Origin of the sequence: Paludibacter sp., from assembly GCF_009712605.1 — a bacterium.
In the GTDB taxonomy this organism is placed as follows: domain Bacteria; phylum Bacteroidota; class Bacteroidia; order Bacteroidales; family Paludibacteraceae; genus Microbacter.
This window is the reverse complement of sequence record NZ_WASO01000015.1, coordinates 288,357-346,027: the sequence shown is the minus strand read 5'-3', so window position 1 is coordinate 346,027 and position 57,671 is coordinate 288,357. Positions and strand designations below refer to the sequence as shown.

The window sequence follows — 57,671 nt, the reverse complement described above, 5'->3', positions numbered from 1 at the left end:
TCTGTACGGCAAAACCTTCGATTTTGCATCCCTGAAAGGGAAGAAGGTGATGATTGTAAACACGGCCTCCAAATGTGGACTGACGCCGCAATACAAACTTTTGGAGGCTCTGTATGAAAAGTATAAAGATCAGAATTTTGTAATCGTAGGCTTTCCGGCCAACAATTTTGCAGGACAAGAACCGGGAAGCAACAGCGAAATCGCCGAATTTTGTCAACAAAACTACGGGGTTACGTTTCCGATGATGGAGAAAATATCTGTAAAGGGAGCAGACCAGCATCCAATTTACAAATACCTGACAACAAAGGCTGAAAATGGTTTTCAGGATTCGGAAGTACAATGGAATTTTCAGAAATACCTGATTGATGCCAACGGGTACGTTGTGAAAGTAATTCCACCAAAAACATTGCCCGATAGCCCGGAGATTATCAGCTGGATTGAACAAAAATAGACGAACGAATGTCATCCGATAAGATAGAACGCGAAAAAGAGACAATTCATACAATGATCAGCATTTATTGCAAGGGGAAACACCATCAAGCGGAACTTTGCGATGAATGCCGGTCATTGCTTTTATATGCGCATCAACGGCTTTCGAACTGTCGCTTTGCTCCTGACAAACCATTCTGCAAAAACTGCACGGTTCATTGCTATAAACCCGATAAGCGCCAACAAATCCGCGAAGTAATGCGGTATGCGGGTCCGCGGATTTTTTTCTACTATCCGCTACTGACGTTGAAACATCTGGCGCAAGGAATAAAAACCAACCTCAAACTTCTTTTTCAACATGCATAGAGAGAAGATTCTGTTCGTTTACAAGGAGCCGTCAACATTTGTAAAGACCGACCGACAAATCCTTGCAGAAAAGTATGACATCACTGACTATTGTTTCCGCCCGGTAAGAGGCCTTGGTAAAACCGCGTTGGAAATGGTGAAACAGTTCTTTTTCCTGCTACTGAACGGTTGGAAATTTGATAAAACCTACGTCTGGTTTGCCGATTACCACTCTTTTCTACCGGTTTGGTTTGCCCATTTATACGGCAAAAAATCGTTTTTAGTCATTGGCGGGTACGACATTTGCCGCGAACGATCGTTGACCTACGGAGCTTTCTGTTCCAAATTTCGGGGATTCTTCACCGCTCAAAGCATCAAAAACGCGACGGTCAATCTCACCGTCTCGCAATACGTCGATCGTAAAGTCGGTTATGTGTTTCCAAAAGCAAAGCACGAGATGATTTACAACTGCATCAATATGCAGACGAACGAAACCGCAAAGCAAAAAGAAAAACTGATTTTATGCGTTGCCCTGATCGAATCGCAACGCACGTTTCTGCGAAAAGGCATCGACACGTTTCTGGAACTTGCAGCCCACGTGCCCGATTACAGGCTGGCACTGATCGGTCCCAATAAAGCAGCCATGGCATTATTTCCGAAGCCGTTACCTAAAAACATCTCGGTGTTTGAGCGCTTGCCACATGCAGAACTCGCCTCTTACTTTGAAAAAGCTTCGTTTTATTGTCAGTTATCGCGGGTAGAAATCTTTGGAATTGCTATCGGAGAAGCTATGTTAAACTATTGTATTCCGTTGGTCACCAATGAAGGCGGAATGCCCGAAGTTGTAGGCAAAACCGGAGTAATTGTTCCCCGAGACGCGCAGAAAATAGCAGAAGAAATCCGTCGGCTTGAAGTTATGGACACCTCCGCACAACGAAAAGAGTGCCGCGACCGGATTTTAGAGCTTTTCAGTCTGGAACAACGAACCAAAGCTTTACTGGAAGCAATTGAAAAGTATTGAAATCACTTCGCACCTGAAAGCCCAATAAAAAGCTCATTCCAGTGATTCATGACATTTTTCATCGAAAAACGATCGCTGTTTATTTTCGCTTGAAGTCCCATTTGTTGGCGCAAGGCATCATTCGCCATCAGTAACGAAAGCTTTTCGACGAAGGTGTCGGCATCATCTTCTGCAACAAGAAAACCGTCCTCCCCATCACGAATTACATCGCGCGGACCGCATTTGAAAGCATACGAAACAATTGGCAATCCGCAGGCAACAGCCTCCAACAACACCATTGGTAAGCCTTCAAAGCGAGAGGTCATCACATAAATGGAACTGCTGATATACTCTTCAAAGATATGAGGCGTAGGAGGTAATATTTCTACAGAACTCCTGTATGACGATGCATTAATTCTGTCTATCAATTCATTGTCGACCACATCGCCCACTAGCGACAATTTCCATTCCGGAAAATCAGGTACCACCCGTTCCCAAATCTCCAGCAAACGGTCGATTCCCTTGTCAAAGGAAATCCGTCCGATGGTGAGAATCCGTTTAGCGGAGTAATCGGCATGTTGTTCGGTTGTAAAAGGCAGCGGATTGGGCACCACTTCCACATTCGGTTTCTCAAGCCAGAACTGTTTATCCTCTTCCGTCAACACAATAAAGCGGTCGTAGTGAACCGGTAGATGCGAGTCGTGACGCAGGCGGTAGAGAATACGTGCCCGTTGCAACCAACTTGTCGCTCTCCGAAACTCAATCTTCGCCCTCGGTTTGAGGCAACGGTGCGATTCCAGGATTTTCTTGCTGCCATCTTTGATCTTGTACAGAAACTCTTTTTCGTCACGCGACATCGACACCACAATATCGGCTTTTTCGGTCATCAATATCTCTTCCAGCAAACGACGATGCTCCCTGAGCTTTTTGCGGTAAAGAAAATAACTCTTCAAAAAATTCTTTTCTTTAGCCAGTTCCAGATAATTAAGATCGAGCTCAATATGCCGTATTTTCGGAGAAAAGGGATAAAACGAAGGTTGTCCTTTATGATCGGTAGTAAGAATAATAACTTCATGGCCAAGCACGTCGGCCATGTAATTTGCCTTCTGCACCACCACCCGCTCCATGCCTCCGCCTTTGGCTGCTGTTGTTGATATTGTATAAATAATTTTCATTTTCTTCAATTGAACAAACGGCCGAACACTGCCTCGAAACGACGGTTCCAGGTGTGATCGGACTCCGCCCTTTTGCGGGCATTTTCTTTCATCGTGCGACGTAATGCAGCATTCTCCGGTTTCAGGTAAAACGCCGCTTTTGAGACAAATTCTTCATCACTGCGACACAAAACTATTTCTTTATCATCCTCAAAATATCCGGCCAGTTCTTCACGGTAAGGCGCAATTTGCAAACCACCGCACATCGGGATTTCAAAAGTGCGTAAGTGAATTTTATGCACCGGATTTTTCAGCACAAAGGTATTTCGTAATTCGGAAATTCCCAGCGACAGCGCATGATTGGAATAAACCGCGTTCATCTGTTCAAACGGTACCGAACGTTTCAGCTCCAGAAAATCGTTCCGATGGAGTTGTTTTTTTTCGGGAAACAATTTATTCATCACCGTTCCACAAGCCACGCGGCGACCGATGGCAAAAGTTGACAGGTTTGCCAGCAACCTCAGAGTATCTTTATAGGTCAACGATTTTCCGGCACCACCCTTTCCGTCGGCAAAAAATCCATCGGAATACAAGGTGCAGGGAATCTGATGTTCGGTCAGAGAATTGACCCGAATCACCCGGTCGTCATAAAGCGTTCCAATAAACCCCACCGACAGAATTTCCTCACCGAAATCAGGTTTAAAAAGGTGCGGGTTGGCCGCGTAAGGCTGAAAAACAGAGTTGCACTTCCATCCGTCAAACAGGTATTGTGTTTCTTTAGAAGTGAGCCAAACCAAGTCAAAGTATGGAGCTATCTCCTTATGAATGAAAGGAGCATGAAGATTGTCGAAACAAATCAGCAACGAAGGAATGCCCAAAGACTTCACTTTCTGCATGGTTTCGGGATACAACAAGCGCGACGGCACGCAGTTCATGAACAAATCGTAGGATTTCCCTGCTTTTTGCAAAAAGGGAATCAACTTCTCATTTGCCTCATCTGTCGACGTAAAAGTCAGCGGATTATACACAGTAACAGTATGCCCTGCCCGCTCCAGTTCGTCCAACAGATGAAAACGCTGCCACTGCTGCATGTAAGCGCTCGTTTCGGCAAAATAGTATAGAATATTCATTGAATTGCTGCAAATTAAAATTTAACGCCCAGATACCGTCTGAACACCTTCGCCATCAGGATAACCAAATCTCCTGCAAGATATAATCGTGAAGTGATGACTTTCAACAAAAAACGTTGCCAGCCAGAAAATGGCAACTTAATTTCCGGGTATTGTTTTTCAACGTCGGCAAAAAGTGGAGCATATTTTCTGCGTAAAACCGGTGTGGTATGCAAAAGATAAGCCCCACGATCCATCAAACGGGCTTTTGCCAGATAGTTTTCAAAGCGAGGCAAATCGTTTTGCTGAATAAAGAAATCCTGAAGCAAGTCGAATAAACGTATCATCGACTCAAAATGGAGCGTCTGCTTGCTTCCACTGCTGTATGATCCCAGATTCGACTGGTTGTAATAGTAAAGCGGATGATGGAGAACTGCTACCTTTTGGGCAAAATAAAAAAGCCGAACCGTAGCAAAATAATCTTCACCGAAGTTGACTCCTTCGGCCATTCTTATTTTGTGCGTTGTCCACAAAGAGCGTTTGGAAAGCGTTCCCCACAAAGCCGCGCGGGTTTCATGAAAAGCAAGTCCTTCGATATACGATTGCGAAGCCTCCGGAAAATTTTGTTTCACGACCGACACCTGAGCTTCTCCCCGATAAGAGAAAAAGCTGTCGGTAGTAACAATATCGGCCTGTTGTTGCACTGCCTGTCGCACCAACATTTCTACCGCATCTTGTTCCAGAAAATCGTCGCTATCGACCCACAGCAGGCAATCGCCGGTTGCAGCGTCAAGTAAGGTATTCCGGGTCTGACCGATGCCTTTGTTGGCAACATGCGAAATCATTTTCACCCGTTCTTTGCGTTCGGGATATTGTTCGATCGTTTGCTGCAAAACAGACACACTGTTATCTGTCGAACAATCGTTTACAAAGACAAACTCAATGTTTTCATAACTCTGACCGCACAACGAATGCACACACTTTGCAATATATTTTTCAACATTGTAGACCGGCACCAATATCGAAACCACACTTCCGTATTGCAAGGCATCTGTCATCATTCGGAAATCAGGTTAAGAAAGCTGCGGGCCGAAATTTCATTTGTACCGTTTGCCAAAATCCATTCGCGGGGATGAAAAACGGAGAGGTCTGTATGTTGTGTCAAAAGCGTTTCGAGTTCCTGCATGTCACGAAAGAAACAGCCTGTTTCCCCGCTTAGGTAAGGTGCACTCGAAGCAGCATAGTTTCTCAGTTTATATTGATAATTTCCCTGATTCCAGACAAATGTCGGGGTATCGGAAGCCCACATTTCAAACAGAGCAATACCCTGAGTTTCGGTTGCAGAAAACACAATGGCAAAGTCGACACTTGCCAGTTTTGCCTTCATTTCATCTTTGGTATAGCTGCCGTAAACAATCGATTCATAAGCGATGTTCACACTTTCCAGCAAAGCCTTGCATTGTTCTGCCAGTTTTTTCTGGGGATATTTCAAATAGAGCAGGCAACGTCGTTGGTGCCCCGCCGGCAATTGTTTGGGAAGATTCCATTCGTCGGGATTCACGCCACTACACCAGATAGCGATACGTCCTTCCACGGCGGGATTATCTTCAACAAACGCATCCAGCACCCATTGCGATGGAACCAGCATTTTATCGACAAGATCGGAGGCAATGATTCCACCTTCATCAGCCGACGAAACCGCCACGTTGGGACCCACCGTCAGTCGTTTTATCTTCCCTTTTCGTTTCAGTTCAAGGGCAAAATGCAAAGCCTCAAATCCCGATAACACATGAACATGATCGCCGATCTCCGAACGACGGGTTACGTTGATGTTGTACTCAACGCCCAAACGATCGAGGCCATCGGTAATTCCGCCCGTAACAGCTCCATGCCCACGGGTATAGGCTGCTTCGCCGAACAGTTTACGTTTAATCCGTTTCAGCTTGTAAATAAATGCAGTGCTGTTGTGTGTTAAAAGGGTCAGCATAAACTATCTGATATTCAAATAATATTTATTTCCAGCCGTGTTTAATTACATTTCCGATAAATCCGAAGTAATTTCCGGCCGTTAGTTGCAAATCTTTTTTGACAACCAAAGGCCATTTCCAGTACTGGTAAACCATCTGAGACAAGCCAATTCCGAGAATAATGGAAGCCACGCCCAAGGTAGAGAATTGCAGCAACAAAAATACGGCAATAAATGCAAGAAAGCCCGAAATAAGATTGGATTTGAAGAAAGGCACCTCGTTTTTTATCGTCAAAAAGGCGGTAGACATGCCGCTATTTACTTCCATGTACGAAATAATCAGGTAAATAACTATCAATCCGCTGGCCAGAAAATTGGTTTTACTGTGAATAAGCGCCATGAAATAAGGGCCTATTACCACAAATCCGGTACCGGCTATGATGTAGAAAAACAGTAAAAATGTGTTTGATTTCAACCACAATCGCTTCAAACTATCCATATCTCCGGTTACCCGATAATGCGTCATTTTTGGGAAATAGGTATTAAAAACAATCATACCGATACTCGAAATCAGCTCAATAAACTGCCGTGTTGTACCAAACTCACCAATCACTGTCAATGAAAGATACAAAGGAGCCATCAGCAAAATACCCTGATACATCAGGAATCCACGGATCACCGTCACACCCACTTTAAGGGCATTCGGAGTCATAACCGCCATGATCTCTTTCACGCTTTTCTTGTTGCTGCAAGCCATCTGCTGTTTTGTTTCTTTGTCGTAAAAAGTTGAATAACAAAGAATACGATTCACCACATCGCTTATCAGTTGCCCGAATACCAAAGAGATGAGACCAAAACCCAGTAACAGCATGATAACGGACGACAGAATGCGTGAGCCATGACCGATGATGACGATCTGCTGGTATTTTTTTACAAAACCACGCCCCAGCAACAACGAGCTATAATAGTATGTGTAAAGCTGATAAGCAACCAATATACCATAAACAATCCAGGCTATCCACACAGTCGCGATATTTCCCTGATAATTGTTTTTTTCAAAAATATAGGGTAAGTAAAAAGGAGATGCCACGAAAAAGACCAGCAAAAAAATACCGGCAATAATGGCATAGTAACGCCTCATCGCTGCAATCAGGCTCTTGAGCAAGCCATAATCAATTGATTTATCGTTTTCAGCGACCGTAACGTAGCCCTCAGATTTCAATTCCTTGGCTCCACTGAAAACATAAGTGATATTGCGTGAAAAAGCATTGGAAAACCCAAAATCGAGCAGCGCCGCCAGTCCTCCGATAGTAAGAAAAATATTCCAAAGCCCAACTTCCTTCGATGGCAGTAGATGAAGCACCAAAGGAAGAACAAGCAGACCCGAGGCAATCCGCATAAAGGTCCCTGCAAAGTTCCAGATTACATCTTTACGTCCAATTTGTTCCATTCAAAATCAGGCTTTTGAAATTGTGTCGGCAATAATGTCTGAGGCTTGACCATTACCATATAAGTTGATAGAAAAATCGGGGTGATTCGTTTTTGCTTCTTCAAAGGCCGCCATCAGCAACGCCTTGTCAGTGCCAACCAGGGTATTGAATCCGCCTGCAACAAGCTCGGTCCATTCGGTCTGTTCGCGCAGGGTGATGCACTGTTTTCCAAAGAAGAAGGCTTCTTTTTGCACGCCTCCGCTATCTGTAACGACCAACTGGCAATGTTGCAGGAGACGAATCATATCGAAATAGCCCACCGGATCGATAGTTCGACATTGCAATGCGATTCCGTTTTGTTGCAAAATGGCTCGTGTGCGCGGATGCAATGGTAACACCACCGGTGTTTTCCGGGTTATCTCGTTTAACCCTTCGATTAGCTGCCGCAATTTTTGCACATCGTCGGTGTTCTCCTGCCGGTGAATAGTTGCCAGTACAAATTCATTGAGTCCTAAATCCTCAATGATAGTCGATTTTGCTGCAGCTTTCTTAGCATAAAAAAGAGCAGCATCCAGCATCACATCCCCGCTTTTGACCAATTGTACCGGAAAATTACGGAAGCCTTCGTTTTCAAGGTTTTGAACGGCAATATCGGTGGGGCAAAACAAAATATCGGATATGCGGTCGGTAAGGATACGATTGATCTCTTCTGGCATTTGCCTGTTGAACGAGCGCAATCCGGCTTCGACATGAACCACGGGAATATGAAGTTTAGAAGCTGCCAGTGCACCGGCCAGCGTGGAATTAGTATCCCCGAAAACCATCAGGGCTTCGGGCTTTTCGTTGAGTAAAATAGATTCGATACCCTCGAGCATGCGCCCGGTCATTGCTCCGTGATTCAAACCATGAATGTCAAGACTATAGGCAGGTTTCGGGATTTCCATCTCCTCGAAAAAGATCTCCGACATATTGGCATCGTAATGCTGTCCGGTGTGTACCAGAATCTCTTCAATACCATGTTGCTTCAGCGACCGCGAAACGGCAGCCGCCTTTACAAACTGAGGCCGTGCCCCAACAATGGTAAGAATACGATTCATGGTCAACTTCTCTAATTAAAGCGTTTCCAGAATAGCAACAATGCGTTGTGCCGTTTTGCCATCCCAATATTTCGGGTTATTCCCGGTTTTGCCATCGCCTTTGACAATAGCAGCCGCTTCGGCTTCGATATCGTCGATCTTAATCAGCTTGTTGCTCCCTTCCCATACGGTAACGGGGCGTTCGGTATTGGGACGAACGGTCAGGCAGGGAATATTGAGATGGGTAGTCTCTTCCTGAATGCCGCCTGAATCGGTCAGGGCAAATTTGGCACGGCTCACTAAATGGATGAATTCCAGATAGCCGAGCGGCTCAATCAGGTACAGGTTCGGGAATGCCGAAATCGTATCCAGCAAGCCGAACTGCTGAATATTTTTGTAGGTTCGCGGGTGAATAGGAAATACAAGCGGAATTTGTTGCGACACAGCACCCCAGATATTTACCAAACGTTCCAGCGATGCTTTTTCATCCACGTTCGACGGGCGATGGAAGGTCATTACGCCGTAACCGCTCGTCGACAGGTCGTTGATATCGATCTTACCAGGTTTATTGAGCAGTCCGAACACTTGCGGAGCTCCGGCGGCTTTTGCCAGATTGGCTTCGAGGGTGTCAATCATCAGGTTGCCCACCATAAAGATTTTTTCCGGAGCAACGTTTTCTTTCAATAGGTTTTCGTCGGCATCGGCGCTGGTGGTAAAGAAGTAATCGCTAATGGAGTCGGTCACCAGACGATTAATCTCTTCGGGCATGGTGCGGTCGTTGCTACGCAAACCGGCCTCGTAGTGTATCGTTTTGATATTCAATTTAGCGGCTACCAATACACAGGCAGCAGTACTGTTTACATCACCTACTACCAGTACAAAATCGGGTTTTTCGTCAAGGCACACCTTTTCAAAACCTGTCATGATACGGGCGGTTTGCTGGGCATGTGAAGCAGAACCGACTTCGAGGTTGATATTGGGAGCCGGAATGCCGAGTTCTTCAAAGAAACGGCCCGACATTTGGGTATCGTAATGTTGTCCGGTGTGCACCAGCACCGCTTCGAGCTGAGGATGGTTCTTCAATTCGTGCATCAAAGGCGCTATTTTCATAAAGTTGGGACGCGCACCGCAAACAAGGATAATTTTTTTCATTTTTCGAGAACAAAGAGCCAAGAACCAAGATTCAAGACTAACATTTATTTGATACTGAGTACTGAATACTGCGGACTGAGTACTCTTTTTATTTTGTAATATCGTCGAGCAGACCGGCCATTACGCCACACTGTGCACGACGGGAATATTGCTCGTAGCCGCTGGCCGAAGAGGTCAACTCTCCGTTTTGGTATTTCGAGAACAAGTCGAGCAACATTTTTTTCATGCCATCCACATCGTCGAAATCGACAATCGTGCCCGATCCGGTTTGGTTCAACACTTTTGCGATGTCGCTGCCCGACGGACCGATCGCCAGCGTGGGGCGACCCGATGCCATGTATTCATACAGTTTGCCGGTAAGGATTCCGTTGGCATTGGGCGTATTGTTGATTAGCAAAAGTAACATCTGTGCCTTTTGCTGGAACGCAACCGCATCTTTGTGAGACAAATAGCCAACCTTTTCGACATAGTCGCCAAGCTGATATTTTTCAATATTTTCAAAAACCACCGCTTCGATATTGCCCACCAGCTTGATTTTTATCTTCGATGCGAGCTCTTTATTTTCGGGCAGCAGTTCACTCAACGCTTTCCATAGCACTTTCGGGTTACGCGCGGCATTGACGCTTCCGATATGCACCAACGAGAACTCTTCATCGACAGCAACATCCTGTCCGGCAACATCCGCCTCATCATAACCGTTATGAACCAAAGCAATTTTCTTCGGTCCTTTAGCTTCAAATTCGGAGCACCAGGTAGGTGTTACACTCACCACGCAGTCAGCTTCTGAAATCACTTGCTGCTCTCGGCGATGATGCAACTTATCGGCCAGCCAGGAAAGGTTCAATTCTTTGTAAAAATCGATATTCGTCCACGGATCACGAAAATCGGCAATCCAAGGCAAACCTGTTTTGCGATGTAATTTCAGCGCAATAATGTGCATAGAATGGGGAGGCCCGGTAGAAATAATCGCATCTACGGGATTGCTCTTAAGATATTCTGACAGGTATTTTACCGAAGGATTTATCCAGAAACAACGCGGATCTGGAATCAGCAGGTTGCCGCGCAAAGCCAGTGCCAGCTTATGAATAGCGCCACCCTTTTTACCTCCGGCAGCATATGCCACGTTGACCTTTTTCCCTTTGTTGCCTGTCAGCGCCTTATAGATTTCGTAAGGTTCCCATATTTTTGTTTTCAGCACTTCGGTATCGGGCGATACATCCTGTAACAAACTTTGGTCTTCAATGGCAAAATCGGGATTTTCAGGAGTATAAATCACCGGCTGCCAGCCATATTGAGGTAAATATTTAGCAAATTTCAGCCACCGTTGCACGCCGGACCCTCCGGAAGGAGGCCAATAGTAGGTTATAATCAAAACTTTGCGCATAGCGAATTATTTCCCCAGAATTTTATTGTAAGCACTCATATCTTTGAACAGTTCTTCCGCTTTCAACAAGGTCTTATCCTGCGGCAAAGCATAACGTACCACACCTTTCTGGTAATAGTAACGTTTCACAATTTCAGCATTGATAAGATTGGTTATATCCTTACGAAAAGTGTCCAGATCCTTATCGATATTCGGGGTTAGTTTTGCCTGCAACGCTTTGAAATCGGCAGCTGCCACTTCATCGTACCCTTCAATTTTTGCGGTCGACATCAAATTCTTCAGCAGCTTATCACTTTGAAGAGTATAGGTAAACTTCTTTTCTTTTGTAAATTGCTTGAACTGCTCATATTCTGCACCCGTAATTCTGAAATTTTCCGGTTCTGCAATCGTTGCGTGTGTAAGTGCATACTGAGAGGCAAAATCAAAAATAATATTCTGGTTCATCAGATAATATGCAATACTCACTTTCATAGAGTCTTTCACTTCCAAATCGGGACGAATTCCTCCTCCATCGCGTACCGTACGACCAATTTTTGTTTTGAACTCATGGGTAAGGCTATCAGCAACATGTATGGGAGTGCCGTCATCCGTACGGTTTGAATAATCGATTGCCTGAATGCAACGTCCGCTTGGAATATAGTATTTGGCGGTAGTAACTTTGAGATGTCCGTCATAAGGCAATTGGCGAATAGACTGCACCAGTCCTTTTCCGAAAGTACGCACCCCGATAATCACAGCGCGATCAAGATCCTGCAACGAGCCACTTAGAATCTCAGATGCCGAAGCCGTGTTTTGTGATACCAGAATTGCCAATGGCATGTCGGGCAATATCGGCTCGTTGATCGTACGGTAAGTCCGGTCCCATTGTCTTAATTTTCCACGTGTCGAAACCACTTCGGTATTCTTGGGAACGAAAAAGCCTACCATTTTCACCGCCTCATCAATAATACCGCCTCCATTGTCACGAAGGTCAATAACTATGGAGGTTACGTGGTATTTATTCTTTAGTTCCAGTAAAGCAGCCCGCATCTCTTCGGCTGCACTGTTGGTAAATTCATTGAGAAGTACGTATCCTGTGTTATTGCCAACAACACCATAATAAACCACCGGGTTAATAGTTATGCGTTCGCGCATTACCTCGAAAGAGCGCACTTTGGTCTCCCCGGGGCGCTGCACTTTTAGTTTCACAATAGTTTTGGGTTGTCCTTTCAACAAAGCGCTAACCTCCGAAGTTGATTTGCCTTTCAGGTTCAAACCATCCAGTTCAACCAAAACATCGCCTGCTTTAAGGCCTGCTTTTGCAGCCGGTTTTCCTTCATATGGTTCCGAAATAAATACCTGTCCCGATCTGCCTCCAATCAAAGCACCGATACCGGCATATTCTCCGGTAGTCATCATTTTGAGTTCATCCGTCTCTTCTTTTGGCATGTAAACCGTGTAAGGATCAAGACCTTCCAGCATATTATCGATACCGGCACGTATCGTTTTATCATAATTCAGTGTATCAACATAGAAGGCATCAAGTTCTCTAACCACACTGTTGAACACATCCAGATTTTTGCTCATAGAAAAACGTCTTTCATTAGCATCCTGTTGAGCTATCATGCCAAAAGATACCGTGAGCAATGTTATAATCAGCAAGGAGAATTTACGAAATCGAATCATGTCGTGAGTTTGCTATAAATTTGTGCAAAAGTACGTATTATTTTCGGGAAACCTTATTTGTTAAAAGTAAAAATGGTTAAGTGCTAAACACCTAACAGAAAGAGCTTTTATCTTTATTCGGCATAATTCCAAGATTCCCGAGTTTCAGGATTCCAAAATGGGTAAAATTCTGTGGTTTTGGAATAATTGGAATTCTGACATTCCGGGACATAACACACATTTGACGAATCGCAGGTTTAATGCCTATCTTTGCACTCTCTAATAAAATAGTTTATGCAATCCCTTCAACTGACCCTTTCGCCCGAACAGGCGCACACCCCCGAGTTGTTGAAACAGGCTGTAGCCAAAGCGCTTTCGCTGCCTCCGACACAAATATCACATATTCGTCCTATCCGTAAATCAATCGATGCCCGGGGACGATTCGTCAAAATAAATCTGGCCGTAGAAGTTTTCACCGGCAAGGAACCTATCACCTCCGATACCATACCATTGCATTATCAGGATGTAACCAATAAAGAAGAGGTAATCGTGGTAGGTGCTGGTCCTGCAGGTCTGTTTGCCGCATTGCGACTGATCGAATTGGGCTTAAAACCCATTCTTCTGGAGCGCGGACAAGCAGTGACCGAACGCAAAAGAGACCTTGCCCAGATGATCCGCAGCAACACACTGAATCCCGAGTCGAACTACTGTTTCGGAGAAGGTGGCGCCGGTGCTTTTTCTGATGGAAAACTTTATACCCGTTCCAAGAAAAAGGGCGATGTGCAACGCATTCTCTCCATTTTTCATCGTCACGGAGCACAAGACGAAATTCCGTACGAGACCCACCCGCACATCGGCACCGACCGTCTGCCACAGGTGATCAAAGCTATGCGCGAAACCATTCTCGAACATGGTGGCGAAGTGCGATTCAACACCAAAGTCACCGGACTGAAAATTGAAGATTCGAAGGTCATAGGGGTGGAACTGGCAGACGGAAGCACCATCAAAAGCAAAGCGGTGATTCTGGCTACCGGTCATTCGGCACGGGACGTTTATCATCTATTGCACAACAACAATATTGCGCTCGAAGCCAAAGGTTTTGCCATGGGCGTGCGCGTGGAACATCCGCAGGAGCTGATCGACAGCATCCAGTACCATCGTCGCGAGCGGGGAGAATTTCTTCCGGCGGCCGCCTACAATCTGGTGGAACAGGTCGACGATCGTGGCGTTTATTCGTTCTGCATGTGCCCCGGCGGACACATCGTTCCGGCCTCCACCGGAGCAAAGGAGCTGGTAGTGAACGGCATGTCTGCTTCGCATCGTAACTCACCGTTTGCCAATTCCGGTTTGGTGGTCGAAATCAGACCCGAAGATTTGGGAGAATACCAACAATACGGTGTTCTGGCCGGACTGCATTTTCAGCAATACGTGGAAGAACTGGCCTTTTTTAATAACGGCAGTAAAGGATTGACCGCTCCGGCACAGCGCGTAGGCGATTTCGTAAAAGGAAAGCTCTCCGGCTCATTGCCCGATTGTTCGTACCTGCCGGGAGTACTCTCTTCCCCACTCCATTTCTGGTTACCGCAACATATTTCGAGCCGTCTGCAACAGGGTTTCAAAAAGTTCGACCGCAAAATGCACGGCTACCTCACCAATGAAGCCTTGATTGTAGGCGTAGAGTCTCGCTCTTCCTCTCCCGTGCGTATTCCAAGAGATCTGGAAACCTATCAACACGTGCAAATTGAAGGTCTTTTCCCGTGCGGCGAAGGTGCCGGTTATGCCGGAGGAATCACTTCATCAGCCATCGACGGAGAGAATTGTGCCGCTGCGGCAAAACGGTATCTGGAATAATATTTCACAATCAGACAACTGCTTAACATGGTGGTCTGACTGTCATATTTTGTATTTTACGCTTAAAATATAATAAAAATATTCTTTTCATAGTCTTGCTTTTTACAAAATAGTTGTAGATTTGTGTTTTAACAATATCTGTCTTATTGCATTTTAGTAAGTAGCGAAGCTAAAAAGCCAATACTCCTGCAAGAGCGATTCATTCCGATTCGCATGAATTTCATGGAAGGTGCAATTAGGAAAGACCCTCCCAAAGTCAGGGAGACTTGTTTTTCTATCTCCAAAGCTTACTGCCAAAGACGAAAATCAACTGTTTAAATAATCGGGCGATCTATCAACCTTTTAATTTAGTGTCTATGAAAAATTATTTTGTTGCATTGCTTATATTGTTGGCTCCTTGTGCGGTTGTGGCACAAACCGGTAAAGTTTATTTAAAAAACAACATCTACAAGCCTGGAGTTGAAAATATTTATGTGTATGAACCTGCCTCTGATGCGATGATGTCCCAACGACATATTATGGGCATCGTTGACGATTTGAATCATTTGAATTACTCTTATCTCAACAAAGTTGCCGATCATTATGAATTTAAACTGACGCTGCCGGACACCGCCCGTGTTTTTTCAGCTGCTGTATTATCTTTAACTCGAGAAGTGATTGATAATAACGATTCTAAAGGATATGTAGTAGTGCTGCGAAAGCAAAACAAAACGGATGAGTATATGGCGCGGTTGGCATTACTGCAATGCCTGGACTATACTATGTATGCTTTCAAAGTTAAATCGACTCCCGAAGAGGTCTTAAAGGAGTACGAATCTATTTATGCAGCATATCCGTCATTTAAGCAGCTCGGTAGTTACAATAATTATTTGTTTGTCAAATACAGAACGAATAAAGAGATTGCCAAAAAGTTGATGTTAGATCAGATCTCTACCCTTGAGGCGCGTGGAGGAGAACAGGATCTCTCTTATGTTTCTTCCATGTATCGGCAACTCGGTATGGTCGATAAGCAAAAAGAAACCGAACAGATGATTTTGCAAAAATATCCCAGGGGAAGTTTGGCTAAGAGTAAGTTTTGGGCAAGCATGCCGACAAAGAACCTGAACGATTCTATTATCAACGAAGCCAGAATCCGATACCTTGCTGTGGTTGGAGATACGACGCAAACTTCCAAAGATATTTTCAATGCAAGAGTGGTCTCTCACTTTGTTTCGATCAAAGATATTCAGAATGTTGTAAAATATGCCAACATGATTGAGAATAAAAGCTTGTCTATGTACACTCTCAACAATCTTGCCTGGACTCTTTCAGGGCAGGATCTGACGACTCCGGTTCAAAATCTCGATATTGTGGCATCCCTCTCCAAGCAAACCGTAGATGCCGTTCGGAAAGAGATGAGACAGTTATCCAAAAATTTTACGGACTATACTCTGAACAATGCATTCAACATGTTTGCCGATACATATGCCCTGTTGTTGTATAAAATGAAGGAGTATGATCTTGCCTTCCAATATCAGGATTCCGTCAGACAACTGAATGGACTGACCGGTGCTGATGGTAAGGAGCGGTATGCTGTATTTGCCGAAAAAGTGAAGGGACCGGAATATGCCAGACTATTTATAGAAAAAGAGATGAATGCCGGGGTCAGTTCCAGGCCTTTGATTGAACAACTGGAGCGGATTTACCATACATTAAACCTTCCCGAAAGCCAATTAAATCCAATAAAAGATAAAAATGCCAGCCTGCAGTTAGCCGAGAATAAACGAAAGATTATTAACTGTTACCAGCAAGAAAAGGCATTTGATTTTACCTTGACAGATATGGCAGGGAAGCAAGTAAATTTGTCGGATTATAAGGGAAAAGTTGTGGTGATCGATTTTTGGGCCACCTGGTGCGGACCCTGCAAAGCATCATTTCCCCACATGCAAAAATTAGTCAATCAGTACAAAGAAAAAGATGTTGTCTTCTTCTTTATCAATTGTTGGGAAAGAGAGGCAAAAGAGGCTGTGCTAAAGAATGTGAAGGCTTTTATTGCTGACCAAAAGTACATATTCAACGTTCTTTTCGATTCTGAAAATAAGGTGGCAACAATGTATAAAGCACCTCATATCCCGTATAAGCTGGTTATAAACAAGCAGGGAGATATGGTTCAGATCGATCCGCAGCCGGAAATGTTGGGGGATGTGATTGACCGTTGGCTGTAATCTCAAATTGGAGGGAGACGCCTCCTGATGCTGCTTCGCGCAAAATGATACGACACACAAGTTGTTGTTTTGTTCGGAGATATGACTTCAATCCGGTAAGTATTTACTTTGTCTTATCATAAGGGAATATCCTAACCAGATAAATGAAATTCCTGCTGTCGCGAAAACATTCGCACAGTAGGAATTTTTATTTTGTAACGATACTTTCTGCACCCAGAGAATCAGTTTGACGCTTTGGATGCAGATATGAGTAGCGCTCTCTTTTTGTTTCAACATTTAAAAGAATATAAAATCAACTTTTTGTAGCACTATTTATTACGAAACATTCGTAGATTTGCGACGTGATAATAATGGCCGTTTTATTACAGGAAGAAAAAACGATTATGGAAAAATTGACACCACAGGAAGAACATGCCATGCAGGCACTCTGGAAACTCAAGGAGGGCGGAGTTGTTAAGGATATTCTCGAAACCTATCCCGAACCACAGCCACCCTACACTACCCTTGCTTCGACGATGAAAAATCTGGAGAAGAAAGGGTATGTCAAAAGTCGCCGCTATGGCAATGTTTACTGGTACGAACCCGCGTTGAGCTCCGAAAGTTACTCGGAGAAAATGCTTTCGGGCATTATCGACAACTACTTTCAAAGCTCTTACCGTTCGCTGGTAGCTTTCTTTGCTAAAAATGAAAAGATTTCGCGCGACGATCTGGAAGAGATCGTGAAATTGATCGAAAAACAAAAATAGTATGGCACCTTTTACGCTCTATCTGTTGAAAGCAAACGGGGTGTTTATCTTACTGTTTGCGTTTTACCTGCTATTTCTGCACCGCGACACTTTTTACAAAGCCAAGCGGGTGTATCTGCTGGGAATCATTATAGCATCGACTCTTTTGCCGCTGTTGCATCCCGCGGCTCTCATTCCGCAAAGAGAGAGTGTACAGTATGTCATCCTGCTGGTCGGCGATTCGCTGAACAATTTGGCTCGTCCCGAAACATTCTCTTTGAGCACGATGCAATTAATCGATCTGTTGCTCTGTATTGGAATTGCCGGCAGTCTGCTGCTTTTGCTGTTTCGTTATTTACAACTATGGTGGGTAATGCGGCGTTGCAGAGTGGTTTGTTACGGTAATCAAAAAGTGTACGTCCCTGCGAAAGAGCTTAATCCGTTCTCGTATCAGGGGCGGATATTTCTCAATCCGGAACTGTACACAGAAGAGGAGCTGGTAAAGATCATCCGGCATGAGCAGGCTCACATCGACCAAAAACACGGAATCGACCTGATGCTGGTGGCGTTTTTTCAATCGTTGGTATGGATGAACCCGTTGTATTACTGGTTCGCACGTTCGGTACGCGAGAACATTGAGTTTTTGGCAGATCAACAAGTGTTGCGGTCGGGTCAGGATCCGAAAGCATACCAGTATGCCCTGCTGAAAGTGGCTCAAAGCAGCTCGCTGCCACTCACTCAACATTTCAGTATTTCACACTTAAAAAAACGCATTATCATGATGAATAAAAAACGCACCCACTCATTGTGGACCAGCAAATACCTGCTGGTAGTACCTTTATTAATTGGAACCTTACTCGTTGTCAATGCCAAAGAGCTGAAAGACGCCTGGAGTAATGCAGATCTTTCGGATAATAGTCAGCCAGCAGCTTCTGCGACTTCTTCTGACTCCATCAAACAAGTAAAACATGAAGTAGTCATTATCAAACATTCGGGTGATTCTACCCATGCTGAACCGTTGGTTATTATCGATGGCAAGAAAGCAACAACGGAAGAAATGAAGAAGATTGACCCTGAAATAATCAGTAACGTCGAGGTTTTCAAAGACTCAGTATCTGTTTCAAAGTTTGGCAAAGAAGGCAAGAACGGAGTGATCGTCATCACAAAGAAAACCAAAAATGGATCAACAACAACCATCAACGAAAATGGAACAAAAACCGTAGTCGTCACCCACGTTCAAAAAGATAAAAAATCAAAGAATGAAACCACTACAACCACAGTTACTTCCGACAATAACGGATCAAAGCAAGCAAAAACAATTTTTGTCAGACAAACTGGGGGTCAGGACAAACCATTAATCATTATTGATGGGAAAGCAGATGATACCGAAATTGACAAGATTGATCCGAATAATATTGAGTCTGTTACTGTGCTAAAAGATTCTACAGCTATAAAGACTTACGGCAAAAAGGGCAAAAACGGAGTAATTATTATCAAATCCAAGACAAAATAATTTCCGTTCGCAAAACGAAAAAATCCTGCTATAGAAAACCAGTTCTTATAGCAGGATTTTTTCACCTTTAGCATCCAATTCCTATTTCAACTCATACGGCGGAATGGAAGGCTGGATCATTTCCGGCACTTTCGGCGGGTCAATCTTCACTGCACCGGCCAGTCCTTTGCCCGTCACGTTATTGATGCTCAGCAATGGACCTTCATAAGCACTCACGTTGATATCACTCAGACTGGCATTCTGGATATTGGCCAGCGAAATTCCTTTTTTGCAGGTTCCGCTCACGTCACTCAGCGTAAAGTCCTGCAATGGTTTTAGCGGATGTACACTGATTCCGTCTACCAACACCGGCACATCGTGAACTTTTACCCGCGAAAAGCTAAAGTTTTTGACTGTAGGAATACCATCCATTCCCGGAACCGGAAACTGATCCTGAATACCGCTTCCCAACAGATTGAAACGCAAAAATCCACCTTCGGTACCTACCACGTCGATATCTTCCACCTTAATATTTTCGATAAAAGCGCCCCGTCCCGGACGACTCTTAATATAGATAGCATGTGTTTTGGCGTAGGTAAACTTGCAGTTGCGGATCGCCACGTTGCGAATACCTCCTGATGTTTCACTCCCGATACCAATGCAGGCAAAAATAGAATCGGAAAAGGTGCAATTGGTAATGGTCACATCTTCGGTGGTACGCAGCAAGGTGTAGCCTTCCATTCCACGGCCCGATTTTAGAGAGATACAATCGTCGCCGGTAGCAATGTCGCAGTTATCAATCTTAATATGTTTGCACGAGTCAACATCAATGCCGTCGCCGTTACCACCCGTACTGCGGATAGTCAGATTTTTAATGCTGATATTTTCGCAATAGGTAGGATGGATGGACCACATCTGATGATAGTCGGTGGAGAAATCTTCGAAGCGAATACCACGACATCCGAGAGGCTCAATCAATGCAGGATGACGCAGCGGATTCTGCGCATTGGGGCGACCACCCAAGGCATGACAACCCTGAATTTTTCCGGGGCCGACAATCCCGATATTCTCGGCATCAACAGCATAAATCAACCCGACATGCCCCTGAATCCATTTACCTTCCCAACGCACCTGCATCACCGGATAGTCCGCAAAATCGGGGCTACCGGTAAGTATGGCATCTTTCTCCAGACGAAGCAGTGTATTCGACTTTAGAGCAACACCTCCAACCAGATAATTTCCTGTGGGGATAAGCACTTCTCCGCCACCCAGCACCCAACAACGGTCAATCGCTTCCTGAATAGCAACCGTATCTTTTGTAACGCCATCGCCTTTTGCTCCAAAATCGCGGATATTCAGTTTTACTCCTTTTGATGTGGTGGTACTTTTCTGAGCAAGCTTCGCTTGTTTCTTACTTTTTACCGACTGTGCACCGGCAATTCCGGGAATGGAAGCCATTATGGGTGCAGCCAGCAAACCGGTCCCGGCAATTTTCAAAAATTTTCTTCTGGAAGAGTCTTGGGTCATGAGTTTATATGTTTATCCAACATTTTACCACAAAGAACACAAAGGGTATTCACAAAGTACACAATGATGTAAAAGACGTTGCAACGGATTTAGTGAAATTTCGTGGGGAGGATGACTTATTTTATTTTCAAAATCTTACCTGAATATTTCTCCATCTTCACAACATACGGAAGTTCGGAAGAGAATTTTTGTTCTGGTTCTGCTAAGTCCGTTAATAAATCAACGGCTCCGACCTGCAGGTTCTCTTGCAAACCAAGATAATCGAAGGCATGCTTGGGAATATTCACCGCCACTTCTGCAGCTGTATCAGCAAAATTCACGCAAATCAGCAAAAGTTCATCACCGGCTTTGCGCAGGTAGGCAAACTGCTGGTCGGGATTGAAGCGCGGGTTGTTGCAGTTGACATACATCAGGTCGAACATTTCACCTTCACGAATGGCTTTCTCCTGCAAAGAGATATTCAGTAACTGCTTGTAAAACGACCTTAGCTCCTGCTGATCTGTTGTGAGATACGCGCCATCGCACTTACCTTTATTGTACCAGCTGCGTAATGAATCGACGCTCCAGTAATCGAAAATGGTAGTACGGCCGTCATCTCCGCTGAATCCTTCGGCATCGGCAGCCGGTTCCCCCAGTTCCTGACCAGCATACACCATCACTACCGAGGTGGATAGGGTGGCTGTTACAATCATTGCCGGAACTGCCTTCCGGGCATCACCGGCAAAAAAGCGGGATGCAATACGTTGCTCGTCGTGGTTCTCGAGAAAGAATAACATCTTTGGCAAAATATCGTTAACGCGTTGCCACATAACACTGATACGCCGAGCCGATTCGTTACCACAAGTAATATTCCGCAAGGTATCATACATGCCCACTTTGTCGTAGAGGTAGTCGAAATGGCCGAAATCGAGATAGCTGCGGTAAACCGCCGGATTATAGGCTTCGGCAATAAAAATAATATTCGGAAACTGTTCCTTTACTTTTGGAATCACCCACGACCAAAACTCCACCGGCACCATCTCAGCCATGTCGCAACGGAATCCGTCAATTTGCTTGCCGGCCCAAAACAGCAGAATATCCAGCATTTTAGTCCATGTATCAGGCACCGGCACAAAATGCTTTGTGTTCCCACCCTGATAATCGACGCCGTAATTCAGTTTTACTGTTTCGTACCAGTCGTTTACCGTAGGATGCGCCGAAAAAACATCGTTTCCACTCGCCTTTGCCGGATACTCGTGATAAGGAGCTTTTTCGTCCTTCAGCAGATTGAACTGTCCTGCAAAAAACTGATTAGGAATGTAGTAAAAATTATTCTGCGGATTGAAAGCATGGTTGGTATTGTCGTTCTCGCCCAGATCGGCAACGCCTGCCGGTTTGGCATCCGAAGCATACTGACGGGCCACATGGTTGGGCACAAAATCGATCAACACCTTCATTCCGGCTTTGTGGGTTCGTTCCACCAATGCCTCAAACTCCTGCATCCGATTAGGGACATCGGTCGCCAAATCGGGATCTACATCGTAATAATCCTTGATAGCATAGGGCGATCCGGCTTTCCCTTTGACAATCGCCGAATGATCTTTGCGTATTCCGAATTCTGAATAATTGGTTTGAGCGGCGTGTTCAATTACACCGGTGTACCAGACATGAGTGGCTCCCAGTTCCCGAATACCTTTCAGGGCTTTTGCCGTAATAGCATTGAATTTGCCGCAACCGTTAATATCGATGGAACCATTGGGCAGGTTGACATGAGTAGTATTCCCGAACAGGCGGGGAAGTAACTGATATATAACAAATTTAGAAGACATAATATTTATAGAAACATGAGCCAGGATGTTAGAATCAAGGCTTATATGTTACATTTTTAGAAAAAGTTCAGCTGCAAAGATTAATTACAACATCAATTCGCTTCTTATTTTCTTCGTTAGCCCTTTGATGGTCAACTCGTACGACAAACGAATCCATTCTTCGATTTTCGCATCAGGGATCGTATCGTTGAGCAAAACAGTGTTCCAGTGCTTTTTATTGAGGTGATAACCGGGCTGCACAGCAGCATATTGCTCCCGCAGTTCGATGGCCAGCTCGGGATCGCACTTCAGGGCAATGGTAGAGTCACCATCCAGCGCAATAATAGCGTACATCTTACCACCCACTTTCAGCACCAAGTGCTCGTTACCAAAAGGGAAAGTCTCCTCGGTGTGAGGCAATGTAATACAAAATTCCCGTGCTGAGATAATATCCATACGCAAAAAGTGAATTGATTGGTAAGACAAATATACGGTAAATCTTCCTAATTTCGGGGTTAATTTCCACTTGTGTCAACTGGTTTTTTCTTTTAGCAATGGTGTAGGCCAGAGCTACACCGAGTGGAGAGTTTTGAGGGAAAATTTACGCCTGACACAATTTATTTTACATTCCCCCTCCGGTTTGAGTCGAGAATAATAGCACATATTTATTCTCTTATAGTTGTTTTGTCGTGTAATACCATAGCAGCTATTTCGTCTTTTCGTTTAAAAGTTACTCCTTGATGTTTCTGCATATAGCCAATTATTTGTGCGGCAGCTTGTACCATTTGGGGAGTGCCGCCTATTCGGTCGTGAAAACTGATGGACATTTGCCTGCGTTGGGTTTCACTTTCGGCATAGAGTTGGTCGAATTCCATTTTGACCTGATTCATAAATTGATCGGTCGAGAAATTTTTGCCTTCAATTAACATAATGTCGTTGCACCGAAGTGTATACGGTACAATGACAAAATCTTTGTTTTTTACCTGAATAATAAAAGGCTCGTCACGACTCAAATCGTCTATATGATATTTGAATCCCAGTTCCTGTAATATGTCCAGCGTGTTTTTACCCCGCCTTAACCAGTTGGCATTATACCCTATTGCATCAAATCCGGTTACTTGCTTGATTGCATCCACACCTTCTTTAATAAACCGCTTTTCTTCTTCGTAAGACATGGTGTATTGTGCTCTCCAACTCATTCCGTGAGCTGCAGCTTCGTGTCCACGTTGCACAATTTCTTTTGCCAGTGCCGGATTTTTTAATACCGCGGTGCCTACCATGTGCGAAGTAACTTTGATGCCGTGTTTATCCCAGTTATCAAGCATACGAGGAATACCTTCTTTATAACCGTATTCGTACCAAGTAGCAGCTGGTAAATCGACAAATCCTTTTTGTATATTTTGAGGAAAAGGACTTTCAGCATTGTCGGGTTGTCCTCCTGCTTCAAATTGCATGGAAACCGAGACTACGAGTCTCGATCCATCTGCCCATTTTGTTTTTTGTGTAGTATTCATAATTTTGTTTTTTGATATTTTTGAAATCATGTCTGCCGGAGTCACCATGCCGGCTACTCCCAATACACCTATTTGCTTGATGAAATTTCGTCGTGAACTCATGGCTTATTGCTTTAATAAATTATCCAAAGCCCAACCGTTGTATTGTATAAAATGTAGCAATACGGCAAAAAAAGCAACATGTATCAGTTGTGACGGGAGTGCTTCCCAGTTTTCAATCATTGCCGTACCAAAGATCAAAATCATCATGATGAGAGCCGCCAGAAACAATGCGGGTTTGGTGAAAAGTCCTGTAATCAGTAATATTCCTACCAGAAATTCACCAAATGGTAAGGCATAACTGAACGGAACAACCAGCGCTTTGGGTAACATGGATTTTTCAAAGCTACTCACCATCCACTGGCTGAATATTGCCAATTTCGGCAAGCGTACCAATCCGTGACCAAACATACTTGCTCCTATGGCAAGCCGTAAAATTAAATAAGTTGTTGTTTCCATACTTTATTTGTTTGTGAGTTGTTTTACAATGCAAAATTGACAATAATGGACAGGGATTATTTGTACAATCATTGGATTTGTTTGTACATTTGCAGTATGAAAATAAGAAATCTACATCAGCCTTTTGAGTTTGAATTACAGGAGTTACAGGATTATCAGGCGACCGAGCATACCAATACTTTTTTTGAAATGGTATTTGTATTGGAGGGTAAGGGTGTTCAGATAATAAATAATCATCGTTTGCCTTATGCCGCTGATAAGTTGTTCCTGATTTTTCCGCAAGATTCGCACGATTTTGAGATTTCAACAACTACAAAGTTTTTCTTTATCCGGTTTAATGACAGCTATCTGAAAACACAAAGTAGGGATTGGATTCAGAAACTTGAATTTATTTTTCATAATCACAATCATTTACCTGGATGTATTCTGAAGACCGTGACCGACAAACCTCTGGTTCGGTCGTTGGTGGAAGCGTTGATAAGAGAACATAGCAATCATGATCCACAGCAGCAGGAACTTATCAAACAGCTCATTAATACGATTATCACGGTTGCGGCAAGAAATATAACACTCATTGCACCGGTGCTTGCCGGCAAAGAGCATGTGACCGATGCCGTTTCGATGCTTAATTATATCCACCGGAATATCTATCAGCCGGAAGAACTTTCGACACAAAAGCTTGCAAACTATTTTCATGTTTCGCCTACCTATATAAGCGAATATTTCAAAAACAAAACCGGACAAAGTATTCAGCAATACATTACCGACTATCGGATGAAGCTAATAGAAACGCGTCTTCGTTATACTGACATGCAGATAAATGAAATGGTGTATGAGTTTGGTTTTAGCGATGCCAGTCATTTGAATAAGCAATTTAAAAAACATACAGGTATGAATCCTACCGAATACAGAAAATCGGTAGTTAATAAATAGATCATACGATATATTCAAGCAATAATTATTTCCGACAATTGAAATCGCCTGAATAATAACTGTTGCGTATAGAACAAGATTCAAAAACTTACCTTGTTGTTATGACGGAGGCTCGAACACTCCAAATCTTTGATGCCTGCAATTTCAAACCGGCGGTTGTTCTTCTTTTTCTAAAATAAAGAGTAACTTTGCCGCAACAAAAAAGTAAACAGCACCCGGTGCACAGTCCGATGGAGCTTATACTCTACCAACTGCCGAGTACCGGATACTGACTACTGAGTACTTTTCCAATCATGGTTCATCAATACGATTTTTTAGTTATCGGCAGCGGAATTGCCGGCATGAGCTTTGCTCTAAAAGTGGCCGACAAAGGGAAAGTTGCCATTTTGTGCAAGTCGTCTCTCGAAGAGGCTAACACATCATATGCTCAGGGCGGTATTGCTTCGGTAATGAAGCAAACCGACAATTTCGAGAAGCATATTCAGGATACCATCACCGCCGGCGACAACATTTGCGATCGCGACGTGGTGGAGAAAGTGGTCAAAGAGGCTCCCGCCCAAATCAAGGAACTGATCAGCTGGGGCGTCGATTTCGATAAGGACGAGAAGGGAAATTTCGATCTTCACCGCGAAGGCGGCCACTCCGAATTCCGCATCCTGCACCACAAGGATACTACCGGAAGCGAAATTCAGGAAAGCCTGATTCAGCAGGTGAAACACCACCCGAACATCGACGTTTTCAACAACCATTTTGCTATCGAAATCCTTACCCAGCACCACCTGGGACAGATTGTTACACGTCACACTCCCGACATTGAGTGCTACGGCGCTTATGTGCTTGACAACAACACCCGCAACATAGACACCTTTCTGGCAAAAATTACACTGATTGCTACGGGAGGTATCGGCAACGTATATCACACCACCACCAATCCGGTGATTGCCACCGGCGACGGCATTGCCATGGTGCACCGTGCCCGAGGTGTAATTCGCGATATGGAATTCGTGCAGTTTCACCCGACAGCTTTGTACCATCCCGGCGAACGTCCTTCGTTCCTGATTACGGAAGCAATGCGCGGTTACGGGGCTCTGCTCCGCACCAGCGACGGCAAGGAATTTATGCATAAATACGATGCCCGTGGCGCTCTGGCTCCGCGCGATATTGTGGCCCGCGCCATCGACAACGAGATGAAAAACCGTGGCGACGATTGCGTTTATCTGGATGTCCGTCATAAAGACGCGGAAGAGACTAAAAATCATTTCCCAAACATCTACCAGCATTGTCTGGATCTGGGTATCGACATTACCAAAGACCTGATTCCTGTTGCTCCTGCAGCGCATTACCTGTGTGGAGGTATCAGCGTCGATCTGGACGGACAATCAACTATCAACCGTCTGTACGCTGCCGGCGAATGTTCGAGAACCGGACTTCACGGAGCCAACCGCCTTGCATCCAACTCACTGATTGAAGCGGTGGTCTATGCTGATGCGGTGGCCAAACATGCATTGCAACGTCTGGACAACTATTCTTATAAAGATTTCCCCTTGTGGGATGATTCGGGCACTTCGCTTCCGGAAGAGAACGTGTTGATCACTCAAAGCGTAAAAGAGGTACAACAGATCATGAGCACCTACGTGGGTATCGTGCGCTCGAACCTGCGTCTGCAAAGAGCATTGTCCCGTCTTGAGATTCTGTATCGTGAAACTGAAAGTCTGTTCGACCGCTCTGTGGTTTCGAAAGAGATATGCGAGCTGCGCAACATCATCAGCGTGGGCTACCTGATTATCAAGCAAGCCATGCAACGAAAAGAGAGCCGCGGATTACACTACACCATCGACTATCCGGAACCGTGCAAAAAAGGTGGTGAGACGGCGAGTAAGTGAGAAAGTGAACAGTACGCAGTATCCAGTCAACAGTAAACAGTCGAAATTTGAATCTAAAAATTGTAAATTGTAACCCCGATAGCTATCGGGATAAATCGTAAATGTATATATGAACTTATTCATCCACTGGAACATCGACCCTGAAATTGTAAAGATCTTTGGCATATCGGTTCGTTATTACGGAATCCTTTTTGTTGGGGGCATTCTTCTGGCGCTTCTGATGCTTGAAAAAATGGCAAAATTGCAAGGATTCACGTCCAAAGAATGGGATAAGCTCACACTCTACGGATTGTTGGGCATTGTGCTGGGAGCACGCCTCGGACACTGTCTCTTTTACGAACCGGGCTACTTCCTTGCCCATCCGGTTGAAATACTTCTTCCGATTCAGCATTTGCCGGACGGCGGTTATCATTTCACAGGTTTTCAAGGGCTCGCCAGTCACGGAGGTGCGCTCGGGCTGATCATCGCACTGGCTTTGTTTACTTATCAGACAAAGCGCAGCTTGTGGGTCACTCTCGATTTAGTAGCTGTGGTGACTCCCATTTCGGCCTTCTTTATCCGCATGGCCAACCTAATGAATTCTGAAATTATCGGCAAACCGACCGATGTACCCTGGGCTTTCGTCTTCGAAAAAGTTGACATGTTACCGCGACATCCGTCACAGTTATACGAAGGACTTTCGTACCTGTTTATCTTTATTGTAAATATGGTACTGTATCGTAAATTCAAAAACCGCGTTGGGACAGGATTCTTCTTCGGTCTCACTATCGCGCTGATCTTTATTGCCCGCTTCTTTATCGAATTTTTGAAAGAACGTCAGGTAGCTTTCGAAGAATCAATGACTATGGATATGGGACAGTGGCTGAGCATTCCTTTCGTATTGATCGGAGCTTATCTGGTTTGGAGAAGCCTTAAAATGAAAAAGTAAACCATTGTTTTGCTGCTAACTAAAGAAGAACAGGCACAAAACGAGCACGATTTATATAATCTTCTTTTCCACAAATAGCCCGGGATAAGTATTTGATGCTTATTCCGGGCTGTTTTTCTATTCCTCGTTGCAATGTGGATACAAATAAAAAGGTTCCTGCTCTCGCAGGAACCTTCTCCAAAGCCTATAATAATTTCTAACTAAACAAGTTTTGCTTAAGAAACGATATATAAACGTCCCTTATTGCAAGGCTTAACTTAACGCCGGTTTATCCGACAACGGATAATAGCCGACTAGTGTATCTTTATAAGAAAAAGAATAATCTCTTGTTCAATTCCTTAATCATAATTGAGAGCAAAGAAGCTATTTAGCAGAAACCCGCAAGCAGGTTTCCGCTAAATATCAACATACTATTTCTGTAAACCATCAGCAAAACCGCCATAAGCAGGCTTACGGCTGAAGTTTGCGTCCCAAAGACCAATAGGCTCACCCGGTCTCCAGGAAGAGCTGGTCGGACTGTCAGTTGTAGACCATTGTGTGATACCATACCTCTGTGCGACAGGAATAATTTCGAAATAAGCTTTCACAATTTGTTTATAGAAATCAGCCATTTGCTTCATCTGCGCTAAAGTAACGTTTGCTGTTTTCAAATTCGCAGTGCTGCCAGTGGGACGGATACCCATATCCAATTCAGAAATTTTAATAAGCTTACCTGTTGCTGCCAGGTTAGTCAACATAGCTCTAATGCCAGTCATTGTGGTTTGGCCCAGTGTAACATGCATTTGAGTACCAATTCCATCAACTTTCTGCCCTTTACTTTCGATATATTGGATATACGCGATCAAACCTTTGCATTTAGCCTGATCGTCACCTTCCAGACCATAATCATTAATAAATAATTTATCAGTTGGATTACCATATTTACGAGCCAGCTCAAAAGCACGCACGGCATAGTCTTTACCCAAGTAATCCTGCCAGTAGAACTCATCTGCTGCCAACGTCTTGCCTACACCTGTTTTAAGCTGTGTAGGATCGGGCCAATCAGACATTGGTTCATTCACTACATCCCATGCGTTTACATAGTTTTTAGTAGCGCCAAGCATACCCGAAATCCAGCTATCCAAAGCCTTATCAATCAAAGCTTTCTTTTCATCGCTGGTTTTCTCAACCGTATATGAACCTGGATTTGGATTCCAAATCTCTACTTTTGCATTATCGAAATAAAAAGTTGTAGCTGTTTTTCCAAGATTAAATGCAATGGTATTACAACCATCCTGATCACTCGTTACCGTCATTTCGTTAACATAAGTGTTCCAAGTTGGTGTCGAACTAAGGGTACCAAAGAAGTTCCAGAATTTGTATGCTCCCGGAGCGGTATGTGCTTGTGTCGGATAGGAAGCATTCACATCGGATTTAATATCCATGGTAAATCTCAACTTATCCCCAGTATGTACTGCCTTGGGAAAGGTGAAAAATATCTGACAATCCCAATCATTGGTTCTCACTGTGGCATTGGTTATTGTCAGAGCCCTGCCTACGCCACCCTTACCACCACCGGCAGCAGTAAAAGACTTAACTGCATTACTATTCCAAGAATAAACAGATCCTGAGGTCGAATTATTATCTGTTTCAAAATCCTGAGACCAGAGCACGTCATATCTGGGCGGAGCAGAACCGGTGACCACAGTGGGTGCAATAACACTTTTAAGATAAGTAGCATTTTGATTTGAATGCCAGCACAGAGTATGCCCAAAAACGGATAATCCCGAACTTTTGGCATTTTTAAGAAAGGCTGTAACATTATCGACCGCGAGTGTACCGTCATTTTGAACAACCGCACCATGCTTCATTTCGTAACCAGCTGTTACTTCTTTAAAATTAGACTGAACCAGTCGATAAGCCGCATTCTTGGCACTAAAATCACTTAGCGATACACCAGCCCCCAATTTAAAATTGGGGTTGGTAATTGTATCCACATATGACTTCAAAACTTTATAACTATTCAAGTATTCCAGCTGTGCTAAACTGTCTGGTTCTTGTGTAAAAAAATCAAGTTTCGCATTATCTGCACACGAAGCAAGCAAAAACACAGAAAAGACAGCCAATACTAATTTAAATTTACATTTCATAATTAATTATGATTTAAATGATTAGTTTGTATAAGCAGGAGTAAATGTTTCCATCTTTACTCCTCTATCACGTACCACAAGGGTATCATTGGTTTGGTACGTTTTACCACTTGCCCCCATAGTAATGTTATAGTTGAGATAAATCGCATTACGATCTTTATTACCCCAGCTATTCTTTTCTCCATTCTTCACAAATGAACCTGTTCCTGAAGCAGAAAAGCCCAATGATGTAGTAGATACGGAGCATTTCCCTTGATTATCGAATGTCAGAAGCAACTTACAAACCACGTTGGCACCACTTGCATCTACAACAGTGACGGGATACTCTACCATTGATAAAGATTTAGTTGTCATGCTACATACTTCATCGTTTTCCACATATTGTTTATGACGAACAATACTTGTTGTGGTTGAACCAATCGTAATCACATCCTTACCACGACGCAAGTAATTTGCATGATAAGGGTTGATATACTTTAAACAATAAAGAACATAGTCTTTTGGTGCGATATCCCAAAGAGCAGAGTTTCCTCTCGGAGCATTTGCAATCTTAGGCACGCCTGAAAGTATAGAATCCGCATTGGTAACCTTTGTCATACGCAAAGGAATAACATATGTATTTTGCAATGCCAACGGATCAGCAAAAAAAGCATCGGTCAACTGTACGCCCACAGCACCCTGTATGGCATGATCCAATGATATTTTACTTCCAGCTAACGTATAATAATTTGATGGCATGGCTTTAACAACAGACCCATCACCAAAAGTCAATTTATCACACAGTGAATTATCTACAACAAAGTCGATGTCAATTTTTTTCTTGTTGGCATATACACCACCCATTGTGGCATATATCTGGCACTGATGTGCATTATCTAAGCTAGTATCATACGTATCATCTCCCAACACGATCGTTCTGACCGGATATTGGTAAGCAAAGTATACTGTCGTACGTCCATAATCAGGAAACTCTACATCTTGATTTTTACAAGATGTCATCAGTAGAGCAATCGCACCAGCACACAGTATAGATAATAAATTAAATCGTTTCATATTTTAATATTTTCAATGATTATTCAGATAAAATTACCAGCCTGCATTCTGTTGAAGTTTGTTCCATTTCAGCATTTCACCATAAGGGATAGGACCGAAATACATGTAATCTTTATAACTTCTGGTTTCTACATCAAGCGGGGTATACTGTAATTTACCGTCCGACTGTTTATCGATTTGAACTCCGTGTGCTGTCGCATTCAAGTTAGAAAGCGACACCTTCCAACGGCGCAAATCATAGAAACGTTGGTTTTCGAAACACAACTCCAAACGGCGTTCATTTTGAATTAACTGACGCATTTTATCCTTATCGGCCTTGATACTTTCAAGATAAGCATCGCCATTCGAAACACCAACACCAGCTCTGGCACGAATTGCTTTGATAACATCATATGCACTGTAATTATGACTACCCTTTCCAAGCGGGCCAAATGCCTCATTAGCTGCTTCTGCATAAGCCAAGAAGATTTCAGTGTAACGAATGCGAGCGGAATAATGTTTTTGTCCTGTTTTAGAGTTTGGATCGGGATTACAATCATAACGTGTCAACTTACGCAAATAGTAGCCGGTACGGGTAGATGCCCCACTTTGCTTGTTAATAGCATCGTTGTTAGTTGTGTTATAAGTACCGGTAACAATAACACTATTCTTGGGTCCCTGAACATCCCCATTAAAAATAACATACTTAGCCAAACGAGGATCTCTGTTTGTGTATGGAGTTGTTGCCACATAGTTACTATTTGGATCCGAAATTGGATAACCATTAAGGGCCGGAAATGCATCCACTAGATTCTGCGTTGGGTTGACACGTCCCTTTCCAAACAATGAGGGCGGAAAGTTATTCGTTTCAAAATCGTAGTTACTCGAAACGTCGGATCTCCAGATAATTTCGGGAGGAGTTGATCCTGAAGCCAGGTTATCAATTTCGGAGGTATTGGCATACCAGGTTCCTCCTTTTGCTGCCAAACCACTCACCCCGTTAATCCGATCGAGAACTGCAGCTGCATTATCAGCAGCATTCGCCCACGTCACTCCAGAGCCAGCACTATACGCCGGACTGGCCGCAAACAATGCCACTTGCGCTTTGATAGCTTCTACAATACGACCCGTGATGCGCCCTCTCATAATAGCGCCATTCACCCGATTATAATCTCCTGCAGAAGTTACACCAAGAGCTTTATATTTAGCAGGAATATCCGCATCGGCAATGTCACCGAAATCCAACGGGAGGAGAGAAAGCGCACTGGCTATATCTTTATTAATCTGCTGAATACACTCTGCAAATGTATTTCTAGGTTGATTAAAATCGGAAGTAGCGGTTTGCGGTATCGTATCAATGGGAACTCCCAACAACTTACCGTCCGCAGTCCATCCACCATGAGCACGCAATAAAGAAAACATCTCCAATGCACGCAAGCCATACGCTTCACCTTTCAATCGGTCTTTGTACATTGTACTCACCTTGCTGTCTTTGGCCCAAGCTACTTTATCGCAATTTTGAATAAATATATTCAAGTATTGGATAGCCATATTAGCACCATTCCAACGAGACATCGGATCATTACTGGAGGTCCAGGAGCCGGTAGCCATTTTCAGATAGGCACTGCTCAGATCATTTGTTACCGCATCATCTGTCGCCACATCAGAGTTTGGATCAGATTGATATGGAAGAAGATCATAAGCTGTTCCTAAAAAACCTTGTGCATATGATGGTTCTTTATACATAGCATCGATAGATCGATTATTTTCGGGAGCTGGTGAGAAAAAATCATCACAAGCTGTCAAAAGAGGTATAAAGACCAACAGTTTTAGTATATTTCTCATAACTTAAATTCAATTTTTATTATTAGAACATTACTTTAACACCTACATTATAGAATCGATTCTGAGGGGCGCTTGTTGTGTTCAATTCTAATATTTTTCTGTTTGGAGCCATTGTCAACAAGCCGGATCCACTGATATAAGCCGAAATGTCATGAATAAAGAAGTCCTTTAACATCTTCTTTGGGAAATCATACGTCATCTGTACCTTAGCAAGGTCGAAACGATTCGTACTATAAAGCCAGAAGTCTGAATTACGGAAATTGTTTGTTCCACTTAATGTTGTCAATCGCGGATAGGTTGCTGTTGCACTGGTAGCCTCAGTCCAACGTCCACGAACAACTTCTGAGTATTTTCCTTCTCCATACACCCAATAGTAGGTGCTATTTTTCATAGCCTTAGCGCCAAAACCACCGGTTCCCAATACAAAGAAAGTAAAATTATTATACTTAACTGTAAGATTCACCCCTGTCGTCAGCGGAGCTCCATACCATCCACCACGTCCCAGATACACTTCGTCTTTTTCATCAATAACACCATCGTGATTGGTATCTGCATACTTCAAATCTCCGGCTTTAACTGCTCCAAAAGTCGATCTTGGATGAGCACTGGTACCATCGATCGCAGCTACTTCATCTTTGGAATAAAAACCTAAGCACTGCAGTCCCCACAAAGCATCCAATGGTCTGCCTGTACGATTCTGATATGCATACTGATAATTTTCATCTCGTTTTGTTGCTTTCGTTTTATAATAGGTAGCAGCCAAGCCCAATGAAAAGTCCAATTTGCCGATTCGTTTATTAAAATTCATTTTTAAGTCGAAACCTGACCTAGAATTATTATTAAAGTTCGTGTTGGGCAGAAACGAGGTATTAGGATACCCGATAGAAAAATAGCTGGGATAAATCGTTGTTGGGATAATTACCAAACCATTCATTGTATTGGTAAAGTAAGACGCATCTACTGTAACCAAGTTTTTCCACAAAGAAGCTTTAGCATTCACCGACAACTCCTTTCTTTTAACGTATGTCAAGTCAGGATTGGCTCCTCGAAGCACATTGGTGGATTGTTCCGAAGCGCCATCGTACCAGCCCCACCAAGCGCCATTGGCTTGTGTAATGTTGGAAGCATACATGTAATAGTCACTAATATCCAAATCCGTATTCAAGATACTTCCCGAAGCACTTAATGTCAAATCGTCAACAACAGAAGATTTAGCCAAGAAGCCCTCTTTATTCAATTTCCAACCTAACGTCAGTGAGGGAGAAAGAGCCTCGCGATTATTGCTTGGAAGTTTTGCCGAATGAACACCCGCAACACCAAAATCAACATAATACTTCTTCATGTAATCATAAGTCAACTGTATACCCAGATTTGCATTCGAAGTTTTATGATAGGTTCCTGATTGTGTTTGTTGAAAACCGGCAGCAACTAATGTAGCTGCAATATTATGTACGTTATTAATTGTTGTCTTATAATCGAACTGAGCAGAAAAAGCAAGTGTCTGCTTATCCGTAGAACCACTAACATTCTGATTACCTGACTGCTGATCCTTGTTGTATTTTGTCAACGAATTAATCACATCAGCTCCATTATAATTAGCCCAAGTAGGTGCATAGATCGCATAAGTGTTATCATAAGAAAGGGTATAAGCGGTTGCATAGTCAACAGCAAACATTCCTTTGAATGACAAACCCTTCAACGTTCTTCTCAAATCGATATCCAATCCGGTATCGAATTGGAACTGACGACTTGTCCACTTCTTATAACCAGCTGCATAGGTATCTGCAAATACATTGGTCATATCGGCCTGTGTACCTCCGAGAAAATAGCTACCATTGATGATATTTGCACTATTGTTAATCATCGTCCAGTCAGTCGCATCGTTTTTATCAAGATAGCTCAAAGGAACCAAAGGACTCAAACGATTCGGACGTAAAGTTGCGGCAGAATTCCAATAATCACCTTTCGCACTACGGGTGTTATAAAAAGTTGCATTGGCGTTTACGTAGGTCTTAATAAAGTCGTTTATGTCAAAGTCAATATTTCCCCGAACATTCAAACGGTTTGTATTGTTATCCTTCGCTTGACCAAACTTAAACAAATCGCCCTGGCTATAATAACCGATATTGGTATAGTAACGAGCGCGATTGTTACCCCCTGAAATTTCCGCTATTGCTTCGGAACGGTTATACGCTTTTTTCAAATAGTCGGAAGAATAGAAATCCACATTCGGGTAACGATAGGGATTGCTTCCGCTACCATAATTATATATATCCTGAGCACTGTATAAAGGTGACAGACCATCGTTAGCCCGAGCCTCATTATACAACGTCATATACTCGGCTGAGCCTAAATATTTCGGATAACTTTTAGAGACAAAAAAACCGGTATTTGCACGCACGTTAATAACATTACCTCCAGAAGTTCCCCTTTTGGTGGTTATTAATACGGCACCTTTAGCCGCACGACTACCATAAAGAACAACCGCAGAAGCTCCTTTCAGGAAAGTTATCTGATCAATCTCTGTAGGATCAACATTATTTGCATCACGAGGAACTCCATCAATTAATACCAAGTAGCTATCCATTCCCCATAAAGAATTTCCATTCCAACCTCCAACGTAGCCTTGCATGTTATCCAAACTATATGTATTATAGTTTTTCTTCATCAAGTCTTCGAAGTTTACTACAGAAACTCCTCCCAACAAATCACTCTGCAGCACTTTACGATAAGCCACTTGTACCAATGAGTTTTTTGCGCCATTCAAAGAATCAGTTTCATTATGTGTTGATGTCTGTGCTTCTACAAAACCAACAGAAGTAAAAGCCAGCATCACACATAAAATGAATCTTATTTGTATGTATTTCATCGTTTATTCATTTGTTGTTAAACATTATTGCTCAATTGAATTACCACCCAGGGTTCTGCCCAAATGACGGATACATTGAGGTATCTTTAATTTTCAGTGGGAACCAATAGTGTTTCGTTCCAAATAGACGGGTTACGATAACCTGTTCTCTAAAGTTAGCCACCCGGGCGTTCCTCGGATCATTTGTTTTGAAGAAATCGTCACTTTCTACCCGATCAAACTCTTGAGAAGTCTTGACGTTGTAGGGATATTCGGTCAACAACAACCATCTTTGTAAGTCATTGAAACGGTAACCTTCAAACGACAACTCTACCGCACGCTCTCTTCTAACTTCATCCATAAACTTGTGCGGATCCGCAGTATACTTTGCATTTACATGACCAGAACCTGCACGATCACGAATTGTATTAATGGCCTGTTCTGCTGTTTTAGAAAAATCACTTGCTTTTGCTGTGGCTCCACCAATAGCTGCACAAGCTTCTGCATACATTAAATAAATATCTCCCAAACGCATATATGGCAACTGACACTCAAGGTTACCACTCCAGTTATACATTCCATCGTACTTATTGCACTGGTGAGGAACCAACTTTTGGATAAAATAACCGGTACGACTACCATTATTCAACGATCTTTCTAATGCATTGGACGAAAGGGTTAGGTAACGTAGATTTTCCTGAGCTGCAGGCATAGTACCATTCACAAACTTAAAGCCGTCAAACATAATATCATGGTAGAAACGCGGATCGCGATTTTTAAACGGATGAGTAGGATCAAAACCTGAGTCCGGATCATCCAAAGGCAAACCGTTAGCCATTCCATAAAATTTCACATAATTGGCTGTCGGTTGGTGAATAATATTATCGCCTTCCACAACTTGATTTATTTTAGGGCCAAAAGTCTGAGCCAAACGATAGCAAGCAGAATTCACGCCGGGATAAGTACCCCGGAGGATTGCCTCGGTAGAACCTGGTTGCAACCATCCTTGTCCCGTGGTATAAAAGATATCGGAAAAACAACTGGTAGCATCGCTTGCTTTAATGTGGTTATAGATGTCTTTGTAATTAAACTGAGCCAAAGCATACTGAGTTTGATTACTTTCTACCAAAGAGAGCAACTCACCGAAAGCTTCGGCCGCTTTCTTGCAATAATTAACATCGTAATCATACGTTTTAGAACCACCTGTCTGAGCTCCATTTTTCATTAATGGACTTCCTGCCCATAAATAATCTTTACCCAGATAACCAAGCGCTGCAATTTTTGTAATACGCAACTGATTCTTATTCAACGTATTTTTACCTGCCACCGTTTTATCCCAGTCTATAGGCAGTAAATCAGCAGCTCTTCTAAAATCAGCGGCCGCACTGTCGGCACATTGCTGATAACTAAGACGTGGCAACGTTAATTTTTCACTGGAAGAAAGAACCTTAGTTATATATGGTAGCCCACCCAGATATTCCATCAACTCAAAATGCCACCAAGCCCTAAAGAAGTATAACTGTCCGGCTACCAGATTTCTTTCTTCTTGCGTAGCTTCTGTCATTTTATCGAGATTGGCCAAACCAATATTTGCTTTACGAATACAGTACCAAGCATGTGGCCACAAGGCATGAGACATTCTATCTGTAGATGTAGAATTGACAGACCCTTTATCTAACCAACATCCTGACTGTGACTGATTTTCAGCTTGCCATGCCCAGAAGTTGCCAAGATCTACCTGATGAGTCATATGCCAGTCACCTTCTGTATTAAACATTTCATCATCACCCCAGTTCCAAGAGGTGGTCCAATAATTGTTTTCCTTATCGGGGATACAATTATACATCTCCTCTACAAACCCTTGAAAATTAGTGAAATTTTTAAAAGCTGCCGTTGGGTCTACGTTTGAGTCTGGTGATTTGTCCAAATACGATGTACAAGAGGCAAATACCAATATCAGTAATAGTGAACCACCCCAAAACAAAGTCTTATATATTTTTTTCATCGCACTCTAAATTATAATGTTATTTTAAGACCTAAATTAAATCGCTTCACCGTAGGATAAGCTCCCTGTCCACTTGCACCACCGTAATTCGATTCACGATCATCAGGCATTCTTGACCACACCCAAAGGTTATTTCCATTAAGATAAACCTTCAAACTGCTCATCCCAAACCGTCTAAGTTTTTTACCATCAACAGTATATGCAATTTCAGCATTTTTCAAACGGATATACGAACCGTCATATAAATATTGTGTTCCTGTGTTGTAACTTGGAGTAGACGACCAGCGAGGCACTGTAACATCGGCTGTCGGATTTTCCTTCGACCACCAAGTACCTTGGTCATATACAGTATTCAACTTTGAACCAAAACTTACCAAATTCACATCACGAGTTACATTATTGACACCATAGAATTGCAGGTATAGACTCAAACCTTTCCATTCGCAACCAAGAGTTGCATTGTAAGTATTCTGTGGAGAACCTGAATATCCATAAGGTATATTATCTTTACTATCGATTACCCCATCGCCATTGAAATCCAATACATTGTAATCGCCTGGCAATTTTGCCATATCATTTTTGTCGTGCTGAGTACTTCCATAGATCTGGTCATAGTTGTTGACATACCCAGAACTGACATATGCTTTATACTGACCAATACTATAGCCGGCTGCTTTTTGATATGCAGGCAACAATGCCGGGTCATCTTTTACCAAAATTATATTTTTAGCATGGGTCATACTGAAATTACCCCACAAATGCATTTTATTCTTAAATGTTTTATTCAGACGTACTTCAATTTCATACCCATTGGTACGCACTTTTCCCAGATTAGCAGTAGCCGGACTTTGACCAAAATAAGAAGGAACCGAACGACTATTTCCATCCACAAGAATATCTCTTCGATTATCTTGAAAAACATCAACAGTTCCAGCAATCAATCCTTGCAGAAATGCATAATCGGCACCTATATTAAGTTTCCTTACTTTTTCCCAGTTTACATCAGGATTACCTACGGTAGCCTCTCTATACCAAGAATAAGGGCTGGCATTTCCGTTTAAGCTCATATTGGTTGCACCACCAGTCGACCATTGAGACATGTAAAGGAAACGACCTCCGCTATCATCTCCGATTTCACCCAAAGATGCTCTGACTTTTAACATATCAAGAAACTTAATTGGTTTCATAAAATTTTCCTGAGAAACCAACCAGCCGATAGCACCCGAATTAAAGAACCCGAAACGATTTTTGGCTGCAAATTTTTCAGAACCATTGTAAGCTCCATTATATTCGGCAAAATATTTGTCGGAGAAATTATATGTTACACGAAACACCCAATCTTCTCTATAACTTGGTATTACGCTACCAGTTGCTGTTTCCTGACGCTGAAACAACCCCATTGCTGTGACATTATTGAGCCCTAGTTTACGAGCCCAGTTTAACTGCATTTGATAATTTACATTACGATAAGTTGAATAATCAGATACAGATCCACCCGAGGTAGACCACAGAACGCCCTGAGCATAATCAAACTTATTATTCTTATCGTAATCTGTACTATAAGAAGCCACACCGGTATCTGGATCAATCCACTTCTGTGGGGCATCGTGGTACAGGTCATTTATTCCTCGTCCACTATCGGCAAACGCATTGTCGAAAGACAGTGCCCCTCTAAAGCTCAATCCTTTGGTAATAAACTTCAAATCTTGTTCCAATGCAAAGTCGGTAGTAATACGGGTATTGGTAAGCGTCTGCACACCACCAACAGACAAGGCCTCAGCCGAGTTTGTTACATTGGAAACATTGGGATAATACCCCCAGGTTCCATCCGAATATTTAGGCAAGAAAACATCCGGAGCAATGTTATATGCCCCCGCCCATTGTTGAGCGACAGCCCAATCAGAGGTATTGGTATTACCCCAAGGCCTTTTGCTTAATGCATTAGAACCTGCAATATTCACTTTTAATCCAGTGGTTTTGGTTAACTGAAAGTCGAGATTGCTACGTACATTCAATCGATTATACCCATAACCCGATTTATAGTTACGACCATTGTCCCAAATTTTGAACAAGTCACCTTCGCGAACATAATCGGCAGATGCGAAGTATTTCACAAAGCTTGTTCCTCCCATTATATTAATATTGACATTATTCGAGGTTGTATAATTTTTAAAAAGCTCCTTCTGCCAATCAACATTCGGATAACGTTCAGCTTCCGTCACATTGGCTGGATAACGATACTTTCTAATAATATCTTGCGGTTTAATATACGCCCAAGATTCGGGGGTAAGAGCCAATTCATGCTCTATAGCAACATTACGTGCCATCAAAGCATCGTAAGAATCCAATTTATTAGGCAATTTAGAGACAGTCTTTAATGTTGTCGAGAAGCCAACATCAATCTTAGCACGTCCTTCCTGACCGCGTTTGGTTGTAATAAGGATAACACCATTTGCTCCCTTTACCCCATATACAGCAGTTGCCGAAGCATCTTTTAATACAGAGATAGATTGCACCGAATTAATATCCACGCCGCTCATCGGACGTTCAATACCATCTACCAAGACTAAGGGATCACTGTTATTCCACGAGCTGGAACCACGAATTATGATCTTAGGATCTTCTGCGCCCGGAACCCCCGATGTTTGCATAGTAACAACACCCGGCAAATTCCCGGTCAATGCTGCACCCACATTCGAGACACCTCCGGCACGTTCAAGCACCTTCCCGTCTGTTTGCGTGATAGCTCCTACAAGGGTTGTCTTCTTTTGTTGTCCATAACCAACAACAACAACATCTTCCAAACTAACGCTACTGTTAGTCATTTCTATCGAAATATTGTTTTTGCCGGTTGTATTTACCTCCTTAGTTTCATAACTAACGAAGGAGATAACAAGAATCGGTTGTTTTGCCGGAATATTCAGGGTGAACTTTCCGTCAATATCTGTAACCGTACCTATCGACTTATTACCTTTTACAGTTACAGTAGCTCCAATTAAAGGTTCCTTTTTTTCATCAAGTACTTGACCTTTAACAGTACGTCTGTCCTGTGCCTGCAATGCAGAACATATAAAAAGCATAGATAAGATTAAAAATCTTACCAGTATCATTCTCCTAATGTTATTTTTTAGAAAACGAATTGGCACATTTTTGTAATTATGCTTCATTGTATTAGAAATTTAACATATTAAACTATTTACTATTCAATGATTTTGTATGGTTAATTAATTTTTTAGATAGACAATATTTTATCTACCGCTTAAAAGCATTTTGGGTCTCAACTGTCATCATTAAGTGTCTTCATTGTTACATAAAATTAAGATTGATTATTTGAACAAAACAGAACGGTCTCATTTGAGATAAATGCCTTAATAGAAGGAAAATAGATGCACCAGGGATAGAAAGTGCCCAATTACGCATATAAATGGGGATAAAAGATATGAATTGCATAGTATTCGGGGGTCTAAACCTAAGGTTAATGTATGTTGCAAAAGTCTATTTTTTTGCTCTTTTTATCTTTTGATTTTAGATATTTAATTTTCAATTTTGAGCATATCTAATCCTTAAATTATTCAATCAAACAAAACCTGTTAACTTATCGAGCACATTTATTCTAATTAACAAAACTATGTCAATATTTCACACTAACCATCCAATGGTCAAAAAAAAGGACAAAAGAGAACAGGAAACGGCAATGCAAAATTTAATATGAAAATATTAGAGAAAGAAAATGACTCTTACTACACATGGTTGTTTCTGATTTCCCATTTTCAATAGTGCATATAATCCAATGCGAATACAGCCACATGAAATTCCAACGAATAAAAAAGAACGGGCGAACCTACTAATGTAAGTTCGCCCGTTTCATTTATAAGCGATTATTGTATCTACTACTATCAAATCTTTTTCAACACGTGTCCCATACGTTCTTTTTTAGTGTGCATGTAAAATGCATTGTGTTCATTGGGTGTAACTTCGATAGGAACATTCTCCACAATAGTAAGTCCGTAAGATTCCAGACCGATACGCTTTACCGGATTATTGGTCATCAGTCTCATTTGGGTAATCCCCAGCTCACGTAATATCTGTGCACCAACTCCGTAATCACGTTCATCGGCTTTGAAGCCCAAATGAAGGTTTGCATCCACGGTATCCATTCCGTTTTCCTGCAACTTGTATGCTTTTATTTTGTTCATCAGGCCAATGCCTCGACCTTCCTGATTCATATACACCACAACGCCTTTACCCTCTTTTTCGATCATTTGCATGGCTTTGTGAAGCTGTTCGCCGCACTCGCAACGCATCGAACCGAAAATATCACCGGTCATACACGAAGAATGTACGCGCACCAAAATCGGTTCATCCTGATCCCATTCTCCCTTAATCAGAGCTACATGCTCCAGTCCGTTCGATTTCTGACGGAAAGGAATCAGGTGAAACTCGCCGTAAGCGGTGGGCATCATCACCTCTTCGCCTTTTTCTACCAACGACTCTCGTTCCAGACGGTAAGTTATCAGGTCTTTCACTGAAACCACCTTCAGGTCAAATTTCTTGGCAACCTCCATCAACTGAGGCAAACGCGCCATTGAGCCATCTTCGTTAATAATCTCCACCAACACACCTGCCGGAGAAAGTCCAGCCAGTTGAGCCAAATCAACAGCTGCTTCGGTATGCCCTGCTCTGCGTAGAACACCACGACTGCGTGCTCTTAACGGGAAGATATGCCCGGGACGACCTAAGTCGGTAGGAAGAATTGAGGGATCGCACAATGCTTTGATTGTAGCCGCACGGTCAAAAGCCGAAACTCCCGTGGTACATCCATGCTCCAGCAAATCGACCGAAACAGTAAAAGGTGTACCATGAATAGAGGTGTTGTCCTCAGCCTGCATTGGTAGTGACAATTCGTCACAACGTTCTTCAGTAAGAGGCGCACACACCAGGCCACGTCCGTGTGTAATCATGAAGTTCACCTTTTCTGGAGTTATCAACTCGGCAGCACAGATAAAATCGCCTTCATTTTCGCGATCCTCATCATCTACCACGATAACAAATTTGCCATTGCGAATTTCCTCAATAGCCTCATCTATAGTATTTAATTGAAATTGTTCCATATTATATGTTGTATAGAATAAATAAGCAAAATATTATGTCGCAATCAGAAATCACTCGATCGTGACCGGATACGCCCACAACAATTTATTTGTTTTTAGAGGTCTTGCGTAACAGTTTGTTCACGTATCTTTTTCCTTGCAACAAATAGCCTGCCAAACGTTTTCGGCCGGTCTTTATCAACTGCAAATATGCATCCGGATTCATAATAACAGAATCGCCCACAGCCTTATATGTCAAAAATATTCCGATCGGCAACAAAATAGCAGAGCTAAGCCACATGCCTCTCCATGCGGGCCAAAAACCTTCGCGTGCCATTTTTGTACCGGCATTGTCGATAATATAGTAAAAGATGAACATTAAAACAGAGATCACCACCGGCATACCAAAACCTCCTTTACGGATAATGGCTCCGAGAGGCACCCCTATAAAGAAAAAGATAAGGCAGGCAAACGACAACGCAAATTTGCGATGCCATTCGATTGAATGGCGACGGAGGTTCATCTGCTTTTCTTTTATATCCATGTTCGTAAAGGTCATCTCTCCTTTTGAACGCTCTACCTCACTCAGGGCATTACTTACTGCAGTTTTCTTTTCATCCTGGCTAAGAGACATAAAAAGCGTATCGGTATTGTATTTTTCGAACCTGAAATTCTTAGCTGTTGCCTGATGGAAAGGAATATGATTCATTCTGTTCAGATACTGATTCTGATTATTCACAACCGTACGCTGTTTGATTATCTTTTTGATCTCTTTGTTAATAGAATCAATGGTATGATCAAGCTCAATCACATTCTTACTGATTTGCTCGTTTTTCAACAACGATTCATTAAAACGGGTAAAACTGGCATCAAAATCGATAATGATCTGCTTTTTCGAAAATATTTCGCGCCTGTAGGGAACCTTTGTCTCCGGGGTCATCGTTTGTTGCTGTTGCAGGTTCTCAAATGATTCGCCACTATACAGACTAAAAGTAAGAAAGTGCTTATCGCTACTCATCACCAGGCGGCCAGAGTCGGCCAACATTACCGATGCATTGCTGAAACCGTTGGAGAAATCGTACACTATCACATTTTTGAGTAGCTGTCCTTTTAAATCTTTGCCTCCCACATAAAGCGTGTATCCACTGATTCCTTTATAAAATTCGCCTGTCGGAATTTCCAGCTCGGGTGATTTTTGCTTCATAGAGATCAAAAGAGTATACATCTTTATCTGACTCTTAGGCAAAACATAGTTCGAGAAGAAAAATGCCCCCACACATACCATTGAGATAACAATGATAAGAGGTCGCATAATCCGAAACAAAGAGATTCCTGCCGATTTCATTGCCAACAGTTCGAGTTGTTCTCCCATATTGCCATACGACATTAGTGAAGCAAGCATGATGGACATCGGTAATGCCAACGGCACAAGCGACACTGCGGCATACATAAAAAATTCCGCAAGCACTGAAATACCCAGCCCCTTCCCTACCATATCGTCGACATATTTCCAGAGGAACTGCATCAAAAAGACAAACAGGCAGATAAAAAAGGTTGCCGAAAACAGCCTTATAAAATTAGCAAGTGTATATGAATCAATTCGTTTTAGTATTCGCATGACATATTTCTTTCAGCAACAAAGGTACAGTTAATCTATCAATATGACAAGATAAGAACAAAGAGCAAAGATTAAAGAAAAAAGATCGGTTTAGCTTTAAGCCGGCTTAATTTTTTGCTGATTACTATTACGCTCCGACAGGTGTATAAATACGAAAAATTAAGGTGATTACAAACAACGTACGCAGAAACTAAACTTTGAACAAAAATAAATGAATAAGCGAAATTTCTATGTTATAAAAAGAACAAAATATATCCGGACAATCTTCTTTGCTCTTTAATTAGGACAGAACTATTACCTTTGCAGATAAATATTTTTGAAAATGGCTAAAATAAAATCGGTTTACGTATGTCAGAATTGTGGTGCTGAATCTCCGAAATGGATTGGGAAATGCCCTTCATGCGGAGAGTGGAACAGTTACGTGGAGGAAGTGGTTCGTAAAGATACCCCATCCAAAGCGGTACACAACGTAGAAGCGACCCAATCCAGGCCTGTTCGTATTGAAGAAGTGGAGAGCACCACCGAACAACGCATGGACACCTATTCCGCCGAGTTCAACCGGGTGTTGGGTGGTGGTCTGGTAGGTGGCTCGCTGGTTTTACTGGGTGGCGAACCCGGCATTGGCAAATCGACCCTGATTCTTCAGGTTGCACTCAACATGGTCAATAAAAAAGTGCTATATGTATCTGGTGAAGAGAGTGTGAAACAGCTGAAATTACGTTCCGAAAGACTGCTTAAACCTGCTTCGGAATGCTTTGTGGTAAGTGAGACTTCTCTCGAGCAGATATTTGTTCACATAAAAAACGTTCAGCCCGATATCGTGGTAATCGATTCTATCCAGACCATTTCCACGGAGTATGCGGAATCGTCCCCCGGTAGCGTAACACAGGTGCGGGAATGTTCTGCTGCGCTGCTCAAATTTGCCAAAGAGAGTGGCATACCGGTACTGCTTATCGGCCATATTAATAAGGAAGGTAGCATTGCCGGTCCGAAAGTCCTGGAACACATTGTGGATACAGTGCTTCAGTTCGAAGGCGATCAGAATTATATGTACCGCATCCTCCGCGCCAACAAAAACCGTTTCGGAAGTACCGCCGAACTGGGTATCTTTGAAATGCTGCAAAACGGACTGCGCGAGGTGACAAATCCGTCAGAACTCCTGCTGTCGCAGAATCACGAAGGACTCAGTGGTGTTGCCATTGCTTCGGCCATCGAAGGCATCCGTCCTTTTCTCATTGAGGCACAGGCATTAGTAAGTACAGCCGCTTATGGCACACCGCAACGCTCCTCCACCGGGTTTGACATTCGCCGTATGAACATGCTGTTGGCTGTCCTTGAAAAAAGAGCCGGCTTCAAATTGGCACAAAAAGATGTCTTTTTGAACATTGCCGGCGGATTGAAAGTAAACGACCCCGCTATCGATCTGGCTATTATCACTTCGATCCTCTCATCCAGCATGGACATTGCACTTGAGCGACACATCTGCATGGCTGGCGAAGTGGGACTTTCAGGTGAAATCCGTCCGGTAAACCGCATTGAGCAACGCATCCTCGAAGCAGAGAAACTGGGTTTCAAGAAAATCATCATCCCCGACTACAACCTACACAAGTCCGACAAAAACACCCGCTTCTCCATCGAAGTGATCAAAGCCAAGAAAGTGGAAGACGCCTTCAGAGTGCTATTCGGAAAACAATAACGCAAAACATAATGGAAAAACAACGTTGCCCATGGCCGGCAAACCACACGCTGGCAATTGAATATCACGACACCGAATGGGGTGTTCCGCTGCATGATGACGCACGTCATTTCGAGTTTATCGTGCTCGACAGCTTTCAGGCAGGACTGAGCTGGAATACGATCCTCAACAAACGGGAGAATTTCAGAAAGGCTTTTGATAATTTCGATTACAGGCTGATAGCTGATTATGACGAGACAAAAGTGGAATCCTTAATGCAGGACGAAGGCATTATCCGCAACCGGCTAAAAATCCTCGCAACTATCACCAACGCACGAGCCTTTATGCAGGTACAAAAAGAATTCGGCTCCTTCGATCGTTACATCTGGCAATTCACCGGAGGCAAAACCATTGATCACGGCATCACGGACATGAAAACAACGCCTGTCTCTACTGCCGAATCGGACGCCATGAGCAAAGATCTAAAAAAACGGGGATTCAAATTCGTGGGCACCACTATCTGCTACGCCTATATGCAGGCTGCCGGGATGATCAACGATCACTTAGTGTGCTGCTTCAGACACGAAGAAGTAACGACTAACGAAAATTGAGACGATTTCCTTTAACCTACAGTGAGGGGCAAGCGGGAAAAATAAAAGATGAAGAAAACAGAATGAATACTAAAACAGGAAGTTTCGTACTACTAGATGATGAAATTTTATCAATTAAATTACAATTAATTGAAGAATTAAAAGATAAAATCGATTTCTCTGAGCCAACTATCTATAGTACAATTTGGACATATTTGGATGAATTTGAACAAAAAGCTAAAGCTTCCCCTACGACAAAAAAGCCAAGGGCAGACATCGCGTGGAATTTTATTAAAAATGAGTACAGGGTTGACAAAACGACTTTAAGCAAAAGACTAAACAAGTTCATTAAAGACGATTTTAAAAGAGGAATAATTTTAAGAGACATTGGAACTGCACACTCATTATTAAATCTTGGATTTTACAAAGAATCTGTAATAATATCGGGTGGAGTAATTGAAGAAATCCTCAGACTATTTTTAGAAGCGAAGCAAATAAAATCCAAAAACAATTTTATTGATTATATCAAAATTTGCGAGGAAAACAATTTATTGAAATCAGGTATAAGTAGACTTAGTGACTTTTTAAGAGAGTTCCGGAACTTAGTACATTTATCACGAGAAAAAGTTAAAAATGACACCGTGAATATTTCAGTTGCAAAAAGCGCAGTATCATCAATCTTTACAATTATAGACGAATTGAATAAATGAATTTCTAATCGTCGAAACACCCATAGCCTCGAACGATATTAAACACTGAATGTTCACCTCACAGTTCCGGTTCGGCCAGCTCCAGTTCGTTATTCAGATAAAGCTTATAATTGTGAGACAACTGTGCAAGTAACTTACTTATTTGAGTAAGGGCAATCTGCGTATCCTGCGAAATCTCTTTCTTTTGCAAACGAAGCAACAAGACCCCATACAGAAACACAAAACACAGCTCAATATCTTCTGCATCAGGATTATCCTGCCGTTGACGAAAAGCTCCTATAACAGGTAATGTCTGATAAAAAAGAGCACTATATCCGGGATATTTGGGAGATTTTAGCAAAGCATAATGCAAATCGGTTACATCCGACACGGTATTTTTCACCAATTGCAAATGTCCTTTTTCCTGCACACCTTCCAAACGCATCATCTCAATCAAACTTTCGTACCAGTCGCGAATCTGAGCTTTTTCCGCTTCTCCATAAGCCATTTTATCGATCACATTTTCCGCAATCGTTTCAATATCGAGCTTATAGGCACGGATCAAATCTTCGAGTTGCCACATATAGAGAACATATTCGGCAATATTTTCTTTTCGCTTTTGCTGTGCAATAAACATAGTATCAATTTGAAAATTTGAGAATTAGAAAAGGAGAGAATTAACTCTGTTGATCCAAATGTATTTAATTCGGACAACAGAGTGTGAAATATTGAAACCTGAAATTTGGAATCATTTTAATCTTCCCAGTCTCCATCGGCAAAGAAAGGTGCATCATCATCCATAAAAGCATCCAAATCGCGGCGATCTTTCTTGGTTGGCCTTCCGGTTCCTCGGTCGCGCCCCACAAAACCTGCCACTTTCGACAGTTCAAGCAACTCCAACTGATCAGCCGTTGTCACATTTTCCATGTATTCGGGAACCAACTTGGCTCCCAACCTATTTTCTGTAAGGGCAAGCACCTTGAATGAATAAACGACCGGCGAACGTTTCACCTGGATCACATCACCCACTTTGATATTCCGGGAAGGTTTTACCGCTGTTTGCAGAATCATCACCCTACCCTTTTTACAAGCTTCGGCTGCAATGGTGCGTGTTTTAAACAACCGCATCGCCCACAGCCATTTATCTATACGCGCTTCGTTTTTCATATTGCAGATTAAAAAATCAGAGAGAAAATTGCTGTTTCTCGAAGTAAAAGACAGTCAAATTTACCGGAACGTAAATAAATAATTCATCACGAAATTCCACAACGTAACCACTCCCGTCGCAATTACCTTGGCAACATAAAAATTCATGTGAAGTTTTTTCGTCAACAGATAAATAACGCCGTTGTTGATTAAAAGCCCCAGAAGAGAGATGGACATGAAGAGCATGTATTGCTCTCCTATAGCAGGATTGTGGTTCTCGAACGACCATATCCGGTTCAGGATATAATTGGATGTTGCCGCCGAGAGAAACCCGATAGAATTGGAAATATACTTATTGAGGTGAACCTTCTCTTTAAAAAGATACGTCAGACCGAAATCGATCACCGTACCGGAAGCTCCTACCACACAAAACTTTACAAATTGTGCTAACATATCTTTAATGGTATGCAGATACAAAAAAACCACCTCCGTGAGGTGGTTTTAAATGCTTGCAATAGTGCATGTTATGCCGGATGAATTGCTTCTGAAGGACAAACATCAGCACATGTTCCGCAATCTGTGCAAATATCCGGGTCGATTACATAGATATCGCCTTCGCTGATAGCTTCAACAGGACATTCACTGATACAAGAACCACATGCAATACAATCTTCTGAAATTACGTGAGCCATTTTTGTGAAATTTTTAATTAGTACTAATTTGCGACACAAAAATAAAGCATTTTGGAGCAAGATACAAGTCCAAAGCGTTTATTTTTGCAAAAAAAGCAAAACTCAAAAGGTCATTTTAGAGTGCTCCTTTGCAGAAAGGAGGCTTAACTACTTTAGCTGCAACGGGCTTATTACGAATGCTGATAAAAATCTGTGTTTCGGGCTTCGCGAACGCGGTTTCCACATACCCCATTCCGATACCACCTTTCAAAACCGGAGACTGAGTTCCCGAGGTTACTTTGCCGATAACACGACCTTCTGCATCTACAATCGGATAATCATGACGCGGAATACCTCTCTCCGTTAGGATAAAGCCAACTAAACGACGGCTCACACCATCTGCCTTTTGTTTTTCCAACAAAGGTCTGTCGATAAAATTCTTACCGTCGACAAATTTGGTAATCCATCCGAGACCCGCCTCAATGGGAGAAGTGGTGTCATCTATATCATTGCCATAAAGCGCAAAGCCCATTTCCAAACGCAATGTATCCCGGGCACCAAGTCCTATCGGTTTAATACCGTACTCTTTCCCTGTCTCAAAAATTGCATTCCAGATAATATCGGCCTGTTCAGGATAGAAATAGAGCTCGAAACCTCCGGCTCCCGTATAACCCGTATTGGAAATGATAACGTCTTTCACTCCGGCAAATTCTCCGGTTGTGAATGCATAATAAGCGATAGATGACAAATCGACAGCAGTGAGCTTTTGCAGAACTTCAACCGCTTTCGGGCCTTGTACCGCCAATTGCGCCATACGGTCGGACGCGTTTTCAAGGTCGGCACCTTCCGTGTTGTTTTGCACACACCAGTTCCAGTCTTTGTCAATATTGGCAGCATTCACCACCAGCATATATTTTTGCGGCTCGTAATGATATACCAGCAAGTCGTCCACAATACCGCCTTTTCCATTCGGAAAACAGGAATATTGCGCTTTACCAACAGGCAATACAGATACGTCATTGGATGTAATCCGCTGAAGAAAAGGCAACGCTTTTTCGCCCTTCACCCAAAATTCGCCCATGTGCGACACATCAAATACTCCGACACCCTGACGTACAGTCATGTGTTCGTCTGTAATTCCGCTATATTCTATGGGCATATTATAACCCGCAAAAGCAGCCATTTTAGCTCCCAACGCGATGTGTTTTTCTGTAAATGGAGTTGTCTTAATCATATTATTGTAAGGGTTGAATTTTCAAAATCCGGCATTGAATTAGTTGACACCTGCTACTTTTTCCACAATCTTCAGGATCACATCTACCGCTTTCTGCATCGATGGAATAGGCACATACTCGAAGCGACCGTGGAAATTATGGCCACCTGCAAAAATATTAGGGCAAGGCAATCCTTTGAACGACAGTTGAGATCCGTCTGTTCCTCCGCGAATAGCTTTCACGTTCGGTTTTACGCCCACCTCTTTCATCGCTTCTTCCGCGATTGTCACAATATGCATAACCGGTTCTATTTTCTCTCGCATATTGAAATACTGATCCTTCAGCTCTACCGAAGCACAACCCGGAAACTCAGAATTGATCTTATTGACCAAATGCTGCACCTCTTTTTTACGTTTCTCAAAACGATCACGATCATGATCTCTTATAATATAGGTCAGAGTCGTTTTTTCCACGTTTCCTTCCATAGAAGTGAGGTGATAAAAACCTTCGTATCCTTCTGTATGCTCTGGAGTTTCGTGACGTGGCAGCATTCCCGCAAACTGATTGGCTACACGCATAGAATTCAACATTTTATGCTTTGCATATCCGGGATGCACATTGCGGCCTTTGAACGTAACCGTAGCTGCGGCCGCATTGAAATTTTCGTATTCAAGTTCACCAATTTCTCCACCGTCGAGCGTATAAGCCCAGTCTGCTGCAAATTTCTCTACGTCAAACTTGGAAGCTCCCATGCCAATCTCTTCGTCAGGAGTAAACGCCACGCGGATTTTCCCGTGTTTCAAAGAAGGATTGGCAACCAGATTTTCAAGTGCCGTCATAATTTCTGCAATTCCGGCCTTATCATCGGCACCCAGCAAGGTCTTACCATCAGTAACAATTATGTCCTGTCCTTTATACTGAAGCAATTCAGGAAATTCGGACGGAGCAAGTACAATATTTTCTTCTTTGTCCAGAACAATGTCACTACCGTCGTATTGCTTCACAATGCGTGGTTTCGGGTGTTTACCAGTCATATCAGGACTAGTATCCATATGAGCTATAAATCCGATAGTCGGCACAGCAAGATCTGTATTGGAAGGAAGTGTTCCCATCACATATCCGTACTCGCTTACCGAAACATCTATCAAACCTATGTTTTTCAACTCATCTGCAAGGTAATTTGCAAAAATCAACTGTCCCGGAGTGCTGGGAGTCAGACCTGTTTTTTCGTCGGATGTAGTCACAAACGACACGTATTTCAGAAAACGATCTACTAATTTGGAATACATAATTATTTTTTTTGTGCAATTATAAACGTCTCCGCCAAACGAACACAATACAACAAACTATATAACTGAATGTTACAATTTAATATATTGAATTACAATTTGTAAGAAAACGGATACAAAGATAAAAAATGTCGGCACAAAATAAGTTGTACCGACATTTTTTATTTCACATTTCAGGCTCCAGCCCGATCTTGTGCTTTAATTCAAAATAAGCTCTACATTTACTCCGTCTAAACCGCTTGCTGTCCAGTAGGAAGAGGAAAAAGCAAGAATACGGTCTACAACAGCTTTACTTGGCGATAACTGTATTGGCGAAACTTCTTTTTTGAGCGTATTTGAATGTGATTGGGAAGAGTATTTTTTTCTCATAGGCACGGTTTTGGTTTTTAGTTATATACAATAAACGCACAAACCCTGCTTATATTATTCTCCGTAAGTTAAATATTCAAAACCATGTTATTTTCCTCTGCCATCTTTCGCATATTGATAAGAGCATACCGCATCCTACCCAGCGCCGTATTGATGCTCACACCTGTTTTGTCGGCTATTTCCTTAAAACTCAGATCTTCATAAAATCGCATCCGAACAACTTCCTGCTGAGTATCAGGCAAAAAATCAATCATTCGCGCGACATTACACATCAGCTGTTCACGCACCATCTCTTCTTCAACCGTGGAATCACTCAACCTGACATTATTGAAAACATCATAGTCAAAGTCGGTGTGTGAAAGGGTATTTTCTCCCTGTTCGCGACGGAAGTAATCGATAATAAGATTGTGTGCAATCCGGTTCACCCAGGCCACAAATTTTCCATTGTCAGCATAACGCTGCTGCTTGATAGAAGTGACTACTTTAATAAAGGTATCCTGAAAGAGATCTTCTGCCAACTGACGATTACGTACGAGAAGGTAAATGTACGTATAAACTTTGTCCTGATGCCTGCTCATTAACACAGCAAAAGCATCGTGATCACCTTTGAAGTAAAGGTGCACCAACTCATCATCTGTCTTTTCCAACAAATTGATAGGCATTACTTTTAAATTTAGGGTTCAAAAGTAAACGTTGGTCAATAGGCAAGTAGAATTAGAATGTGAATAACAATTAATTAACTGCAACAAAGATACAATTTCTTAAAAGCAAACCAACATCCGACTGTAGTAAAAGCAGTGGTTTTTATGTTATTTAAATTATTTAAACATTTCAGTTTTAGCCCGTAATCAAAAGACTACGTCATCAATTACCCACATTGCATTTCATTTACAGCAATTCCGCCGAAACAAATTTAACCAATCCTTATATTATATATTAAACTTAATATTTTATCTTTGCACAAACAACACATATACCAATGAACAAGCACCTGAATATCAAGGAATGGAAAGAAGAAGATCGTCCAAGAGAAAAGTTTTTACTAAAAGGGCTCAATCACTTTCTGATGCCGAACTGCTTGCAATTATCATAGAATCGGGCAATGCCTGCGAGTCGGCAGTGGAGTTGTCGCAACGCATCCTGCACTCCGTGGAGTTTAACCTCGACGAACTGGGCAAACTTAGCATCCAATCCCTCATAAAAAACTTCAAAGGCATCGGCAGCGCCAAAGCGATTACAATTGCCGCCGCAATGGAACTGGGAAGACGGAGAAAGGCTGCTCAACCTGCCGAAAAGAAAAAAGTGCTTGCCAGTGAAGATGTATTCGAAGTACTACATTCAAAAATGGCCGATCTCCCCCACGAAGAGTTCTGGATGCTTCTGCTCAACCGGGCGAACAAAATCATTGGACAGGTAAAACTCACGCAAGGCGGAACCGGACAAACCGTTGTGGAAATACCTTTGGTACTAAAAACGGCCATTGACAAACTTGCTGCCGGTATCATTGTCGGACATAACCATCCGTCAGGAAATATTGAACCAAGCCAGCAAGACATCAAAATAACGCAAAAGCTTTCGGAAGCCTGCAAAATCGTCGACATTTCGCTCCTGGATCATCTGATAATCGGACACAAAAATTATTACAGTTTTGCCGACAACGGAATGCTGTAGGTATTTCAACACGCAAAGCCTTTGTAAATTCGCCAAATAGAACTATCTTTGTCGTCCAAATCCGAACAATTTTAATAATCAATAGTAGCCTGATATCAAACTATATAGATTTAACAGGACACTAACAATATCAAACCACAGTAACCTTTTATGGCAACAACAGCTGATTTCAGAAACGGAATGTGCCTCGACATTGATGGCCAGTTTTACTTTATAGTTGAATTCCTTCACGTAAAACCAGGTAAAGGTCCGGCTTTCGTTCGTACAAAACTGAAAAACGTACAATCTGGTCGTGTAATCGACAAAACTTTCAACTCCGGTGTCAAGGTAGACGAAGTCCGTATCGAACGCCGTCCTTATCAATACCTCTATCAGGACGATATGGGTTACAACTTCATGAACAACGAGACATTTGAACAAATTTCCATTCAGAAATCATTAATCAATGGCGTTGACTTTTTGAAAGAAGGCGAATCTGTTGAAGTAGTAACACATGCAGAATCGGAAACTGTTTTGTATGCTGACGTTGCAACTCATGTTGTATTGCAGATTACCTATACAGAACCGGGTCTGAAAGGTGATACCGCTACTAACACATTGAAACCGGCTACAGTTGAAACCGGGGCTACCGTTCGCGTTCCTCTGTTTATCGAAACAGGCGAAAAGATCAAGGTTGATACGCGTGACGGTTCATACGTAGAAAGAGCAAAATAATTGCCAAACAAAATTCTCCTAAGGCAGGAAGCTGATGTTCAGTTTCCTGCCTTATTTTTTTACATCTATCCAAACAAGGAAGCATATTTCATCAGAGAAAGTGATCAATACAATTCATCATTTTTTATGAAAATGAGATAGAAAACCTTATTTTTTGCCTTATTTTTGCAGACTGAAATCAGGCTTGTGCAATTCTAAGACTTCAGCATACACAAGTAAACATAAACAACTAATTTCCAAAGTATAAAGAGAAAAATAAACAGTATTTTTGCAGAAGCTAATATTTGCAAAAACAAAAAAACATCAATTAATTTATATGGCAATGAAAAAATCAAATGTAATTATTTCGTTAGCTCTTTGTGGAGCTATTCTAGTGTCAGGTTGTGCAAGCATGAGCAATACTGCTAAAGGCGGACTTTTGGGTGGTGGTGCAGGTGCAGCACTTGGTGCCGGCGTAGGCGCATTGTTCGGAAAAGGCAAAGGCGCTATTATCGGTGCTGCTGTAGGTACAGCCGTTGGTGCTACTACCGGTGTAATCATCGGCAAGAAAATGGACAAACAAAAAGAAGAACTGGCAAAAATACAGGGCGCTCAGGTTGAAACCGTAAAAGACGCAAACAACCTCGAAGCTATCAAAGTAACTTTTGCTGAAGGAATCCTGTTCAGCACAGGTAAAAGTACCCTCAGCACTTCTTCAAAAGATGCTCTTACCAAATTTGCCGCTTCATTGAAAAACAATGCTCAAACAGACGTTACTATCTACGGATATACAGACAATACCGGAAGTTTGGCACTTAATCAGCGCTTATCACAGGAACGTGCCAATGCGGTTGGACAATACCTGAACAACAGTGGTATCGAAAGTGCTCGTCTTTCAACAATTGGTAAAGCATGGGACAATCCTGTAGCTAACAACAGTACAGCAGCAGGTCGTGCACAAAACCGTCGCGTAGAAGTTTTCATCTCGGCTAACTCGACTATGATTCAACAAGCTAATGACGGCACATTGAAATAAACCGAACGTTTGCAACATAAAAAAGCGGTCGTTTTGCTTATGCAGAACGACCGCTTTTTTATGCGTACTCAAATTTCCCTAAGCCCAGGACAACACATCAACATGATCTTCTATCTGTAACATATAATTTTTTTACATATAGAAACCCAGGCCTGCTTTTACTTTTTGCCTTGACACAAAAAGTAAACAAAAAAGTCAAGGCTATGCCCGCTTCGCTCAAAAAACTGGCGCTCATCGACGAAAATCGCCCAAACTCGTTATCTCCTTCCGTCGATAACTTCAAACAAGGACGATTTTTGCGTCGCTTCTCTTGTTTTTTGGCTCATCGGACAAGGCCGCTCCAATCTGCATGAGCAAGACACTTAAAAATAGAATCGAAATATTTTTATGATCTATGAACAACCAGATCCGAAGGATAAACAAAGAATACCAAACAGACGGAAAGCTGTTTGAGTGAGTAGGCCAGTTACCAACGTTTGGTTATGGAAAAATGTTTCATGGCCGAGCGAACGAGTTCTTTCCGTCAATGTTTTTGCTTACTTTTTGGCGCAAAAAGTAAGGCCTTGCCGCAGGCAAAAAGCAAATTAATCCTGTAATCAAGAGGAAACAGCAACACCTCCAAAGATTGGATCTGCTTGATCAATTCATAAACTCATCTACCTTCTGCTGCATTTCAGCAAGCAACGGAGCATTGGATGCTATAATCTCACCTCCGAAGAGATAACTTTCTCCACGGTTGAAATCTGCAATCTTTCCACCTGCCTGTAGCACGATAAATGCACCAGCGGCAACATCCCACGGTTTAAGATCGTATTCGAAAAATGCATCGAAACGACCACAGGCCACGTAAGCCAGATCGGTAGCGGCAGAACCCAGACGACGTACGCCACGGGCTTCTGTCAGCAACCACTTCAATAACCCCATGTAACTATCGAGTTGCGAGAAGTTGGAATAAGGAAAGCCCGTTGCCAGTAAAGCATCGTGCATTTCAGAGGTTTTCGAAACGTGAATCTCGTCGCCGTTCAAATAGGCTTTGCCTCCTTTCCACGAAAAGAAACACTCGTCGCGGCAAATTTCATACACCACACCTAGCACCAGTTCTTCTCCTTCGAGCAATCCGATGCTAACGGCATAAACCGGTACGCCCTGAATAAAGTTGGTGGTTCCGTCCAACGGATCGATTACCCAGTTGAAACGTTCCCCTTTTTTATTGGAAGTACCCTCTTCGGCAATAAAGCCCGACTCGGGCAGTAATGTCGAAAGCGCTTCGATAATCACTTTTTCGGAGGTCTTATCCACGTAGCTCACCAAATCGTGCAAGCCTTTACTTTCAACCTTATCCAGACTAAAATGCTTGCGTTCATTGGCTATAAAACCGCCAGCCTTCCGGGCAATTTCGCAAACGGAAAGGCAAAGTTCTTCGTAATCCATTCTTATTTCGACAATGCGGCGATGCTCTCTTTCAGCGAAGCGATTTTGCTTTCGGCATCGGCCAGTTTTTTACGTTCGTTAGCCACAACTTCGGGTTTGGCATTGGCCACAAATTTCTCGTTGCTCAGTTTCTTGTTCACCGAAACAAGGAAGCCTTCGAGGTAAGCGATCTCTTCCTGTTGCTTTTTCAGTTCGGCTTCCACGTCGATAAGAGAACCGAGCGGCACGGCATATTCGGTAGTACCAACCATAAAAGATCCGGCACCTGCCACTTTTTCGGCCACGATTTCCACCGCCGAAAGATTCGCCATTTTTTCTACTACCGACGGTAAAGCCAATGCTTCATTTCCAACCACCTGCAAGGCCAGTTGTTCCTTATTCGGAATGTTCTTTTCGAGACGGATGGTACGGATACCCGCAATAATCTCTTTGGTTTGTTCGAACTGGGCCAGCAATGCCTCATCGATTACACCTGCTTTCGGCATGACACTTACCATGATACTGTCGGTTTCGGCGCGTTCACCCAAAGCGTGATAGAGCTCTTCGGTGATAAACGGCATAAACGGATGGAGCATCTTCAGCAGTTTTTCGAAGAAACC

The 57,671-nt window shown here is 42.7% G+C and carries 47 protein-coding genes and 1 pseudogene (2 of these 48 cut by a window edge); 16 read left to right on the top strand and 32 right to left on the bottom strand.

All coding sequences use genetic code 11. The features are described from left to right. The 3 genes in view from F8N35_RS13875 to F8N35_RS13865 are tightly spaced (at most 8 nt apart) and all read left to right on the top strand, a layout consistent with a single transcriptional unit that may run on beyond the window. Positions 1-451: the 3' portion of a glutathione peroxidase gene (locus F8N35_RS13875; RefSeq protein ID WP_293054225.1), read on the top strand. The gene continues 104 nt to the left of window position 1, outside the view; the window shows 451 of its 555 coding nt (coding positions 105-555); its start codon lies off the left edge, out of view; its stop codon occupies positions 449-451. A gap of 8 nt (positions 452-459) precedes the next feature. Then, positions 460-795 (top strand): nitrous oxide-stimulated promoter family protein, encoded by a 336-nt coding sequence (locus F8N35_RS13870; RefSeq protein WP_293054222.1) that lies wholly within the window; start codon positions 460-462, stop codon positions 793-795. Further along, positions 788-1,795, top strand: a complete 1,008-nt coding sequence (locus tag F8N35_RS13865; protein WP_293054219.1) for a glycosyltransferase family 4 protein — start codon at positions 788-790, stop codon at positions 1,793-1,795. Before F8N35_RS13870 ends, F8N35_RS13865 begins: the two co-directional genes overlap by 8 nt. Before the next feature lie 2 nt (positions 1,796-1,797). Here F8N35_RS13865 and F8N35_RS13860 read toward each other — a convergent pair whose 3' ends face one another. The 9 genes from F8N35_RS13860 to F8N35_RS13820 form a co-directional block, all read right to left on the bottom strand. Next, complete coding sequence (locus F8N35_RS13860; protein ID WP_293054217.1) at positions 1,798-2,949, bottom strand: glycosyltransferase family 4 protein; 1,152 nt, start codon at positions 2,947-2,949, stop codon at positions 1,798-1,800. A 5-nt stretch (positions 2,950-2,954) separates the two neighbouring features. After that, positions 2,955-4,058 (bottom strand): glycosyltransferase, encoded by a 1,104-nt coding sequence (locus F8N35_RS13855; RefSeq protein ID WP_293054214.1) that lies wholly within the window; start codon positions 4,056-4,058, stop codon positions 2,955-2,957. Positions 4,059-4,072: 14 nt separating this feature from the next. Next, a complete protein-coding gene (locus F8N35_RS13850) occupies positions 4,073-5,098 on the bottom strand; it encodes a glycosyltransferase family 2 protein (protein WP_293054211.1) in 1,026 nt (341 codons plus the stop codon). Next, complete coding sequence (locus tag F8N35_RS13845) at positions 5,095-6,024, bottom strand: hypothetical protein (RefSeq protein ID WP_293054209.1); 930 nt, start codon at positions 6,022-6,024, stop codon at positions 5,095-5,097. Before F8N35_RS13845 ends, F8N35_RS13850 begins: the two co-directional genes overlap by 4 nt. 25 nt (positions 6,025-6,049) lie before the next feature. Continuing rightward, positions 6,050-7,453 (bottom strand): O-unit flippase-like protein, encoded by a 1,404-nt coding sequence (gene wzx / locus F8N35_RS13840; protein ID WP_293054206.1) that lies wholly within the window; start codon positions 7,451-7,453, stop codon positions 6,050-6,052. Positions 7,454-7,459: 6 nt separating this feature from the next. Then, positions 7,460-8,530 carry a UDP-N-acetylglucosamine 2-epimerase (non-hydrolyzing) gene (gene wecB / locus F8N35_RS13835; RefSeq protein ID WP_293054203.1) on the bottom strand — a complete coding sequence of 357 codons (1,071 nt, stop codon included), beginning with the start codon at positions 8,528-8,530 and terminating at the stop codon, positions 7,460-7,462. 15 nt (positions 8,531-8,545) lie between these two features. Further along, a complete protein-coding gene (gene wecB / locus F8N35_RS13830) occupies positions 8,546-9,661 on the bottom strand; it encodes a UDP-N-acetylglucosamine 2-epimerase (non-hydrolyzing) (RefSeq protein ID WP_293054201.1) in 1,116 nt (371 codons plus the stop codon). A gap of 88 nt (positions 9,662-9,749) precedes the next feature. Further along, positions 9,750-11,045, bottom strand: coding sequence for a glycosyltransferase family 4 protein (locus F8N35_RS13825; protein WP_293054198.1), 1,296 nt, complete (start codon positions 11,043-11,045; stop codon positions 9,750-9,752). A gap of 6 nt (positions 11,046-11,051) precedes the next feature. Next, a complete protein-coding gene (locus tag F8N35_RS13820; protein WP_293054195.1) occupies positions 11,052-12,710 on the bottom strand; it encodes a S41 family peptidase in 1,659 nt (552 codons plus the stop codon). Between the two features lie 273 nt (positions 12,711-12,983). On the opposite strand from F8N35_RS13820, the gene F8N35_RS13815 reads away from it, so the two are divergent. The 4 genes from F8N35_RS13815 (at position 12,984) to F8N35_RS13800 (ending at position 18,982) form a co-directional block, all read left to right on the top strand. Continuing rightward, the gene (locus F8N35_RS13815) at positions 12,984-14,540 is read left to right on the top strand and encodes an FAD-dependent oxidoreductase (protein ID WP_293054192.1); all 1,557 of its coding nucleotides are present in this window, start codon (positions 12,984-12,986) and stop codon (positions 14,538-14,540) included. Between the two features lie 356 nt (positions 14,541-14,896). After that, the gene (locus F8N35_RS13810) at positions 14,897-16,744 is read left to right on the top strand and encodes a TlpA disulfide reductase family protein (protein ID WP_293054189.1); all 1,848 of its coding nucleotides are present in this window, start codon (positions 14,897-14,899) and stop codon (positions 16,742-16,744) included. A 383-nt stretch (positions 16,745-17,127) separates the two neighbouring features. Continuing rightward, entirely contained in the window at positions 17,128-17,490 is a 363-nt protein-coding gene (locus F8N35_RS13805; RefSeq protein WP_293054186.1) for a BlaI/MecI/CopY family transcriptional regulator, read from the top strand. 1 nt (position 17,491) lies between these two features. Next, positions 17,492-18,982 carry a M56 family metallopeptidase gene (locus F8N35_RS13800; protein ID WP_293054183.1) on the top strand — a complete coding sequence of 497 codons (1,491 nt, stop codon included), beginning with the start codon at positions 17,492-17,494 and terminating at the stop codon, positions 18,980-18,982. Between the two features lie 81 nt (positions 18,983-19,063). Here F8N35_RS13800 and F8N35_RS13795 read toward each other — a convergent pair whose 3' ends face one another. The 5 genes from F8N35_RS13795 to F8N35_RS13775 form a co-directional block, all read right to left on the bottom strand. Further along, on the bottom strand, positions 19,064-20,488 hold the full coding sequence (locus F8N35_RS13795; protein ID WP_293054181.1) for a glycoside hydrolase family 28 protein: 1,425 nt from the start codon (positions 20,486-20,488) through the stop codon (positions 19,064-19,066). A 116-nt stretch (positions 20,489-20,604) separates the two neighbouring features. Continuing rightward, positions 20,605-22,296, bottom strand: a complete 1,692-nt coding sequence (locus F8N35_RS13790) for an alpha-amylase family protein (protein ID WP_293054178.1) — start codon at positions 22,294-22,296, stop codon at positions 20,605-20,607. A gap of 84 nt (positions 22,297-22,380) precedes the next feature. After that, positions 22,381-22,731 carry an MmcQ/YjbR family DNA-binding protein gene (locus F8N35_RS13785; protein ID WP_293054176.1) on the bottom strand — a complete coding sequence of 117 codons (351 nt, stop codon included), beginning with the start codon at positions 22,729-22,731 and terminating at the stop codon, positions 22,381-22,383. A 209-nt stretch (positions 22,732-22,940) separates the two neighbouring features. Next, positions 22,941-23,891, bottom strand: a complete 951-nt coding sequence (locus F8N35_RS13780; RefSeq protein ID WP_293054175.1) for a polysaccharide deacetylase family protein — start codon at positions 23,889-23,891, stop codon at positions 22,941-22,943. Between the two features lie 3 nt (positions 23,892-23,894). Further along, positions 23,895-24,287 (bottom strand): DoxX family protein, encoded by a 393-nt coding sequence (locus F8N35_RS13775; protein WP_293054172.1) that lies wholly within the window; start codon positions 24,285-24,287, stop codon positions 23,895-23,897. 96 nt (positions 24,288-24,383) lie between these two features. Between F8N35_RS13775 and F8N35_RS13770 the strand changes: the two genes are divergently transcribed. From F8N35_RS13770 to lgt, 3 genes are all read left to right on the top strand, one after another. Continuing rightward, positions 24,384-25,220, top strand: a complete 837-nt coding sequence (locus tag F8N35_RS13770) for an AraC family transcriptional regulator (RefSeq protein WP_293054169.1) — start codon at positions 24,384-24,386, stop codon at positions 25,218-25,220. Between the two features lie 293 nt (positions 25,221-25,513). Then, positions 25,514-27,103 carry an L-aspartate oxidase gene (gene nadB, locus F8N35_RS13765; protein ID WP_293054167.1) on the top strand — a complete coding sequence of 530 codons (1,590 nt, stop codon included), beginning with the start codon at positions 25,514-25,516 and terminating at the stop codon, positions 27,101-27,103. A gap of 109 nt (positions 27,104-27,212) precedes the next feature. Then, positions 27,213-28,031 carry a prolipoprotein diacylglyceryl transferase gene (gene lgt / locus F8N35_RS13760; RefSeq protein ID WP_293054164.1) on the top strand — a complete coding sequence of 273 codons (819 nt, stop codon included), beginning with the start codon at positions 27,213-27,215 and terminating at the stop codon, positions 28,029-28,031. Between the two features lie 410 nt (positions 28,032-28,441). On the opposite strand, the gene F8N35_RS13755 is transcribed toward lgt, so the two are convergent. The 8 genes from F8N35_RS13755 to F8N35_RS13720 all read right to left on the bottom strand — a co-directional run bounded on the left by F8N35_RS13755 (position 28,442) and on the right by F8N35_RS13720 (position 44,598). Then, a complete protein-coding gene (locus tag F8N35_RS13755; protein WP_293054161.1) occupies positions 28,442-30,160 on the bottom strand; it encodes an endo-1,4-beta-xylanase in 1,719 nt (572 codons plus the stop codon). 21 nt (positions 30,161-30,181) lie between these two features. After that, positions 30,182-31,213 (bottom strand): DUF5627 domain-containing protein, encoded by a 1,032-nt coding sequence (locus F8N35_RS13750; RefSeq protein WP_293054158.1) that lies wholly within the window; start codon positions 31,211-31,213, stop codon positions 30,182-30,184. Positions 31,214-31,246: 33 nt separating this feature from the next. Then, positions 31,247-33,037, bottom strand: a complete 1,791-nt coding sequence (locus tag F8N35_RS13745; protein WP_293054155.1) for a RagB/SusD family nutrient uptake outer membrane protein — start codon at positions 33,035-33,037, stop codon at positions 31,247-31,249. A gap of 22 nt (positions 33,038-33,059) precedes the next feature. Next, positions 33,060-35,906: a SusC/RagA family TonB-linked outer membrane protein gene (locus F8N35_RS13740; RefSeq protein WP_293054152.1), complete on the bottom strand. Its 2,847-nt coding sequence runs from the start codon at positions 35,904-35,906 to the stop codon at positions 33,060-33,062. A gap of 40 nt (positions 35,907-35,946) precedes the next feature. Next, entirely contained in the window at positions 35,947-37,890 is a 1,944-nt protein-coding gene (locus tag F8N35_RS13735) for a RagB/SusD family nutrient uptake outer membrane protein (protein ID WP_293054149.1), read from the bottom strand. An 11-nt stretch (positions 37,891-37,901) separates the two neighbouring features. Continuing rightward, positions 37,902-40,970, bottom strand: coding sequence for a TonB-dependent receptor (locus F8N35_RS13730; protein WP_293054146.1), 3,069 nt, complete (start codon positions 40,968-40,970; stop codon positions 37,902-37,904). Between the two features lie 816 nt (positions 40,971-41,786). After that, the gene (locus F8N35_RS13725) at positions 41,787-43,001 is read right to left on the bottom strand and encodes a bifunctional 3,4-dihydroxy-2-butanone-4-phosphate synthase/GTP cyclohydrolase II (RefSeq protein WP_293054143.1); all 1,215 of its coding nucleotides are present in this window, start codon (positions 42,999-43,001) and stop codon (positions 41,787-41,789) included. A gap of 85 nt (positions 43,002-43,086) precedes the next feature. Next, entirely contained in the window at positions 43,087-44,598 is a 1,512-nt protein-coding gene (locus tag F8N35_RS13720; protein WP_293054141.1) for an LptF/LptG family permease, read from the bottom strand. Positions 44,599-44,920: 322 nt separating this feature from the next. Between F8N35_RS13720 and radA the strand changes: the two genes are divergently transcribed. From radA to F8N35_RS13705, 3 genes are read left to right on the top strand one after another with little or no spacing between them, the layout of a single operon-like run. Further along, positions 44,921-46,294 (top strand): DNA repair protein RadA, encoded by a 1,374-nt coding sequence (gene radA, locus F8N35_RS13715; RefSeq protein WP_293054138.1) that lies wholly within the window; start codon positions 44,921-44,923, stop codon positions 46,292-46,294. Positions 46,295-46,305: 11 nt separating this feature from the next. Next, positions 46,306-46,884, top strand: coding sequence for a DNA-3-methyladenine glycosylase I (locus F8N35_RS13710; RefSeq protein WP_293054135.1), 579 nt, complete (start codon positions 46,306-46,308; stop codon positions 46,882-46,884). Next, entirely contained in the window at positions 46,881-47,573 is a 693-nt protein-coding gene (locus F8N35_RS13705) for a hypothetical protein (protein ID WP_293054132.1), read from the top strand. Before F8N35_RS13710 ends, F8N35_RS13705 begins: the two co-directional genes overlap by 4 nt. A 58-nt stretch (positions 47,574-47,631) precedes the next feature. On the opposite strand, the gene F8N35_RS13700 is transcribed toward F8N35_RS13705, so the two are convergent. The 8 genes from F8N35_RS13700 to F8N35_RS13665 form a co-directional block, all read right to left on the bottom strand. After that, the gene (locus F8N35_RS13700) at positions 47,632-48,189 is read right to left on the bottom strand and encodes a DUF4924 family protein (protein ID WP_293054129.1); all 558 of its coding nucleotides are present in this window, start codon (positions 48,187-48,189) and stop codon (positions 47,632-47,634) included. A gap of 116 nt (positions 48,190-48,305) precedes the next feature. Continuing rightward, complete coding sequence (locus tag F8N35_RS13695) at positions 48,306-48,719, bottom strand: S4 domain-containing protein (protein WP_293054127.1); 414 nt, start codon at positions 48,717-48,719, stop codon at positions 48,306-48,308. 60 nt (positions 48,720-48,779) lie between these two features. Further along, the gene (locus tag F8N35_RS13690; RefSeq protein ID WP_068704691.1) at positions 48,780-49,151 is read right to left on the bottom strand and encodes a GtrA family protein; all 372 of its coding nucleotides are present in this window, start codon (positions 49,149-49,151) and stop codon (positions 48,780-48,782) included. Between the two features lie 71 nt (positions 49,152-49,222). Then, the gene (locus F8N35_RS13685; protein WP_068704278.1) at positions 49,223-49,390 is read right to left on the bottom strand and encodes a 4Fe-4S binding protein; all 168 of its coding nucleotides are present in this window, start codon (positions 49,388-49,390) and stop codon (positions 49,223-49,225) included. Positions 49,391-49,505: 115 nt separating this feature from the next. Beyond that, on the bottom strand, positions 49,506-50,600 hold the full coding sequence (gene gcvT, locus F8N35_RS13680) for a glycine cleavage system aminomethyltransferase GcvT (protein ID WP_293054582.1): 1,095 nt from the start codon (positions 50,598-50,600) through the stop codon (positions 49,506-49,508). 42 nt (positions 50,601-50,642) lie between these two features. Next, positions 50,643-51,872, bottom strand: coding sequence for a peptidase T (pepT, locus tag F8N35_RS13675; RefSeq protein ID WP_293054120.1), 1,230 nt, complete (start codon positions 51,870-51,872; stop codon positions 50,643-50,645). A 198-nt stretch (positions 51,873-52,070) separates the two neighbouring features. After that, complete coding sequence (locus F8N35_RS13670; protein WP_293054117.1) at positions 52,071-52,241, bottom strand: hypothetical protein; 171 nt, start codon at positions 52,239-52,241, stop codon at positions 52,071-52,073. 68 nt (positions 52,242-52,309) lie between these two features. Further along, positions 52,310-52,903 (bottom strand): sigma-70 family RNA polymerase sigma factor, encoded by a 594-nt coding sequence (locus tag F8N35_RS13665; protein ID WP_293054115.1) that lies wholly within the window; start codon positions 52,901-52,903, stop codon positions 52,310-52,312. 317 nt (positions 52,904-53,220) lie between these two features. Here F8N35_RS13665 and radC point away from each other — a divergent pair. The 3 genes and pseudogenes from radC to F8N35_RS13650 all read left to right on the top strand — a co-directional run bounded on the left by radC (position 53,221) and on the right by F8N35_RS13650 (position 55,641). After that, a pseudogene (radC, locus tag F8N35_RS13660) lies at positions 53,221-53,912 on the top strand (DNA repair protein RadC). Positions 53,913-54,062: 150 nt separating this feature from the next. Then, on the top strand, positions 54,063-54,626 hold the full coding sequence (efp, locus tag F8N35_RS13655) for an elongation factor P (RefSeq protein WP_293054113.1): 564 nt from the start codon (positions 54,063-54,065) through the stop codon (positions 54,624-54,626). 322 nt (positions 54,627-54,948) lie between these two features. Beyond that, positions 54,949-55,641: an OmpA family protein gene (locus F8N35_RS13650; protein ID WP_293054110.1), complete on the top strand. Its 693-nt coding sequence runs from the start codon at positions 54,949-54,951 to the stop codon at positions 55,639-55,641. 639 nt (positions 55,642-56,280) lie between these two features. On the opposite strand, the gene F8N35_RS13645 is transcribed toward F8N35_RS13650, so the two are convergent. Further along, positions 56,281-57,072 (bottom strand): inositol monophosphatase family protein, encoded by a 792-nt coding sequence (locus F8N35_RS13645; protein ID WP_293054107.1) that lies wholly within the window; start codon positions 57,070-57,072, stop codon positions 56,281-56,283. Positions 57,073-57,074: 2 nt separating this feature from the next. Then, a protein-coding gene (locus F8N35_RS13640) for a valine--tRNA ligase (protein WP_293054104.1) crosses the window boundary here: on the bottom strand, positions 57,075-57,671 show its 3' portion. The gene runs 2,019 nt beyond the window's last position; only the last 597 of its 2,616 coding nucleotides appear in the window; its start codon lies off the right edge, out of view — the gene reads right to left on this strand; the stop codon is at positions 57,075-57,077.

Excerpts from the sequence above, each read along its gene's own strand:
- F8N35_RS13870 (WP_293054222.1), top strand. The coding sequence starts at position 460 with ATGTCATCCGATAAGATAGAACGCGAAAAAGAGACAATTCATACAATG.
- F8N35_RS13865 (WP_293054219.1), top strand. The coding sequence starts at position 788 with ATGCATAGAGAGAAGATTCTGTTCGTTTACAAGGAGCCGTCAACATTT.
- F8N35_RS13860 (WP_293054217.1), bottom strand. The coding sequence starts at position 2,949 with ATGAAAATTATTTATACAATATCAACAACAGCAGCCAAAGGCGGAGGC.
- F8N35_RS13855 (WP_293054214.1), bottom strand. The coding sequence starts at position 4,058 with ATGAATATTCTATACTATTTTGCCGAAACGAGCGCTTACATGCAGCAG.
- F8N35_RS13850 (WP_293054211.1), bottom strand. The coding sequence starts at position 5,098 with ATGATGACAGATGCCTTGCAATACGGAAGTGTGGTTTCGATATTGGTG.
- F8N35_RS13845 (WP_293054209.1), bottom strand. The coding sequence starts at position 6,024 with ATGCTGACCCTTTTAACACACAACAGCACTGCATTTATTTACAAGCTG.
- wzx (WP_293054206.1), bottom strand. The coding sequence starts at position 7,453 with ATGGAACAAATTGGACGTAAAGATGTAATCTGGAACTTTGCAGGGACC.
- wecB (WP_293054203.1), bottom strand. The coding sequence starts at position 8,530 with ATGAATCGTATTCTTACCATTGTTGGGGCACGGCCTCAGTTTGTAAAG.
- wecB (WP_293054201.1), bottom strand. The coding sequence starts at position 9,661 with ATGAAAAAAATTATCCTTGTTTGCGGTGCGCGTCCCAACTTTATGAAA.
- F8N35_RS13825 (WP_293054198.1), bottom strand. The coding sequence starts at position 11,045 with ATGCGCAAAGTTTTGATTATAACCTACTATTGGCCTCCTTCCGGAGGG.
- F8N35_RS13820 (WP_293054195.1), bottom strand. The coding sequence starts at position 12,710 with ATGATTCGATTTCGTAAATTCTCCTTGCTGATTATAACATTGCTCACG.
- F8N35_RS13815 (WP_293054192.1), top strand. The coding sequence starts at position 12,984 with ATGCAATCCCTTCAACTGACCCTTTCGCCCGAACAGGCGCACACCCCC.
- F8N35_RS13810 (WP_293054189.1), top strand. The coding sequence starts at position 14,897 with ATGAAAAATTATTTTGTTGCATTGCTTATATTGTTGGCTCCTTGTGCG.
- F8N35_RS13805 (WP_293054186.1), top strand. The coding sequence starts at position 17,128 with ATGGAAAAATTGACACCACAGGAAGAACATGCCATGCAGGCACTCTGG.
- F8N35_RS13800 (WP_293054183.1), top strand. The coding sequence starts at position 17,492 with ATGGCACCTTTTACGCTCTATCTGTTGAAAGCAAACGGGGTGTTTATC.
- F8N35_RS13795 (WP_293054181.1), bottom strand. The coding sequence starts at position 20,488 with ATGACCCAAGACTCTTCCAGAAGAAAATTTTTGAAAATTGCCGGGACC.
- F8N35_RS13790 (WP_293054178.1), bottom strand. The coding sequence starts at position 22,296 with ATGTCTTCTAAATTTGTTATATATCAGTTACTTCCCCGCCTGTTCGGG.
- F8N35_RS13785 (WP_293054176.1), bottom strand. The coding sequence starts at position 22,731 with ATGGATATTATCTCAGCACGGGAATTTTGTATTACATTGCCTCACACC.
- F8N35_RS13780 (WP_293054175.1), bottom strand. The coding sequence starts at position 23,891 with ATGAGTTCACGACGAAATTTCATCAAGCAAATAGGTGTATTGGGAGTA.
- F8N35_RS13775 (WP_293054172.1), bottom strand. The coding sequence starts at position 24,287 with ATGGAAACAACAACTTATTTAATTTTACGGCTTGCCATAGGAGCAAGT.
- F8N35_RS13770 (WP_293054169.1), top strand. The coding sequence starts at position 24,384 with ATGAAAATAAGAAATCTACATCAGCCTTTTGAGTTTGAATTACAGGAG.
- nadB (WP_293054167.1), top strand. The coding sequence starts at position 25,514 with ATGGTTCATCAATACGATTTTTTAGTTATCGGCAGCGGAATTGCCGGC.
- lgt (WP_293054164.1), top strand. The coding sequence starts at position 27,213 with ATGAACTTATTCATCCACTGGAACATCGACCCTGAAATTGTAAAGATC.
- F8N35_RS13755 (WP_293054161.1), bottom strand. The coding sequence starts at position 30,160 with ATGAAATGTAAATTTAAATTAGTATTGGCTGTCTTTTCTGTGTTTTTG.
- F8N35_RS13750 (WP_293054158.1), bottom strand. The coding sequence starts at position 31,213 with ATGAAACGATTTAATTTATTATCTATACTGTGTGCTGGTGCGATTGCT.
- F8N35_RS13745 (WP_293054155.1), bottom strand. The coding sequence starts at position 33,037 with ATGAGAAATATACTAAAACTGTTGGTCTTTATACCTCTTTTGACAGCT.
- F8N35_RS13740 (WP_293054152.1), bottom strand. The coding sequence starts at position 35,906 with ATGAAATACATACAAATAAGATTCATTTTATGTGTGATGCTGGCTTTT.
- F8N35_RS13735 (WP_293054149.1), bottom strand. The coding sequence starts at position 37,890 with ATGAAAAAAATATATAAGACTTTGTTTTGGGGTGGTTCACTATTACTG.
- F8N35_RS13730 (WP_293054146.1), bottom strand. The coding sequence starts at position 40,970 with ATGCTTTTTATATGTTCTGCATTGCAGGCACAGGACAGACGTACTGTT.
- F8N35_RS13725 (WP_293054143.1), bottom strand. The coding sequence starts at position 43,001 with ATGGAACAATTTCAATTAAATACTATAGATGAGGCTATTGAGGAAATT.
- F8N35_RS13720 (WP_293054141.1), bottom strand. The coding sequence starts at position 44,598 with ATGCGAATACTAAAACGAATTGATTCATATACACTTGCTAATTTTATA.
- radA (WP_293054138.1), top strand. The coding sequence starts at position 44,921 with ATGGCTAAAATAAAATCGGTTTACGTATGTCAGAATTGTGGTGCTGAA.
- F8N35_RS13710 (WP_293054135.1), top strand. The coding sequence starts at position 46,306 with ATGGAAAAACAACGTTGCCCATGGCCGGCAAACCACACGCTGGCAATT.
- F8N35_RS13700 (WP_293054129.1), bottom strand. The coding sequence starts at position 48,189 with ATGTTTATTGCACAGCAAAAGCGAAAAGAAAATATTGCCGAATATGTT.
- F8N35_RS13695 (WP_293054127.1), bottom strand. The coding sequence starts at position 48,719 with ATGAAAAACGAAGCGCGTATAGATAAATGGCTGTGGGCGATGCGGTTG.
- F8N35_RS13690 (WP_068704691.1), bottom strand. The coding sequence starts at position 49,151 with ATGTTAGCACAATTTGTAAAGTTTTGTGTGGTAGGAGCTTCCGGTACG.
- F8N35_RS13685 (WP_068704278.1), bottom strand. The coding sequence starts at position 49,390 with ATGGCTCACGTAATTTCAGAAGATTGTATTGCATGTGGTTCTTGTATC.
- pepT (WP_293054120.1), bottom strand. The coding sequence starts at position 51,872 with ATGTATTCCAAATTAGTAGATCGTTTTCTGAAATACGTGTCGTTTGTG.
- F8N35_RS13670 (WP_293054117.1), bottom strand. The coding sequence starts at position 52,241 with ATGAGAAAAAAATACTCTTCCCAATCACATTCAAATACGCTCAAAAAA.
- F8N35_RS13665 (WP_293054115.1), bottom strand. The coding sequence starts at position 52,903 with ATGCCTATCAATTTGTTGGAAAAGACAGATGATGAGTTGGTGCACCTT.
- efp (WP_293054113.1), top strand. The coding sequence starts at position 54,063 with ATGGCAACAACAGCTGATTTCAGAAACGGAATGTGCCTCGACATTGAT.
- F8N35_RS13650 (WP_293054110.1), top strand. The coding sequence starts at position 54,949 with ATGAAAAAATCAAATGTAATTATTTCGTTAGCTCTTTGTGGAGCTATT.
- F8N35_RS13645 (WP_293054107.1), bottom strand. The coding sequence starts at position 57,072 with ATGGATTACGAAGAACTTTGCCTTTCCGTTTGCGAAATTGCCCGGAAG.